Source organism: Candidatus Pantoea formicae, assembly GCF_011752625.1.
Classification (GTDB): domain Bacteria; phylum Pseudomonadota; class Gammaproteobacteria; order Enterobacterales; family Enterobacteriaceae; genus Pantoea; species Pantoea formicae.
Genome location: NZ_VWXD01000001.1, coordinates 1 through 52,450 on the forward strand (window position 1 = coordinate 1; position 52,450 = coordinate 52,450).

Consider the following 52,450-nt stretch of genomic DNA (forward strand, 5'->3'; position numbering starts at 1 on the left):
GAACATGGAATGAGTGCTTGCCGAGATCGATACCAATGAGCGATACGTTTTGCATGATGATCCCCTTCAGAAAGAAAAACACCCTGTCAGCATAGCGCCCGACAGGGTGGAGGTGACCATCTCATTAAGGCCGCCATGCGGCAGCCATTGGATGATTACTGATCGAATATCAGGATGTTGCTGATTTACTGATAAGGATATCTTGAGTATTCAGCCCGTCCATGTTTGGGGCATGGACGCACAAAACGATGAGGGATGGCTGATTACCTCTGGCAAAGGATTATCATGTCTGACGAACAGAGAATTGAAAGCTTTGAAGCCAGAATTCAACAACTTCAGAAAGATTTAGCAGAGCAGAGGCAAAAGTTACTCACCCATGAAATCATGTCAGGTCTCTTGCTGACTAACATCGTCCGAATAGTAAACAAGATGTCGCCTAAAGAAAATGCAGCTCAAATTCTTTTGGATGGTCTAAAGGAGGGTCAGGCTAAAGCTGCGGAAGGCGACGCCAGAAATGATCCTCACACAAAAGACGCCTTTATAAACGCGATAAATGCAGTGAATCGCGCAATGAAGTAGTCGCAATGTCGAGTAAGCGGTCTCTTTCCTTGTCATAATTGACGCTCACTGACACCTCATTCGCAGCGGTCGATGGTTTGACCGCTTTTTTATTCCGCTCTGAACGGTGCAACAACCCCCCAGGTCGCATTGAATTCTTAATCGTCTCTGAGGTGATTTTCTGAACCAACTTAGAGAATGATTTCTTATCAGACTGCTGCCCCTTTAGTTCTGCAAGTTCTGCTTCAAGTGCTGCTAAACGTTGTTCAACATTCATCTTTATACTCCCGGTTATCTTGGAACCTGCTCAAATGTAGCAGTTAATTGATAAATACTTCGAGTCTTCTGCATCGACCACGTTCGGCACACATACAGCGCCTGAACGCCGGTATCTGGTGGCGTCCAGTAGAACGACTCAACAGCCATGCGAGCGACAAGGAAGGCTCGAACTTCCTTTGCCACGTTTGGCCGTGAGCACTTGTCATCGTCATAGCCAATGAAGGTCAGCGGGTATTTACCCATGAGCGGATTGATACCATTTACCTGTCGCTGTTCGTAACGATCGCCCAACTTCACGACTGTTACATCAGGCGTGTCTTCGCCCGTGAAGCCCGATTGCGGGCTCCATGTGAAAGTTTCTGGCATGGGATGTCCTATTTACGCTGTGTCAGCATTCCGCCGGGGCGTTGCTGATCTTTCATGGCTCGAAGTGACTGTTGGTAAGAGATTTGAGCAATCTGTTTGGTTAACTCTTCAGGGTCTCCGGTAGCAGAAGTGATGGTGAAGTAATTATGCTGCTCAATCACTCCGCCCCCACCGCTCGAACCGCCAATATCCTTATTGCTGATCACCGACCCGTTATCGCCGGGGATCATGTACTGGTTTCCATTGCTGGCCTTGAAGATTTCTGGCTTACCGCCTTCACCTACCCGGTAGATGCTGTTTCCGTCAACGGGCCCACCTTTTTCTCGGCCGCCGCCGTAGGAAATACTGCTAATCGCGCTGACCATCTGCCCCCCAGCTGCAACTGCCTGAGCAATCGCGGGAATGTTTGCAGGGTATGGAAGCGCCATTGCATTGCCTATGGCGGTTTGTAAGTTAAGTGCTGCCTGAGCAACTGCGAATCCTTTGCTTATGGCGAACATGGCTTGGTAAGCAGCGCTAGACTTACCAGCAGCCTGCCCAATGGCATCTGCTACTGCACCGACAGAGTCAGATGTGGCGCCAAGCAAATTGCTCATGTTCTGTTGGTAGGTCTGCCTTTCAGTTATCGCAATTTGCTCGCGAGCATTGGCCGCCTGTTGCTGAATAGAGGTTTTCGCATCTTCATACAATTGAGCATTTTGAAGGTCAATTGCTTGATAGTTTGCGAGTGCTGCGAGTTTTTTCTGTTCTTGCTGGTCAATCTGAGCAACAGGATCAACAGCTTCGCCAGTAAGCGGGTTAACTGATGCCTTACCAGCTGCCACCTCCTGATTTGCAAAGTTTTGACCCTGTTTGATCTGTGCCTGTTGCTTGAGGGCGTTATTTTGGTCCCATATCTTGGCCGCATACTCTCCTGCCTGAAGAATCTGAGCATCGGTTGCGCTTTTGCTTAGGGATTGTTGTGCCTGCAGAATGGCTTGTGAACGAGAAAGCTCTTTAGTTGAGTCCGCAACCTGATCGGACTTCTGACGAAGAACCTCCAACTTTTGCGCATCTGATTCAGCCTGCGATGAAGCTTTTTTGCCTTCCGCTGCTGAGGATTTTCGCGCGCTGGTATTCCTTTCTGTCGCGGCATATTCGTCTTGAAGTGCCTTAATGCGCTTGCTGTCTGTGATACCAGCATCTTCCGCATCATATTGCGCCTGCAGTCTTGCGCGTGCTTCGCCCTCAAACCTGGATAACTCCAGTTTTCGCTTCGTGGACTTTTCAAGTTTGCTTAGTTCGTCTGCGGCCCCTGCACCAGCTATCTTTATCGGTTGGTTACTTGCCGAAGCATTGGCTTTTGAGATTGCTGCCAAATCTCCTACAAGCGCTGCAGCCTTATTACTGACTGCGTTGATTCCCTCTGCCTGTGCTGCCCAGCCATCAAGACCAAGAAACGAGTAAGTTCTTGCGCGACGGGCAAACATGTCAGCAGTGCTGTTCAGGTCTGAAATCTGCTGTGTCGCGTTTGGCACCCGGCCTGCAAGCCTGTCGATTGCTGCAGTGATGGAGTCGATAAAATGAACCATTCCGGTGCTTGTGCCAGTGGTGTCATTTATCTGCTTCACTAACTCCTGAAATGAAATCGTCAGGCTGTTTGTTGCCTGATCCACGGTGCGCGGTAACTTTGAGAACTCCTGATTCATCAGCCCTGTCTGCGTCATGATGGCATTGAGCGCATCTTCTGCTGATAGTTTGCCCTCAAGCATTCGCTTGCGCAGTTCGCCCACAGAGATGCCAAGTCCTGCCGCCATCTGTCGCGCTAACTCAGGCATCTGCTCGATGATGGAGTTAAATTCCTCCGCGCGTACCGTTCCGCCTGCAATTGACTGTCCAAGCTGGTGTAAAGCATTAGCCATCTCTTCAGTAGAAGAACCGCCGATGCGGCCAATTTTCTGAAGGGTATCGGTCAGTGTGAGGATTTGCGCGTTGCTTGCTCCGGCGTTCTTCAAGGATGAGGTTAGTGTTTCCCAAAGCTTCTCTGTGTCCTTCAGGCTAGAACCTGATGCAGAAGCGATATCTGAAAGCGCCTGGAATGTAGTGGCACTTTCTTTAGCACTTGATGACAACCGGTCAATGCGCGCCTGCAACTGCGTCATTGTGTCTGCAACTTCAAGGAACTGTTTTCCGTACTGAACCAATTGAGATATTGCGATCGCGGAAGCTATTGCTGTAAGTCCAGTTTTAACCCCAGCCATAATTCCATTGGATTTCTGCTGTGCTGCGTTGGCCTGGTCCTGCGCTTGTTTGAGGTCAAACAATTCACCCGCTAGCTGACCAATCTCTTTTCGCTGTGCCTGTGTAGCGCTGGCTCCAGCTCGTAGTTCAGCAGCTAAAATTACCGCGGCTCGGGCGCCTTTCTGTTGCTTCTCTTCAAGGATGGCTACTTCATTTCCAAGCGCCTCCATCATTTTGGAAGCGTTGCTGGCATCATCTGCCGATCGAACAACTGCCTTACTAGTCTTTTGCGCAGATCGTTCCAAGTTGTCGAGATTACCTGAAGCCTTACTTGCTCCCTTGCCGATGGCATCAAGCGCGGCATTTGCCTGCGTTGAGCCTTGCAAAAGTGGAGCAATGTCAGCGCCAACCTCGTAATAAATATCTCCGACTTTTTCTGACATCACGATCTCCGGGCAATAAAAAACCCGCTCAAGGCGGGCTTTACAATTTATTTGTTAGCTTACTTTGGAAGAGATGCGACAAACCTCTGGAGCGCGTAATAGGCCTTGCTATCACCCTGCGCGTCGATAATTGCATTCGACATTTGACCACTTCCGGTTCTGACGAATATCCAAGCCTTCTTAGCTTTGGTAATGTCCTTAACCATGTCTAGCGGGACCAAGAAATCCTTGCTGGACTGAACATAAGCAGATGACCCGGTGGCTTGGCTGTCATAGCGGGTCAGATCACTGTCATCGCGCAGTTGATATTTTTTGCCATCAATTTCTATTTCTGCTGACCGAATAAAATCGGTGGTGTTAGCGAGAGAGACGGTAAGCAGCGCCATGTCTTTATGGCTTTCAGTCCAGAAAGCGCCAACCATAATGCATTGCGATGTTATGCAGGCGGCGCCGTGAGGGTGCACTGATACTGTTCTTGCACCAGTGTATTTATCCTTTCCAGACACAGCATCAAGCCCGCTTGTGTTAGAGCATCCGGCCAGCGAAGCAATCAAAGCAAATCCAATAAGTAACTTCTTCATTCCATTATCCCCAGGGCATATTGTGGGACAAATCCTAGCCAGGATAGAGCGCAATGGGAAGCAAGAAACCCGCCGGAGCGGGTTGAGAGCACTATCCAAATCTGGATGATGCGGCAACTTACAAAGTGAAGTGTCCACGAATAGCGGCATACCAGCCGTTCACGGTTGGGTCCAGCTGCATAATCCAGAAGCCAAGAACTATCATCGCGAAACCCGCGCAAGTGTGAAGCAGCATGTAAAGCCAGTACACTTCGCACCTATCACTTCTGTGAACGTATTCACGCCGGGATGTACCTTTGAATCGTAATGTGTAGACGCCTCGACGCATAAAGAATACGGCTTCAGTGAGAGTAATGATGCCGCAGGCAAAAATGATAATGACAAGTATCCAGTCTTTAACGTCCATGGCTTTTTTAGTCCTTCGATTCGCTTAACCATGCTACACCACAAGGACAGATACCATAAGCACTGATCATCTATCAGGATATAACCAAGCTGATCTCTAAGTTATGATTTATCTTAAAACAACGATACATATACGCATCCAGTTTAACCTGTTGTTATAAAAGGATATAAAATGAGCATCACTCCGCGTAAGGAAATTTCGCTTTCTAAAGATTATGTTGATAACACAGCTGACTCATTTGTGATTAGTGACTTTAGCGCGAGCGGTCAGGAATACGCTCGTATAAGCTTCACTCGACACTTGCATGTTCCAAAAGAACTACCTTCAGAGCCTGGTGAGCCGGTTTTAATGGATTTTTATGCAGAAGCCCTCCAATCCGTGCCCCTGCCATTGAGTGTTGCTGTAGAGATGGCTGCGTTGATACTTGCAGCCTCTGCTGCTAAAGATGCCGCTAAAGAATAATTACGATGTCTACTGTGGAAGATGCACTCAATACAGCTTCGTCAAGCGGTGGAGCTTACTCAAATGTGATTGGCTTAGATTTTGCCCGCTCTGGTTTGTTTCCTGGCATATCTCGAGCTACTCAAAGAGCTAACTATCTGGGCGCTACAGCAGATCCTCATGTAAAATCATCTATAGATGCAGCACCTAGCATGGTAATGCCTGACGCATTTAGTAAGGATCTTGAGGAAGTACCTATGACCATCAATCGTGAAGAGCTTGATGCAAAATTAGCTCTAAATAAGGCAGAAATTTTAGCTGTATCTGCTGAGATGCGCAGAGAAATGGCTGAATGGAGAGAGCAGCAAAATACTCAGATGGCTCAACTCAACACAGCAATTTCTACCCTTTCAGCCAAAATCGACGGCAAAATAGATAGCGTTGATGGCGTAGTTAAATCTTTCGATGGAAAAGTTGAAGGAATTCAAGGTCAGATTACAGGCATGAATACCGCTATAGCAGGTATTCAGTCAGGCATTTCCACTCGCATGGCAATTTTTGGGGTGATAATTGCTGTGGTGGTAGCTATTCCTGGTTTGATTTCTGCGCTCAAAGACGCTCCTCAACCATCACAGCAGCCGGTCTTAATACAACTCCCAACTCAACAGCCTGCACCTGCACCTGCACCTGCACCTGCACCTGCACCTGCACCACAGCAAAATAAACCCAACTAATCCGGCTTCGGCCGGGTTTTCTTCACCCTTTAGCCAACCTCCTCGCCTTCTTCGCCAAGTAGTCATCAGCCACAGCGTCATATTCTTCTTTCGTGAAGCCCTTCTGTTCCGGGAACTTTGCAGCCAGAAGCATCTGGAACTCTGTCATAGTCAGTTTCTCAGCCTCTTCCCGACTCATTCCAAGGTGAGTACGGGCTGCGCTGATGTATTCGAAAGCATTAAATTCAGATGATGCCTGCGCTCCTTCGTGCCGCTGAAGCTTACGCACTTTAGCTTTGCCAATGATGCCGTGCTGAAGCAGGGACTGAGCAATCAGCACCATGTCCGTTACAGGCATGGCGCCTTTACGATAAACAAATGACCAGCGGCCAGTTTGCCCTGGGCATAGCTCACCAATCAGCGCGCTGACATTGTCATCACAGCATGCGGAAAGCACATTCATAGCCGAATAAATCACGGGCTTATTGAATTGCGGCCTGGCAATGTACGCCATCAACCACTGAGGGATGCCACCATAAGCCGCGACAGAGCGCCGAATAAGGGACGCGTACTCGTCGTTATGCAGGTCATAAAAGGCCTGAACAATCGACTCCGGATCGCCAATACGCATCATGTTTGCGAAGGATGGGCGGAAAAAGTAGTCATGGTCGCCCATTGATACCAGGCACTCGCCTATCTCTTTGTATGGTGTCATATGCTCTCCATAAGCATTATCAGGGGCAGCACGCCGCCCCTTGGAATGGTTACGAAGCGGTAACCGTTACAGCAGTTGTGCCAGTGAATCCGCCATCGGTAGACGTGAAGGTAATCGTCGCGCTACCCGCTGCCACCGCAGTGACAAGGCCTGTATTGCTCACAGTGGCCTTAGTAGCATCGGAGGTTGTCCAGGTACCGGTACGGTCGGTTGCATCGGTTGGCTGAACTGCGCCCGTTAATTGACGCGTCGCGCCAACGGCGAGCGATGCTGTAGCCGGTGTAACAGTCACGCCTGTTGCAGGGATTGTTTCGTCCGTGTCGATCACCTGAATAGTGCTGGCGTCACCTACTTTGAATTCAGTGGTGATTGGCACAATGTCGTTGGTCCCACCGCTAGAGCTAAGAGCAGTGATGTTCATGTAGCCAATGAACGTGATTGGACCGTATTCCAGACGAACCCAAATACCAGGCTGACGGCGGTTGGAGATTTCAGTGTGGTAATACTTAATCAAACGACCCACGCCGTATTGATCAAGCTTGTCCTTCTTACGAACTTCACCCTCAAAACTGATAGTGAAATCCGAGTTGGTTACGATAGTTTCAACATATCCTTTACCGTCATCAGCATCACTGGTGACACTGTTCGGGCTGAAGTCGAAACCTTTTGTTGTGCCGGCGGCCAGCGCTTTCCATTCCGACTCCTGCGGCAGTACATCGCTGCAGCCATCGGCAACTTCAAGCACTACGGCACCACCGAACAAACGTTCGTTGCTGTTCTGGCATTCAGCCATGTTTAATTCCTCTTTGACGTTTAACTAATCGCCGTGAGTGGCGACGAACTGGAGTCGATAGACCAGGCGGCCTTCTGTGGTGAGAACGGGAGCGGGAATGCCGCCAAGGTTTTGCAGATAGCCGATGCAGTTATCAGACATGGGGTTTTGCTGGACATAGGAGATTATGGACTGAACCACTTCATCAACCACACCATTGCCGCCTTTAGCACCGACCACATCTATCAGCACGTAATATTCAGCACCAAGCTGGTTGCGCACTGCGCTGCCACCATTGGGGCGAAACACCATGAACTTATCCGATGCTGTACCGGTGTCGTTCCAGACAAGCAACTGCGTTTTAAACCCGTCCGTAAGTCCTGCATCCACCAGGTAATTCCGCACCCGCGTGTGCATTGGAGGATTCAAAGCGCCATCTCCTTCTTGATCGCCGCAGTGATAGCATCGCGCGAATCCTCAAATCCCTTGGTCAGGAACTCCTTCTGCGCAGTTGCGCGCCTGAAGTTTTGCGGGATATTCGGGTCATGCACGTAGACGGCATAATTGGCTGAGTAGCCGACGCGACCAACGATGCGTGTCCCGCTAGCTGTGACTTCACGATACTGGCTGTTCAGTAACGTCGATGTGTCTATTGGCGTGTAAAGTGCCGCCTGAGAGGAACCGATGATCAGCACGCTCTGGATGGCACGTAAAGCCCTGCGCCCCTGAATATCATCAATGACAGCATCGAGGTTTCTCTTGGCCTGCTCGACTCCACGGATTTTAATTCCCATGGCTAAACTCCCGTGATAATCGCCCAGTCGTCAGTGGTACGCTCGAACGTGTCGGCGTACTGAATTGACTGCATGATTTCGTCAGCACCGGCGGCGATGGGGTCAGTCTCAGTCGATGCGCCGATCAGGATGTAGTCGCCAGTATTAGCCAGCGCATACTCAGTCCAGATGGTGTTTTTGACGACTTTCTCACCACCGATAGCGCCGAGACGCTTGGAAAGGCCGCCCTGATAATCACAGGCAATAACCAGCGGCTCAGACCAGCCGAGCGAATCACCGTATTCATTGTTGCCGAGAGGCTTCCAGATAGTCGCCTGCGCGGTGTATGACCAGTTGGCTAATGATGACATGTCATGCCCTCCAGCCGATTACAGTGGGCTTTTCAGCGGCAATGCGCTTGCAGTTAAACACCCAATCACCAGCGCTGTTAACGTAGCCGGTAGTTTCCCGGCCTGTGGATGTCTTCAACCAGACGCGATCGTATGGTTTCGGCGGTGTTGATGGGGATTGCCAGGTCATTTCCGGCCTCCACACATGCAGCCGCCCTTCGCAATCCACAGCCCAGCAAATGCCTGCTGCGTTGGGTCTGGAGGAATCAGAGCGGTAGCGCATCCGCTTTTATCCAGACCGCGCAGAAGCGCCAATGACCCCTTCCAGCGGTCGGCAAATGACTGATAGCGAAACGAGCGCGACGCACCAGATGGGGCTGACTGAGAGCTGATATAGCGATCGCCCTGCCCCAGCCCCATCAGTCGTAACAGATACATCTGGATGAGTAGCGCGGTGGCGGGTGAGTAATTCGCATTTAGGCACTCTTCAATGCTGTTCGCCTGCTCAACCAGCGCGGCAAGAATGAAGTCGGGCAGCGTAATACCAACCGACTCCAGATACTCTTTGGCCTGAGCCGTGGTGATCATGTTCACCTCAACAATCAGCCCTCCGGAGAGGGCATAAAAAAACCGCCATCGCGGCGGCTGTTATTCGGCAGGGAAAAGCTTTTCGAGTTCGCCATCAGGCAGAAGCTCTGCCAGTCGGTCAGCGCCGAGGTTGCCTTTGAACTCAATCCCCAGCTCGGTCAGGCGGGCGGCGATCGCTTCTTTGCGCGAGGTGGCGGTTGGCGTAGCCGGTGTCAACTCAGCAGAGGATTTATCCGACAGCTTGCGGACGTGAGATTTCAGCGACGGATGAACCTTTTCCAGTTGCACCACATCGCCTTTAGCCACGCCGTGCCACGGCTTAATTACTTCGTATTTCTCAGCCATGATTGCTCCTTAAGCAAGGTTGGCGCCGTAGACCACGCCGGACAGGCCTTCGCCGTCCTTCTTAATCTGCAGGCCTTCAGCAGACATGATCTGGTTGTTGTAGTTGCTTTGAGGCATTGGGCGCGGAAGCGGAACAATACCGACGGCCATACCAACAAGCGGCGAAATGACGTCCTGACGGCGCTCATAGGCAAGGAATTCATTTCCTGTCAGCGCGTAAGTCATCTGGATTGATTCAGCCGGGATGAACTTGGCGATCGCATCCAATACAGTGCCGCTCATCAGCGCATTGGTGCCACCATTTACGTCAATGAGATATGGCTTGGAGAGGTTCGCCATGATTTCAGCACTCAGCCAAAGCTTGCTGTAGCGAGTGACTTTGTTCCGGCGGGCGTTAATACCAAACGCACCCGTCGGGCCGAAGAAAGCCAGAGCTTGTGCCGGGGTTGCAGTGGTCAGGTCGATGTTCGCGCCACCTGCACCGCTTCCAAGATTGATCTTGGTCGTGTTGCGGTGATTTTTCATGCCCTGCGCTTTGTAGCCATCAACAGAAATCGAAGCATCGCCGTTTAGGTAGTAATTCACACGACGCTTGTGAAACTTGCGCATTTTGGCGCCCTGCGCATCCAGCAACATGTCGATGCCAACAGTGCTCAGGCCAGCAGCATGACGCCAGTTGACGCCATAACCTGCGGTGAATACCGGGATTGGGTCGCCATCGCTACCGTAATCGGTATGGTCGAAGGAGTACGGCGCCTGACCATCAATGCTGATTGATACGTCATCAGCGATATCGCCAGACACGTTATACAGTTTCGCAGTTTTGCCGATTGGCAGAACGGTCTGTACGCCCATCAGGTCATTGACGATTTCCATGCCAATTTCCTGATCACGCATCTGGATAACCTGGCGGTCAATCTCCGCCCAGAATTCGCGAGTAAAGCCGCCGACGGCATTTGCAGCCAGCATCTCAGGAGTCATGTTTGAACGGTAGGCGTTTACCATCATGTCGTGCTGCACGTTCCAGATGTTGCGGTTTGCCCACAGCTCATTCCAGTGTCCGCGCAGTCGGCTGTTAGCAGCCAGTGTTTCAGCGGTAAAATACATTATCTGTCTCCTGATTAAGCGCCAGCGGCAACGGTGCCGACGCGCATGCGCACGCGGATGAAATCGGTGGTGCTGGCCGCGATGGTCGCATCGTCCTGGCTGTAGCCGATCACCGAATCGGTGTCTGCTGTTGCCTTGGTGAACTGACCATTGCTTCCCAGCTTGATCGGGTCATCCTTGCCATAGGTGGCAGGGCCACACAGCAGAGCAAGTTCGCGACCTTCTTCGACGTAATTACCCACAGCGGAATCACCAGCAGGCACTGCCTCGGTGATGTTCAGCCCCTGGTGGTAAGCAGGGTCGATGATGTAGATACGACCGGCCAGCGCAGTAGCCTGCGCAAACTCGTTGTCGTCGTTGATGACAGCCGCAGTACCCGGCAGCAACGCTGCAGCAGTAACGCGGGTTTCGGTCTTGTACAGAGACTGACCGTCGATATTAACGCGGCGATAGCGTGGCATTATGCTGCACCTCCAAAGTATGAAGCCGGGTCTGGTGCGCCAGAGACCGCTGGTTTCTGCGCGTTGTTGGTGCCGATCTGAGTGGCTTCGCCCATCTTGCTGAACATCTCTTTCAGCGCTTCACCGCTCAGGGCATTGGCAATGATTTCGCCATGCACCGCTTTAACTGCATCACGCATGGTTTGCTCTTCAGCGCGGGAGTTAGCGGTCAGGGTTTCAGACAGCTTGTCCTGGTTCGCCTGCAGTGCATCAACCTTGTCAGAGAGCGGCTTGATTGCCTTCTCGGTATTGGTCGCCACAGCCTCGCTAACCATGCTGCCGATCTGTTCCAGTTCTTCTTTGGTTAAAGGCATGTCCCCCTCCGTTTGATGGTTTGTTGCAGGAGCTTCCTGCGGAGTGAAAAGAGATTTGATTTTGTTGGCGGCGATGGCGACCCATGACTCCTGACGCGCCACTTTTGCGCCGGTGTCATCGAAGGTGATTTTGCCGCTCTCGGTGCTGTAGCCATAAACCTGTGCATCACCACCGTTGCGGATGACGATCGCCTGCGAATCCGTGAAGTCAGCAATCCATGCGTAATCGTCGGGGCCGGTGGCAAACTTGTCGCGCGCAGCCTGTTCGAGCCGGCGCTCACGTTCGCGGTATGACTCGCCAATCAGCGCACCTGAATTTGCCTGAAGCGCCTTAGCCTGGTCAGCGTTTACCATCAGGCCAACGCCCTGCTCTGGCTGCGCAGCGCCAACCTCATGCAGCAGGATGGCGTCATGGTCCATAGCGTTGATCTTCGCTACCCAATCAATGCCCTGCGCCTTCTGATCGGCATTGGCTTCGAGTTGCTCAAGGAATACGGCAACGCTAGTGTGGATCGGCGGCACATCGTCGCCACGCTCAATTGCAGCTACACGCTCCAGCAGTTCGCGACCGCCTTCGCTCTGATTGGCTACTGTGGTGTCGACCCACTTCTCCGCATAAACGCGGTTGCCGGACTTCTTAACGTTGCGGTTCCACGCGCCAATGTGACCCGCGTTGATGCCTTCCGGCGAGAAGGCGGAAACAAACTGTCCGTTCACCGTCGGATGACCAAGCGGTGCAAGAGTGCCTTCCAGCCCCTGATAGTGAGCGTCGATTTCCGATGCCGAATAAAGGCCGCCGTTCATCACAACGTTTGCCGGCAGCGTGTAGCTCGGCAGAACCAGATGCTCACGACCGTTGTACGTTTCACGGCGAATAGCCTGACTGTTCACCCTGGTGGTGACATTGACCTGCATAGTCATGGTTATCTCTCGATTAGGCCGCGTGCTTATGGTCGCAGCAGTGATGTGTTTTGTTGGTTGCCATGCGTTTGCCCCATGTCTGGGTAAACTCTTTTTTGGCGATATCGATGACGGATGAGTTGAGTGGTACGCCCTTCTCATCTACCAGGACGGTGACCTGAGAGCACTTACAGTTGATCGCGTTGCCATTGACGCTGTACCAGTCGCGCACCTCTTCAGAGGTGTAGAGCTTGCCGTGCCGTAGAGCGTGCGTCTGGCGCGTTGTGGGGCTCAATGCAGACAGGTGCAGCAGCATGACGTTAAGCCCGAGATCGTCACTGGCTGAGTCGTGCTCATCCCAGCGCGCGCGGCGTAGCGCCGTTGTTATCTCGGTTCGGGCAATGCGGTTAGCCCGCCCCTGCTCAATGCCTATCTGATCGCGAATTCGCCTAGCTACTTCTTTCGGGTTTTGCCCCCGGCCAATGCCATAAGTCAGTACGCGCGACAGGTTTTGCTTCACATCAGCCGACAGGCCTTTCATCTCTTCGAACGTGCGCGCCCTGACCAGCACCAGCCGGTTTTGATACGCATCACTGAGAAGGATGTCCTGCACGCTGCCGCGATATGCCTCATACGATGTCGACTGCTGCGCGAGGTTGGCAAACTCCTGCGCCGTGCCGCGCTGATACGATGGCGACACGTAATCCTGAAACAGCCACGGATTGAACTCGCCTCCCTGCAGCAGGATTTCATCAACGAGTGAATCGCCGTTCTGCAACAGCATCGACAGCATGGTCGGGTCTAACTGGAAGGTGTAACGCTGGTTTACTGCGGGCTCTGCCGGTATGCGGTTGAGCAACTCGATATAGCGATTGCTGATTTGCTTCAGTCGCCTGGCATAGTCACGCATTGCGCCACGCTCAAGCCGGTCAACTCCGGTCGGGTCAAGCTTGTTGCTTGGCAGGATCGCTGGTTTGGGTTTCTTCTTCAGCTTCGCCATCTCCCTCATCCTCCGGTAGTGGCTCGCTGCCGCCTGGCTCATATCCTGCGGCCACGCGAATCTCATCAACGGTGAATACCTGCTCACCAGATGCCAGAGATGTCTGGTTGATGCTGCTCATCTTGGTGGCACTGTCGAGCTTATCGGACGGTGACTGCTCGTTTAACTCATCCCACACGATGCTGAACTTAGCCACCGGCTTGATGATCTGCAGGTATATGAGCTTGTCTGCCATATCCTCAACATCGAACGACAGGTCACCACGGCGCGACTGACAGCGACCATTAAAGTAAATCTGGTCTTCAGTGCTGGCGCGCTCGCCTGACTGGTTGCCGACGATGATTCGAGATGGCATGTCCACAGAGGCACTGAACGTCTTCAGGTTGACGTCATAGGTCGGTGATGGGTCAGAAACCGCGTTGACCATTGAAGTGACCTGAGCACCCTGTGTGATGAGCAGCGTGTCATTGCCGCGGTTAATCTCGCGAGCCGCTTCGTTATATCGCTCCTGCAACTCATCAACAGAAACGCCGTACATTGAGGCCAGATTGTTGAAATCGACCTCTTTGTCGAAGTTGATATTCTGCTGTCGCGCGGCGTTCTTCAGGAATGACTCACCCGATCCGCCTTCGACTTTTTCCAGGCTGACGCAGGCGTTATAGCCAGGCTCGAGAAAGCCGATTTCGTCATCTGACATATCACCGATAATCAGTACGCGGTCAGGGTGAATGTTGCGCTGCGCAGTGCTGCCATCAGAAAGTGATTCGGTGTACTGCCACATGGTGATGGAGCCGTTGCCATCGCGAGAACCAACCTTCAGCGCGCTAGCCCATACAGGAGTTATCTTCTGCAGAGCCTTTCCCTTAACAACAGGCTGATCCCAGTTCTTGCTGTCCTTAATGTGCAGCAGGATGCCAGCCCAGCGGCCAACCAGACGACGGGCGTCGGCTTTAGCGAATGCTCGCCAGAATCGGTGCGTGAATACCTGGATACTTGCCCGCTCCCACGCGGTTAATTCGCGGGATTCATCGGACTGCTCACCTTCAATTACCTGCGGGTTTGTTTTCCAGCAATTCGAAACCAGTTTGTTAACTGCACCGTGAGCGATGCCGCCGCGACGGTACAATTTGTAGAGGTCATTAAATTCGAGATTGTCTTTGAAGCCATATTCGCACCAGGCGCTCTCACGCTTCGCATCCAGACCCATGCTTGGGTTAAATGCCATCTCCCGCGCACGGGCAAGCCTGACGTCATTCAGCGCGTGATTGACGGCGAGCGTTAATTTGTCAGTCATGGTTTGTCCGTTATGGTCGCTTGGGTGGCGGCAGGGTTTCACCTAATGGGGTTTTGGAGGAGCAAGGTTGATAGCCAGGCCAGCCTTTACGCTTTCTTTCGCAACCTGCGCACTTGCACTTCTCAGTCATAATCATCTGCCTTGCAGGCGTTTTGGAAGCATCATGCCCATCGATTGAGGCTTGTGCTTGATGTAACCGTCCAGCCCGTAACGAGCCGCATCCCAGCAGTGGTTGTGCTTATCCTCGATTACAGGAAGTACCTCGCCAGTTACACGGTCTGTTTTGTAGGAATAAAGGCGAGCCTCTTTGGCTGTTTCTTTGCAGCGTGAATGGATTACGATCTGCTTGAAGCCGCGCAGGCAGGTTATGCCGTCCTCAACACTTCCTTGCCACTTTTGTGCAGCTGAAATGTTGAAGCCCTGATTCTTAATATGGCTGATTGTTTCAGGGCGGGAGTTATCAGCCTTGATAGGCCATTTACGTGATTGTGGTACGCCAGGGTATTTGGCGTCATCAGTAACTTTCCATTCTTCGAGCTGCTTTTGCTTGGCTTCATCCTTGCCCGCATAAAACTTCCACATGTCATCAAGCTCAACGCCAATTCCGTAGGCTTCATGCTCTATGTACAGGCAATTATCGAGGATGAACATGCGCAGCAGCGTGCTGGGGTCTTTCGCAAAGCCGAAGTCAGCACCGAACAGCAGTCTCTCAGCCTTTTGCCACAGGTCGGACGCGAAGTCCTGCACTACATAGCGATTAGCCAGCACCTGCTTGTCAGAGTTTTCAAGGTAAGCACCTTCCCAGATCCACGCATAATCGGCGTAATTGAGGTTAGCCAAATCCTCAAGGCGCTCTTCCTCAAGCACTTCAGGGAACCATGGGTTATCGCCATAATTCATCTCAACGATCATTGAGCTTTTTGGCGGGTTCTTCCTGAACATCTTGTCGGTGGCGCTGCCGTCTTTCTCCGGGTTCCATGTAACCCAGATTTCGGAACCCTTTTCACGGACGGTAGGACGAAGCTTCTTCCAGGCAGTGGATGAAACAGATTCAGCCTCATCAACCCAGGCGACTAAGATGCGCGCTTTGGATTTAATGCTGTCCAGGTTGTGTCGCAGGCCGCAGAAAACGTAACTCACGCGGCGATTCTTGGTGCGGATGTACTTCTCACCAATATCGAAATAATCATCCAGCCATGGCACAGAGCGTATCGCCTGCTTCACCTCCTCCATCGAGGATTCTTCAAGCGAGTTCATGTACTCACGCCCGCAGAGGATCACGCCACTCCTGCCGCTCTCTGCAGCTTCGTATGCTTTCACTGCGCTCATCAGGGCAAACGTTCTGGTTTTTGCAGAACCGCGACCACCATGGGCGCCGCGATAACGCACATCTGGCGTAGCGAAAACAGGTACTAGCTTGGCGGGGATAGGCAGATCAACCTGATTTTCCATTAGTTGGCTCTACCCCTACCAGTCTGATTGTTGTCGGCCGCTGGCTCATGCTGCCATCAGGACTGGTGTGCTCAACCTTCTGCCGGTTGGTGTAAGCATCGCCAACCTCTTTAGCTGCCTGCTCTATCAGGGATGAAGCCAGCGCCATGTTTCTCATCGATTCGGCCTTGGTCATCATTCGGTCAAGCGCGCGCAGTCGATAGGCTTTGTTGGCGATCGGGATGTCGGTGATTTCGGTCTGGAAACGGGTGCGGGTAGCTTTGAATAGCTCAACCCACTTCTCCGCCAGACCTTTGCCGCTAGCCTTCGTGGGGTCGTGTGATTCGACCTGCTGACGAGAGATCTTCAGCTTGAATTCTTTCTGGACTTCATCGACCACCTGGGACGGGGTGTCGTAACATGCCAGGGCCTGAACGATGAAGGCTTTCACTTCTGGTTTCAGTGTCGCCATTGCTCACCATCCGTCCTAATCAGTCTAAAGTTATGCCAGTTTCATAAGGCACGTTCCACATGCCCTGGCTATGTCGATGTTTGCCACTTCCGCAGGTCTAGCGGCGGCATCAATTAGCTCCTGCACATCTGCGCTTGCACCATATCTTCGAACCACTCCGGTGAACTCTTCCACATCGTGTCCACGCATGCAGAGCTTGGGGTCGCCATCCCTTGTGAACTTGGGTGCGCCAAATTCATCGGTGGCCTGGGCAATGTGATAAAGCTCATGCTCCACCAGTGCGCAGAATTCGAGGTCACTGCATTGTGAGCAGAAGTCACCGGCCAGCGTGATGATGAAATCAGGCTTATGATCGAACCACTCATAAAGCTGCTGTTCCATTCTGGCTTTCTGCCATCCTCCCGCGCGCATCATGACCTCTTCAGCCTGGCCAAGGACAGTGCGCCCCTGTTTCGTGAATGCAGTAGCTGCCCACAGGAAAGCAATGTCAGCCTCAATCAGATGCAGATGATCCGGGTTATACAGCACACCATCTTCACTGATGATTTGCTCTATAACCCACTCATGGACGCCAGCAGCTGGGATGAGTTTAATGTAGGGTGCGAACTCTTCAATAAATTCGATTGGAGGGTATGGGCGATTCAGGTTGATGCTTTCGTTTGCCATGTCCCCTACATATTTTTCAATAAGCTGGTACCGTGATCCTGATGACAGGAATGAATAACCACTACAAAAGAACAGCGCCAATCTTGGTTGCTGCAGTTAGGGGGTTATATGAGCCATCAGGAATATATCGATATTGGTCGCATCGCTGCGTCAGTCATCCACGATTTTGCATGGGTATTAATTGTATGGTGGAGGTGGCGAGGTTGCAGCGCTTCACAACGTGACTAACCGTTATCCCTTTTCGGTGGATTCAATCGCATAGCCCCATTTTGATCACTATCCCTGACAACAGTGGTATTATTCTTAGCGGTATAATGTATAGGCTGATTAAGAATGCTTACCAGTAAACAGAACAATGCTTTAAATATCATGATGGCTCTAAGTGAGGAGAAAGTTATCCCTGTCAGAGATTTATTTTCAGAAGTTTCACTTTCTGTTAGTTATCTTGAAAGTCTGATCGCAGTACTCAGGGATGAAGGCCTGGTTAAGAGTATGCCCGGCATGTATGGCGGTTACGCCTTATCACGCAATCCCGCCAGCATTACCGTAGCTGACATATTGTCTGCCTTTAGTGCCTCAGACACTCCGTACCCAGTGGTTCGGGCTCTAATTTCGGTATCTCTTAAAGATTTGCAGGATTCAGCTCAAATTTCTAAGCCCTGAACATTCGGGAGTGACTCATCACAAATAATCACTTGCGCTGTTCAGTGAGATACTTCTGTTAATTTTCGGCTCAGGCATGAGAAGCCACACGGGCTGCATGGGATGCCATTGCATTTTGCTTGAACGACTTAACTCGGGAAATCGCATAGCGAATCGCTTCTATCCACCGAGGGTCGGCTGAAATTATCAGGGAATTTTTTAGCGAAGTATGTAAATCACTCCATACCATGATGCGTACAGACACATCTCTCCCAATTCCATGATTGAAGTCCGTTAGGATTGAGTTGATCGCTTCTTTTGTTTGCTGGTAGCCATCCCCCATCTGATACATACCCGCAAGACGTTTTATCTGAATCTCAATATCACCAGCCATGTCATCTTGCATCGTGCGCTCCGTTTTCGTCTTTGAAATTTGACTTAGCGAATAAAAGTCTAGTAGCTGTTACACAAATTTTCGACCAATTTGACTTCAAGTAGTGCAGTTAATTATTCAAACGAAAGATCGGATACTTCAGTATTGACAATGGGTTATGTATTAATTGCGCGCTATTTACTTAAGAAATGTCTGGTATTTGTCATTATTTCCAAAAGTTTCCGTCAAATCCCGGCAACATATTCAGAAAGGTATACAATTCACCCCGCACTGGTAATGTGCCTTTGGGCATATTCCATGACTAACGAGCAGCATTAATAGCTGACAACCCTGTGTGTGACATCTACCGCCGTAGTCCGATACGGCGGATTTTTTTCAAATCAGGATTATCCCGAGCTTACAGACTATTTGAACCGCGTCTTCCGCTTTGCTTGCAGATCAACCTGCACCAGCTTCCCCAAGTAACAACACATCACCTTAAAGACTTTCACACGTTCAACTATTGCGAGGCTCTGTACCAGGCCTGCCATCTGTAAGTGTTTAGACGGAGGGTTCTTGCACACTCAGCATTTTCTACATCCGATTGCAGATCAGTATCACTGTCCTTTCCCGCCTGGCTGAGCTTGCACGGTGGACTCATCAAATCCTGGGATAGTGTTGGCCGCGTCGATTGCTCGCTGCCGCAAGCTGACAGCAACATCATCAAAACGGCACACAGTGCGATTCGGGTCTTGAACATATTTCACCACTTCGCGGGTAATTGTTCGGTAGATGACTTTGCCACCAGCATTAGCAGTTGCCGCCTTCTGCTCAATCGGAACAAGCCTGGCTTCAGCCTTCTGCTTCTTCAGTGCATAGTCAGCGTTGACTTTGTCGCTGTGGGCATACCAACCATTCAGGTAGCGAATCTCTCCGTAACCAATGGCGCTGGCAATTATCACCACGAGTGTGATCAGGAAACTACGCAGGCTAAATGTCATTTGCACCCTCCGCCAGGCAAAGTGAACGCTCCATATCGCGACGATTCTGCAATCCTTTCCACTTCATGCCGCCAGCGTAAACCCAGCGGCGCATTTCCTCGCACGCTCCGGCTTCATCACCGGCGTTCAGCTTCTTAAGCAATGTGGATTTTAAAAAGGCAGAGGTGCCAACGTTGTAAGTGAAGCTGTAGAGCGATGCGCGCTGATATTCACCAAGCGGAACTTTCACCAGACTATCTACAGCACTTTTAACGGACTGAAGGTCATTCCACATCAGGCGATCGCATTCACGGTCAGTGTATTTGCGGCCCTTAACGATATCGCCGCCGGTATGCCCGTCGCAGACAGTCCAGACCCCGGCTACATCTTTGTAGGGTTCGTATACTCGCCCTTCTACGCCGTCCTTGCCGCCGAGAAATACCGTGGCAATAAACAATGCGCCACCGCCCGCCGCTGCAATCAGCTTATTGCGGAGACTGTTAGACAAAGACATGAGTTACTCCTCGTTTGGGGCGTCAGAGCCTGCAGGCCAGCGCTGATAGGCTTTAATCTGCGCCAGAGTGGCCTTGCGTTTGTAATACCAGTTGATTCCAAGAGTGATGACCGCGACCACGATGCCAGCAAGAACACCAACCGCGCTCCACTCATCAGGACTTAACCGGGTTAGCAATCCAACAGCAATTGTGCCCGAGGAAGCGCCGTAAGCAGCGCCCGTGGCAATTTTGCTCATATCGATACTCATACACACCTCCCATTGGGTCGGTGCTGTCTATAGTCAGGAGAAGGGACGCCCGCTAAAACTCAGGAAAACTCGGTGAGTTTTCACTGACTGGAAGAGGCAAAAAAAAGGCCCGCCAGAGCGAGCCTTTAGATAATCAGATTGGGGATTGCTATGCCGGGTGCCTCCCGGTGATAAGTACCAGCTAATACTTACCGCTTGAGACCGATTCTGGGAGTGCAGCTGTCGCCCCTCCGCATAGGGGGATTCATAGCAATGATTTCATAATAGCAGGTTGACTTGACGCCAGGGGCTTCAACTGAATAAATCCAATAAGCCCAACCCGGAATTAGGCTTCCCTTCCCAGAGTGAAGTTTTGAAAAATGTTCTTCAACACAGGTAGGGTGGCTATGCATTAGAAATTGCTATGCCGGGTGCCTCCCGGTGATTCAGAAAAGCCACAATCTGAATCGCTTCAGTCTTTAACGAGCCCTGTGGCTTAGCCCCTCCGCATAGGGGGATTCATAGCAGTCATTTTATAATAGCATGTTGCCGGAACGCCGGGTGCCTCCCGGTGAATGAAGTACAGCTACCTTCATCCGCAAACTTGCGTTGGCTCTTAGCTGATGCCCCGCCGCATAGGGGGATTCGTTCCGACTTTGAAAATGTCTGCGGTGCCGGGTGCCTCCCGGTGAGTAAGTCCAGCCAGCCTTACCCGCTATTAGGCTTGTTGCCACTCAGGAGAGTGATAGCTGTCGCCCCATCGCTTAGAGGGATTCACCGCATTGATAACAATCTAGAACATAAGACAAAAATAATAAACCCTGACGCATTTGGCGGTCGCGTATTCCTCATTGTAAGCCTGGGAGGATTTACACAAACAAAAAGCCCCTTCGGTTAAGAAGGGGCTTCCGGCCTGATATGCGAGATGAATGATTGGACTAGCGAATGAAGCATATCAGGCGATTTATTTTTAACAAAAACTCTTTTTTGAAGTCAAGAATCTTAATTGAAAAAGGCACCACCTGAGTAATGCCCTGAATTTGGTGCGCCCGTTTATCGTCAATGATTAGGTAACAATCCATCGTTAGATGTGGCGCATTGAGATGATACACAATCAATACTAGCTGCATTCATCAGCATTTCAACAATGATAGTTCTTATTTACAACGCACAGGAAAGATTAGTAGTTTCAATCTAGCAATATCTAAGTTAAGCCGTGATGGTGCAAATCCGGAATAAGCTAACTGAATTTACTGCCTGACAGAATCATCGATGTAAAACGTCAGGAATTCGAAAAAACGACTTCAAAAGCCCTGATTAAGAATGTGCTTAAGGTCTTTGAACTGATTGCGCGTATATTACTTGGCGGGTACTACCCAATCTCTTGAAGAAACTTGAATTTTTATCCCGGAACTTATCATTTCGGGATCTTTTTTTTCAAAAAGGCCCACCGAAGTGAGCCATGCTTTGCTGAAGCATTATGGCTTATCTGCGGTGCCGCTCGTTAGACGGTGAGTAAGGTACAGTCCCCTTACCCGCTTGCTCAGACAGCCCTCCAGAGCTTTGACTGTTGCCACGCCACTAGACGTGATTCACCGCATTAAATCCAGCATATAGTTAAGCATTACTTAAGTGAAGTTTTTATCTTAAAATATATGACCTGACACCTGACACTTATACGTTTTTTCAGGCATTCATGAGATGGAGAGGTCCGCCGTCAAGGAATTTAACCCCGTCCTCTGGCATTAGAGCCAGCGCTCTTTCCAATAAGCTAACGGCGGATTAATTGCCATGCCGGGTTACTATCAAAAGATGATTTAAGCCAGCAGACAACGAAAGCATTATAGTCGCTACAGCGCCGGGTGCCTCCCGGTAGGCTCGTAAACAATCAACGACACCCGCATGTTAACGCACTTCGATTGTTCTGCCCCTCCGCTCAGGGGGATTCGTTGTAGCAAAGAGAATTTAGCATTCGATTAAAACTATATGATTTTAGTAAATAAAAAAAACGCTACGGCTGGTAACCGTGGCGCTTTTAATCACTCACCTATGATGGATGGAACTGCTCAGTCCGCTTTGCTTCCCGAGCGTAAAGTGAATATGCCAGGTCGCATGCCCTTTGTCTTTAGCTATTTGTGCCATCAATTCTCTTCACTCCTTATTTTAGGGAATTTAATTCTCCATTTCGCGTTTTATTGCATAAAACATTTCCCCCTCAAGAATATCCAGCGCCCATTCCATTCTGTTGCGGGCTTCCTTTGTGCTGATACCCGTGAAATAGATCATGGATGCTCCGATGTTTTGCACGCTCTTGCGTTTGCAATATCGTAATCTGGCTACGTTTTTAATCGGGTTGTCCTTACCGAATGTTTTCACCATAACTGATTCAACAAAGGCAGCATCATCTGATTCTTTGGCGAGAGCAATGATGTTTGCCGTTGCTGATTGAGGGATTAGCAGGTCACGGGCTTTGCGGAATAACTCTTCGCCGCGTAAACCCTCACAGTGTAGCTCTGACACGATTTTCTCAATCTGTCTGCCCTGCTGCTCACTCCATTCGCAACGCATCATAAGGCGGCCAATAACGTTTACTTCTCCGTGATCGTAATCTTCATTACCCAGGTGCTGACCCCACACTGTGAGCATGTGGCGAACCCATGCCTGTTGCGATGAATTGATGGTCTTCCATCCATTACCAAACAGTCGTCGCATGTCGGCAGCGCTGCGCACACCCGCAAGCCTGACGATTTGTTGGAAGTCTCGTTCAATGCGCATGTTTCATCCCCATGATTTTGGCGGTGTGCTTGATAATTCGGTAATCGACCGGGAAGGTATTTCGTGAGCGGTACATTCTGAGCAACCGCCATTTTTCTCGAAGGTAATCGGCGATCATTTCTTTCTCCGTCTGGTGATTTTTGTAGGGCTTGCGTGGCAGCTAGGGACGCTTACTCAGTATCGGGAAGGGATGATAGGGATAAACCCGGCTGAGTAATCTGGTTAGCCAGGTCATGCCGCCTCTGATTGCTTTATTAGCTCTCTGGTTTTCTGCCGGTAGTGCGACGCTAGTTCCTGCAACTCTTCACGCGTCCACTTAACCACCGGGTGCGGGCCCATCAAGAGATCGAAAGCATCCTGCCCGATTTTCTTAATCAGGTTTGGCGTGTAGTTTTCGATGTTTCCTGAGAGATGCTGATTGCAGGGAACGCACTGCTTATGGCAGTTGGTTTCGTCATAACGTGTGGCCGGCGATGCGCCGCGGGTGCGGTAATGACCAGCGTCATATTTTCCATCGTGAAAGCGACCGCAACTTATGCATGGATCGGCAGCGTCGCGTGTGCGGATAAACTCGTTGAAGGCGGCTTGAGCTTGTTTGTGGAAGTGGCTGAGGGGCTTAAGTGCTAACTTGCGGATCTTATGGTGACGTTTTTCCTGCTGTGCTTCTTTCTTTCTAACCTGCTCCTGCTGCTGTATTCGTTTCTTTCTGGCTGCTGTTGCGAGTTGCTTTATCAGTTCGTCTTGGTGCTCTTCGCAACACCACCACTGATAAAGCGTAAGAGGCTTATAGCGCTTTTTGCATATTCGACATTTACGCACCTTCGGTGCTTTCCTTTCTTCAGGCATTGCACCTCTCCTTATTGCGGTCATCATAATATCTGAGGTCGTCGCCCTTGAGCGGCATAAGATATATGGATGGGAAAATACACCAGCCAAAATTTCTGAAATCTCTTAGCGAGACGGACATTTTGCCAACACATACAATGTTACCGACACACAGCCAGCCTCCTGTGTTAGAGGGCATTTGTCCACAAGTACCATCTGGTGCGTTAAAAAATTCTCCAGCCTCGAACCAACTCAGTAATGTTACAGACTTACCGACATTCTCTGGATTCACTGAGTCAATCACCAAGGCAACGCAACCTGCTTCAAGTCCTGATTTCATCAGATTTTCTCCACATGATAACATCTGGCCCTAATTCATATTCATACGGACCCGGAAGTTTTAAAGCTATTACAGAGAAGACGTGGTTAAAACTTCGAACGTTATCGGTGTTCTATTCTAAATATTAGGTTGTTATTGCAGAATTGCATGAATTAATTATGACGCTTCGTCTGTGCGATCCTTATGCGCGTAATCGGGCCAATATTTATTGAGGATGATTGCTGGTACCTTCAGCTTTAGCCCAAGCGAGTGGGCCTTACCTGTAACAGCTGACACCGATTTATTTATTGCGGCTGCCATAACGGGCACAGGAACCTTTCCGGCGACGCGCTCGATGTAAGCCAGATCCTTATCTGACCATGTTTTCTTAGGCATTTTGATTGTCCTTCAGTTTTTGATATTCGCTATCGTGCGGAATGGTCAGCGCCAGCCCGAACTGCGCGCACCACTGCTCAACCTGATTGAGGAAGAAGTGCATATCCCCTGTATCAAGGCTGGATGTATGGCGTGGTTCATAGGAGATTACCTTCTCGCCGGTAACGAAGTCGGTATATGTAATCTCTTCGCAGCCAAGGTAAGTGCGTTTGAGGTTGCGCTTTACCCAATCAGGTGTGGCGTCGATACGACCAGACTTGATGAGGTATTCGCTGATTTCCCCAAACCACATATGGACGAGACTGTTCTGTGAAAGGCTACGTTTTTCTTTCCACGGCCTTAAGGTTAGCCGGTAGGAGTCGCCAGATTCGAGCAAAGGGAGTAACTGCTGCCCCACGGCGAGGAAGTTCGATTTGTGCAACCGAACCCCATTTTTCGAGATGTCGGCCATATAGTTTAATTAGTTTATTTTTAAGTTTTACTTGATTTCCCTGGTGCTTAATTTACTTAACGGTGAGGGTAAGCCCAGGAGTGGTCAATGCCCATTGATGATAAGATTCCGGTAATAGCTAAGTAAGCCAATACCAGCGCGAAAATGACAATTGCTGTAATTTCAAGTGATTTCAGAAAATGATGCTTAGCCATAAATATCCCTCTTCAGTTTGTGTGTATTGAGCGTACCTCTTGAAAATAAGATGTTACCGGTAAAGTACAAGTCAAATTCACACATTGAAACGTAAAGCAGAACTTATTGATTTTTTGCGTTGCGAATATACCCCTCCACTTTGAGGGCTATCATCGCCGTACGGTCGGTTTTAGGTGACCCTGCTCATGATTTACCTCGCTTCAGGGTGGCACGCAGCATCGCAACGCCTTCCTGCGCTTTCTCGGTGGTTGATGGGATGGAGAGCTTTAACAGCTGCTTACACGGCTCGGGTATTTCTTCTCCAGCTTCGATGCGCTGTGACATCTTGCGCAGCTCAGAGCGGCATTTCACGCGCAGCTCGGGTTCACTCAGATTGTTAGCGCGCATCATGCTGTACAGGCCGGTGACCATCCAGTATTCGGCGTTGCTGCCCCACGGATAGTCTTCTGCTGTAACGTAACCGCCACGTTTGGCGCAGTAGGTCATCACCAGGGAATACAGTGAATCTTCGTCTGGCAGGCCAGCGGCGCTTAATGATGACTGCTTGCACCAGGTGATGAACTGGCCGGGCGATGGCAGGAACGGTGATCCGCTGGCGCGCGCCTGCCGCATTCCGGCCGCCAGCTGTGTTTTGCTGGTAATGCCGTTCTCGGCGAAGGCCGCAATCCATTGACGCTTTGCCGCTGCTTCATCATTAGGCTTACGCCAGGCGGTGCTTACTGATGCCGGGAAAACCTGCTTCAGGCCGTCAAAAAACTCGTTCATCATTTTTTCGACTTCAAGGTGAAGACGGCGATCGGCAGGCTGCGGTGCATCTCCGGCCATACGGGCGAGCGCACTGCTGTCGCGGCTGTTGATGGCTGCTACGAGTTGTCTCATATGAAATTCTCCCAGGCTTCTTCACTGTTCCAGTGGGCAGCTGGTTGGTGATCCGCCGATACAGGTCGGTTTCTATTAGGCTGATTCATCTGTGCTCTAAGCGTGTCCCACTTCTGCCGAAGTTTTGCAGGGCTCAAGACGTTGGTCTGCCAGAAGGCGTCAGCATTGGCCCATTTGAATACTTCACAGATTTCCAGATGCGTGCATTTCAGCGCGTTGCGCGCCAGGCGGATATCGTTCGCCCATGCCGGCCAGTTAGGTTGCTGGGTAGTGGGCGACACATTGCGAACTTTAGAAAATATCCATTCGGCTGCTTTGAGATCGTCAGCTGTACCCCATTTGTCCCCTTTCGGAGTTTGGATGGCAGCATCAGGTCGGATAGCCGGAATATTTTCAGAGGGTGGGTCAGAGGATTCGCCAGAATTCTCGGACGAATAATTAATGTCTTTCTTGTCTTTTGAATAATGTCTTTTGTGTGTCTCCGGGTTAGAGACAGGTAAAGTCTCTAGGTTAGAGACAGTTTTTGTCTCTGGATTAGAGACTAAATTGCTAACTTGGAGACACTTGCTGAAATGCCACGCTGAAACCTCTTTGTTAACGCCGATTAACCCCCCTTCCATTAACAGGCAATTCATTGAAAGCAGTTCTTTTTTTGCCTTGTTGACGTTCTGGCGAGAAAGCCCGGTGAGTTGGGCAATCTGCTCGTCAGCAATGCGATCTGATTTCTTGTTGAAACCGTATGTTTTGCGGACATATGCCAGCATCAATTTCAACTGCCTAGCTGTTAAATCGGCACTTGCGATAGCTTCCAGTAGCTCGTTAGCGATTCTGGTATAACCATTATCGGTATCGACCACACGGCGCTCCACGGCCTCAGTATCAGGCCTGATTGGTGAGACGTTGCTGTAGGCGAGATTACTCATAAAGTGACCCGCCACTGTTTACATATCCAGTTAATCCTGGCATAATTTTCTCCAGTTATTTGTGTTCGCAAATTTCTACTTGGCGCTGAAACTGTTCCCGCAGTTCGGCGCTTTTTCTTTTCCCATCGCAGCTGCCACCGCTTGCCGGGCAACCTCTGCAATCAGGCTCGTTTCCCACACCTTCTCAAGCAGCACGAAAACCGTTGCCATATCGCGCAGGTTTAAACGGCTTACTTTCGATTCATGCCATCCGGCTTCGTCAGCTAGAACGCGCTGGCCTTTATGCGTAAGACGGGAGCGGAGTTCTGTTTCCACTTCATTGATTAACTTGCTGTTTCTTGCGTGTTCCATATTCGATAATTCCTTTTAGAAATTGATAGACGTAACAAAGCCGAAGCAGATGCCACGTTTGATGTGTTTGTTTAATTGGATTTCGCTTTTCAGCGACGTAGGACAGGACGTCCGTTGTTAGAGAGCGGTGATACTTAAGCTGCTGATGCTCGCTGCGGTGCAAACACCAGGTTTTCTTTGTTGACCGGTACATAACCGGAGAAGTGCTTACTGGCTTCCTCGATTGCGGATGCTTTGCCCGGTGATGCGCGGCGGAATCCATATGCAATCTGATCGAGGTAGCCAACGGATGTTTTGGCCAGAGCTGCAAGGCGAACCCAATCATCATTGGTTGCCTCTTTGCGCCAGCGGAGTAATTCGTTACCCATTGGTGCCTCCTTAAAATAACAAAATTAGTTTAGCGTTATGCTAAATGACTAGCAAGCATCATTTAGCATTTTGCATATTTATCGTATTGCTAAATGATGTGAGAATCAGTGGATGGAAAATAAAGACATTCGCAAAGCAAATCTGGAGCAGATGCTGGAAAAGCACCTCGCTACCAGTGGAAACACAAAGGCCAGCTTTGCTGAGCTTTTGGGGATCAGTGCATCCCAATTCAGCCAGTTATTAGGCGAAAAGAGTGTCAGGAATGTTGGCGATAAGATGGCGCGAAAGATAGAGGCGTCTCTCGGTTTGGCTAATGGCTGGCTGGACTCAATACATTCATCGGAAGCTATCGATGCCAACGTAACCAGCCCGCAACCTTTCACACGCGGCGCTAGCTACCCTCTCATAAGCTGGGTGAGCGCTGGAGCCTGGTGTGAAGCCATAGAGCCATACACGCTAAGCGAGATACTTGAACGCTATGAGTCTAATGCTCATGTTGAAGGGGATGGGTTTTGGCTGCGTGTTAAAGGCGATTCGATGACATCACCATACGGGCAAAGCATCCCTGAAGGAATGATGATTCTGGTCGATACCGGTAGAGAGCCAAAAAATGGCAGCCTAGTTGTGGCAAAGCTCACCGATGCCAACGAAGCTACCTTCAAAAAGCTGGTGATTGATTCTGGCTTGGGAAAGAAGTATTTGCAGCCACTCAATCCGCAGCAGGAAAGGATCGAAGTGAACGGCAATTGCAAAATCATTGGCGTGGCAATTGAGCAGCGGGGCAGCCTGATTTAAGGCTCAGTGGCCGGAAGAGACGTTTGGATAAGCCGCGCTGGGGAGCTGGCAGGAGGTTGCATGCTACGGATAGCACTTTCACAAAGTGAGGCAAATATGGCTCTGAAGGTTTTTAGTCCAAGACTTCATTACCTCGCCTACTTCATTGTGGCATTCGCCTATCTTGAGGTGATTTTGTTTTTCTTCTTCCCTTAGTGGCCTGAATTAATATCAGGAATATTATGAAAATTGCATTAATCGCATTCATCCCCTTATTACTTGCATCATGCGCTTCACATGACGAAACACCACACAGTATCGGCATGGCGAACCCTGCTTCAGTTCACTGCCTGAAAATGGGTGGCAAGCTCGACATTGTGAGAGGTACTGACGGTGATGCCGGTTACTGCACGCTGCCTGGCGGTGAGCGCATCGAAGAGTGGTCGCTTTACCGGAGAGATAACCGGAAATGAAAATTGGATACCTCTTTCCGGTGGCGATCATCATCGCTGGCGTAATGCTGCTGATATGGTTCATCGCAAGCGGGGCTTATGCGCCAGGTGGATGATGGCGGAAGAGACGTTTGGGTAAAGGAATTAAGCCATTAGCCGATACTAAGTATGTGGCTTAGTTTGTGAGGTTTTCTGGTTGTGATTGAGTTTAATCTGCAAAATCAAGCTATCACATTTATAGTTTGCAACTAGAATCCAGTTGCACTAATTTTATCAGAGGATGTATCCTGCGTGGCGCGAAAGGAAAAGCTAAAAGCTAAGCTCGACATACTTCCCAAAAATTTCACTTGGGAAGAGTTAGTCACACTCATGAGTCAATATGGATTCAGAGTGCTTAATGCTAAGCGCGGTTCGGGACGAAAGTTCTATAATGAAAAATTAGATAGGATTGCAATTTTTCATGAACCGCATCCTGAAAACACGCTAAAAAGATATGTTTTGGAAGAAGTTAAACAGTTGCTGGATGAGATTGACGATCATGAATAACCTAATGAAATACAAAGGTTACTTTGGAAGTATTGAAGTTTCACTTGAGGATGGAGTTATCCATGGAAAGCTTGAGTGCATTAATGATCTGATTACATATGAGGCATCAACTGTCCCTGACCTGAAAAAGGCATTTGAAGCAGCCGTGGATGATTACCTGGAAACCTGTGAAGAACTAGGCAAGAAACCAGAGAAGACCATGAGTGGCACCTTCAACGTTCGCATAGGCGAAAGTCTCCATAAAGAAGCTTACCTTGCATCTAAGGCAAAGAAGCTATCACTCAACGATTTTGTAAGAAACGCTATTCGTGATGCATTAAATGGAAAAAATGAAATCCATTATCATTTTGAAAAGCCTAGAGAGGCCAATCACTTAAGGTTTGGCTCAATGAAAAGAAACCAAGAAAAACCATCTTGGGAGGCAGTATTTGATAAAGGGACTCATCATTAATGCTTGATAAAATTAGATTTCATGGATTCGATGTCGCAAAATCGTCACTAACCATCAACGACTTCAACTCAGAAGGCGGCCGGTATAAAATCAATTTTTCGGCGCATGAGGTTAGCCCTCAAACTGATGAAGATGGTAGTTGGCTTTTTATCGAGGTGACCCCGGAAGTTGTAGGGTACTCCAACGCTGATGCTGGCGCTGATGACGAAGCCAACAAACTCGATGATAGCGCAGAAGAGTCAGAAGCATTCATAGCCAATGCTTCGTTGATTCTTACTTTCCAGTGCGACATGGACGATGAGCTTAGTGAAGATTTCTACAATCAGAATCAGTGGTATTTCGATAACTATGTCTACATTTGTACAAAAATAACTTTCGAAAAACTTTTCGCTAACTCAGTTCTTGATACCATAAGCCTTCCTTGGTCTCCAAGATTCAGGCCTACAAATGCCGGCGCTTCTGAATAGATTTTATTCATATTAATACTTTAACCCGGCCACCGCGCCGGGTTTTTCATGTCTTCAACTTGCCCGTCCGTACTAACTCTGCAGCATCCCGATATACACCTTTCCCGATCACGTTAGTTTCCACTTGGCGCATACCCTCAAGCCGTTCCGATAGCGTGTACTCAGTCAGCGGTAGCCCAGCTGACCGCAATTCCAACACTGCAACGCCGATCGCATTAGCCAGCATCACAGCCCTTTCTTCGTCGATTTCCATACGCCACCTGTACATTTATCACTCAATCCAGCTTATCACGCTCAGCGCGTAGTGGCTTTTAGCGCCTGAATAAAAATAAAACGCCTTCTAAATCATTATGCTAAACACAATTCATAAATTATTTAGCATTTTGCTATTGCTATATATTTAGCATAACGCTAAATTACATCCCATCAGCAGGACGCTGGCGAACAACGAAACGGATGGCACGCTCTTTTAACAACGGTGACGGATCACCTACGTGGCTGAAAAGCCAATTAGTACCAAAGCGTGAGTTTTGGGGTGTAACGGATAGCTACTTTGCGATGCTCTCAGCCTTAGCTGGTCCGCACTGCCGCTACACCACCAAAATTCACTCAGGAGGTATCTATGGCACGCAGAACTCAATTCTCTGGTTCAGCTGCAGGTCGTCGCCGGGAACGCCGCGCAGGCCTTCAGAGCGAAGTCAGCAACAGTTCTGAAGTTCTTCACCGCCCTACTCCGAGCCGCGTTGTGTTGCAGTGCAAGCGCCACGTGACACCAAGCGTTAACCGCGCAGTCGACACCGAGACGGAGTATCACAAGCAGATTCTGGCGGGTGCGGCGGCATATGTTGAACATCGCATCAGCAACAAATACCAGAAGGTCAGCAACGAAGCTGGGCGTCAGATTCACGCGGTGCAGAAGATGCGCGGTAAGTCGATTCCATTGGTTTGAGGTGACAGAACTTAATTTTTAACCAGCGCGGTAATACCTTAAAAAGCAGGCACTATCTTACTTGCGCCGGCAGCGCTCAGAACACTTACGAACCTCATCCCAACACTTTTCCCATTTTTTACGCCAAGTAAATGGTCGGCCACACACTGTGCAAATTTTGGTTGGAAGTTCTTTTTTATTCACGGTGTTCCTTATTAGATTTGGCCTCAACAAGAATCAGCGGACATTTCCTCACTTTACAGGCCTGGGAATAAGCTAGTTCACACACATCGCAAATACTTCTTACTTCAGATTGATACTCGTACTCCATGTAATAACGAAAGTTGCCACCATTCGTATCTGTTCGCCAGAAACGGAGGGGTTCAAGTACTTCATCAAGCTGCCTGAAAGTCAGGCCTGTCGGGTTATGAAAACCCACTCTTACGCGATATGTAGTCATGATTTGATAATCCCTAACCCACTGATTCGTTACAACCCGGTAATTAATCTCGCTGTGATAGGGATTTCCTAAATACACCCGCCTCTGTGCGGGTATTTTTTTGCCCGCAGGAGAAGGAAATGAGTGAAACAACGGATTTAGCAGTACTGGAAGTTAAGCCTGAACAGGCACCGACGCTGTATGTGCCAAACGGCCTAAACGCTTATCTCGATGAGATTCGCAACTCAGTGAATGAAGTGCCAGACCTGAGCACGGATAAAGGCCGTAAACGCATCGCTTCACTGGCGGCGCAGGTATCGCGCAGTAAGACCGCCATCGAAAAGCCCGGTCGCGATTACCTGAAGCGCCTTAAAGAGTTGCCGAAGGAAGTCGAGGCAGAACTGCGCCGCTTCGTGTCCGAGTGCGATGCCATCCGCGATGAAACCCGCCGCCCGCTCACCGAGTGGGAGCAGGCTGAAGATGAACGCAAGCAGGCCTTGCAGCAGCGCCTGGCTGATCTCCGTGCGCTGGCCGATGTAATTGACGATGCCGGTAATTACCTGCCATCCACAGATATTCAGGCGCGCCTCTGCGAAGCCAAAGCGGTGACACTGGACGACACTTGGCAGGAAATCGCCACCGAAGCGGGTGTGGCGAAGGATGCCACGGTGCAGAAGCTGGAAGCCGCGGTAATCGTTGCCAAGCAGCGTGAAGATCAGGCCGCCGAACTCGAACGCCTCCGCAAAGAAGCGGAAGAGAAAGCGCGCCGCGGTCATGAAGAGAAGCTGAAGCAGGAAGCCGCCGAATCTGCCCGCCGTGAAGCCGAACAGAAAGCGCAGGTTGAGCGCGAGAAGCAGGCGGCAATCGCTGAAGAGCAGCGCAAAGCTAAAGCTGCGGAAGATGCCCGCCTGGCTGAAGTGAAACGTGTGGTTGATGAAAATGCAAAGCGCGCTGCCAATGAAGTGCACCGAAAAGCAGTCGGTACTGCCGTTGTGAATGCACTGATTGCTAACGCTGGCCTTTCGCGTGAAGACGCTATCGCCACTCTGGTAGCGCTTAAAGACGGCCTGATTCCCCACACCACCATCAATTACTGATCACCCCACTTAACCAACATCAGGAGTTACCCATGCAATTTGCAACTGCTGGGGCTGCCCACATGGGTAGCTCCCCAATGAACACGCCTGTAACCAACCAGTTTTCTTTCAAATTATCCGGTGCGGACGTTATGCACTGGCAACCTAAAAGCCGCTTACAGCAGCTGTGGGAGCGTTTGGTTGAGGTCATCACTCAGGATGGCAACCCATGACAGAGCAGCAGAAAGCCGAGCAATACCAGAAGCAACAGGAAAAGTGGGATCGACAGCGCGCTGATCTGCTTAAACGCTCCAATGGCTTTACGTTCATCAACGCATTTTTGCAGCGCCTGATCATGGGAGAACGCAAATGAAATTCCGCCTGCACGACAAGGACGGCAAAGAGGTTCAGGCCATTGCAGACAGCCTGCCTGATGACGAGCTGCAGATCATCGCAGCCCGCGTTGACAGCATTCTGGGTCAGCGGCACATGAGCCCGATCGTTGCTCCAGCCTGCGCTTACCTGCTTCGCCATTTCGATCACGAAGCCATGGGCATGTTCGACATGGATGATGAGTTGGAGATAGCCGCTGACGCATTCATGCGCGACATGATGATCACCGCCGCGAAGCGCGAGCGGGCGATTGAAATCTGGAAACACAAACACAGTTACGATGAGGTGGCGTGATGGAGCCTGGCATTTATTTCGACATTAGCAATGAGGCGTATCACCACGGCGCCGGCATCAGTAAATCACAGCTGGATGACATTGCGATCAACCCGGCCATTTTCCAGTGGCGCAAGGAGGCGCCTGAAGATGAAGAGAAGAAATCGGCGCTCGATATGGGAACCGCGCTTCACTGCCTGCTGCTGGAACCGGCAGAGTTCGACAAGAGATTCATCGTGGCGCCAGAGTTCAACCGCCGTACCAATGAGGGAAAGGCGAACGAAAAGGCTTTTCTCAAGGACTGCTCAGGATTGGGCATGACTGTCATGGACGCCGAAGAGGGGCGTAAACTGAAACTGATGCGCGCCAGCGCCCTCGCCCACCCCGCCGCCCGCTGGCTACTCGAAGCGGAAGGCCATCAGGAAGCGTCAATTTACTGGAATGATGAACAAACCGGAGAGCTATGCCGTATCCGCCCGGATAAATTCCTGACCGGCCAGCCGGTGATCGTCGACGTGAAGAAAGTGGCCGACATGAGCCGCTTTGCCCGCCACGTTGAAGAGTTTCGCTATCACGTTCAGGACGCCTACTACCGCGAAGGCTACAGCAAACATTTCGGCGAATATCCCATGTTCGTTTTTATCGCCGTCAGCGAGTCGATTGACTGCGGCCGGTACCCGGTGCGGGTGTTCCAGCTCGGTGAGGATGACGTAGCTGTAGGTTATGGCCTGTTCCGCCGTGACCTGACCGCCTACCACGAATGCATGCAGTCCGGTAACTGGGGCGGCATTGAAGAAATCACGCGCCCTGAGTGGGCTAAGAGAAAGGATTACGCATGAGCAACGAACTGACGCAGTCACCAGTCAATGAGGCTGATACTAAGGCAGCCATCTTTAGCCCGAGCGGCCTGCAGAAGTTACAGGCGTTTGCCAATGTGATGGCCGAAGGCCGCGCAACGGTGCCGGGGCATCTGGCCGGGAAGCCTGCTGACTGTCTGGCGATCGCCCTGCAGGCGGCGCAGTGGGGAATGAACCCTTACGCAGTGGCGCAGAAAACGCATCTGGTCAACGGAACGCTGGGTTATGAAGCTCAGCTGGTTAACGCGGTGATCACCAGCTCAACCGCCGTTCAGGGCCGTTTCAAATACGAATACGGCGGCGACTGGGAGAAGTTTAAGCCAGGTGCAGCGAACGCATCCAATGAGCGCGGCCTGTTTGTGCGTGTCGGCGCGGTGCTGCGAGGTGAAACGGAAATCACATGGGGCGAACCATTGTTCATGGAGTACGTCACCACGCGTAACTCCCCACTCTGGAAAACGGCACCAAAGCAGCAGCTGGCTTATCTGGCCGTCAAATACTGGGCGCGCCTGTACTGCCCTGATGTGATTCTTGGTGTGTACACGCCAGACGAATTTGAGCCTCAGCAGCGCGCAGAGCGCGATGTCACCCCGGCGCGCAGCCGTGCCGACCTGAACAACCTGATCAACAACAAGCCAGAAACACAGCAGCCTGAGCGCGAAATTAACCCGGCGACGAGCACTAATGATGCACCGCGCACGCCGGATCAGCTGCTGGCCGATTTTACCGAAGCTTCAGCCAATGCTGATTCAGTTTCGAGTCTCGACCGCTTCTACAAATATGCGGCAAAGGTGCTGGCTGACAACGCCGGACACCTCGAGAAAGCCACTGATGTTTATTTGATCCGCAAAGCGGAGCTGGATGAAGCGGGAGCGTAGCCATGCGCAAACTTGCACAGTACCGGCGCAACGCTGCGCCCAATAGCGGCTTCAAGGAGCGAGCCGTTTGGCAGTTAAGCAAGGGACCGATGACAGGGCGAGAATTAAGCGCCCTTTTTCATATGACGCTCGGTCAATTCAACAGCATCATGCGCGGCTGCCTGCGTGGTGAAACGGCGGTGATTACCGCTACTGACCCGGTGCCGGTAGATGGATGCACCGACTTCACTTACACGCTGGTCAGCACAAAGCGCATCACTCACAAGAACCCGAAGGCGATCGTCGTTTCGTGGCGCGCTTTCGGCATGGCTACCAATGACAGCCAGCGCATAAACACAGAGGCGGCACAGCGCCGCGCCAGATTAATCAAGGCTGGCCTGTGGCCGGTTGGCGAATAAGGGGAAGGTAAATGGCAGGAATTAAGCGTTACGACGAAGGCGGATATGGATTAAGCAACATGGAAGAGGCCGCCGATGGTTCATGGGTGGACTATGACAGCCACTTAATGGTCGTGATGGGCCAAGAGCAAATGCTCAATGACAAGATTTCTGAATTGCAGAAAAAGCTAGATACTATGCGTGCTGATTTTGTAGATGAGGCAATCACAGCACTTACTGAATCCGGAGCTCAGAGTTTTGGTGACTGCATTGTCGCGTTAAACCAACTCCGCGCCGATGCAGATAAAGGTGGCAGCGATGACTGAGCATGAGTTTTACCGTTCAGACTGGATGACAGAAGACCAGTTCTATTGCTTCCAGATGCTTTGTGATGTCATGGGCGGCGGCAATCATCTATGCGGCGTGGTTAAGCCACATTCGCGTGGCATAGAGTTGAATACCCGACATTTTTACGCAGCAACATACGATTTCGACCAACTTACCAAAGCCGTTATATTGGCTCACGACCGCTGCATCCGGTTCGAAATTTGCCCATCGGGTCCCGGTATGATCAAGATTGTTCTCTTCAGGCGTCAGCGTGAAGGCAGAATGTTCGAGCGTCATCCCACGATTGAGGAAGCCATCACCAGTCACCGTAAGCCCACCGATAGCACCACTTGAGAGATAACAGCTTTAGCGGTAAAACATTGTGACTAACAGCGGAGGTTAAAATGTATAGATATCTCATTATTTATCCGGACCGATACGAGATTCATCAGTCAGAAATGATTTACCATCAAAGGCAAATTGTTGAAATTAATGGTTCTAATTACATATCTGAACTTTATCACCTTGATGATAATGGACCCTACGGTGTGCTAATAAGACAATTTGATCCTGTTAACCATCCACGGATTAGGGAAGTAATTCGCCAAGCTGACATTCCAGCCCTACCACAAAATTAATTGTCGGCCCATGTCACATAACTTAGCAGCACGCAGCAGAGAAGAGCGCGACAAGATAAACGTGGATTTAGCCGCGTCAGGCGTTGCGTTTAAAGAGCGCATGAACCTGCCAGTTATCGCTATGGAAGTGGAGATGCAGCAGCCGGAATCGTTGCGCGAATACTTCAAAGAGCGCCTGCAGCATTACAGGAATGTCGCGTTGCAGTTTCCACGCGGCAGTGATCCTGTTTATCAGAAGGAGGAAAAATGACGCCATGGGGACCAATAATCGCCGCTATGATTGCAGGGTTTATTGCTTTTATAGGGATGATAATAACCAAAGAAAACAAAGTCTCTGAATTTAGGCAGGCTTGGATAATTGAATTTCGTGAAGAGGTATCATACTTAATTGAGGCATATAAGAAATGGGTAATTAATGAAAAACATTATTCAAATATTCTTGTTATTAAGCAAGGCACTCTAACCAGTGAAATTCAAATAAAAAATTTCATAGAAAGGTCTCGCCAGGTTATGGAGATTGAAAGTCAATCTGTAGGTGAGATTGAGAGGTACATTGGAAGAGTAAAGCTGCGCTTGAATTCAGATCCTACCAGAAGAAGCAAATATGAAACAGAAGTTGAAAAGCTTCTCGATAAGATTCTGATAACAAAGGATATTGATGAGTCACTAAAACTATCCAATGAAATTTATCACAATACATCCTGCATATTAAGTACAGAGTGGAAGGTTGTAAAGAAGGGTGAATTATCCTATGTGCAAGCTAAAAAATTCATATTAGCATTAGCTGTCTTTATTTCATTAATAGGGATTTTGAGTTTATGCTTCCATCTAGAGGACGCAATGAAATGGTTAATGAACTCCCCTCCATCATTGTCAATTGATTAGTCAAAAATACTAAAACCTGCCTTAGCAGGTTTTTTTATGCCCAAATTCTGGAGAAACCTATGCAAATCGACATCGGCGACAAATACGTCCTGACCGCTGACCAGTATCAGTACATCGTTCAGGAGAAGAAGACAGTCAAGGAAGGCAAGAACGCTGGCAGTGAATACCTGTCACTCGTCGGCTATTACCCAAAACTCAGCCAGGCGATTACCGGCCTGATTCATCTGGATGTGCAACTGTCAGATGTGCAGACATTGCAAGCTATGGAGCAACATATCAACCGCGTGGCGCTGCAGTGTGAAAAGGCATTAAACCATGTCGCTGAAACAAGTAATTAGAGGCGACAAAGAGCCTGCCCATCTCGTCGTCGCACATCGCGCACTGGAAGCGCATAAAGCCAGGTATGGCGAGGGCAACAAGAATCACCCAATCCTCTATTCAATTTCTTATCGCAATAAGCACTATCAGGTCGAAGTGACAACGCGGCGCGTAACGATGGCGGCGAACATAATCACCGGAGCCCGTAGTTTGGGTTGTGTGCACCACACGGCCTAACCCCCCTACCCAATTAACCTTTATCGCGCTCTGCGTGAGGAGTTGTTATGTCTGACGCACCTTCAGCTTTTCGGCAGGTAACACGCACTGCGCGGAAAGTGCATAAGTGCTGTGAGTGCCGGCGGCAGATTGTCGTCGGTGAAAAGTATGTCTACTCATCAGGAATCTGGAGTGGTGACCCATCTGACTTTAAACAGTGCGCCTTATGCAACCAGGCGTTCGAAGAAGCCACGGGTAGATCTGACACCGACGAGTACCCGCTTTTTTTTCTCAGTTGAGCGAATGGATGGGGAATTATTTTTTCCATCAGGGTGACTACGAGGATTCAGTGAAGTCCATTGCAAGGGACCTGCATATGACTACCGAGCAGATTAAGTATGTGCTCAATGGCCTATTCACATCATGACCACCACCTGCGACGAACCCATAACGCTTGGCGACCTGCTTCAATGGGTTGCCCTGATTGCCTTAATCATCATCGCCTGGCTATGGCCTGAACCTAAGTAATGTTGCCATATAGCCACATCCCACCCGATTACCCTATTTGTTGTCATATACCAACATCCGGAGAGCCAATGGAAAACGTGATCCAAATTGTGCCCAATAAATGGGTGACAGAAAAATTGCTCATTGCATTAACTGGGCTGAAGCCGGGAACAATAGAGCGCGCCAGAAAAAAAGCCTGGCTAATGGGGCGTGAATACAAGCATATCTCGCCAGAGAACGAGCCACGCCATAACAGCGAGTGCATGTATAACCGCAAGGCGATTGACGCCTGGATTGCCGGACAAAAGCATCCAGCATCGTGACCAACGAAAGGGAAATAGTTATGCTGGCGCTGCTCCTGGACGCCGGGAGGGATAAATGAGTAATACAAACTACCCAACGGGCGTTGAAAAACACGGCGGGTCACTCCGCATTTGGTTCAATTACAGAGGTCAGAGGTTAAGGGAAAATCTCGGTGTACCGGATACGGCAAAGAACAGAAAGGTAGCCGGAGAGTTGCGCTCATCTGTTTGCTTCGCCATCAAGATGGGCAACTTCAATTATGCCGCTCAGTTTCCGGACTCGATAAACCTGAAGCGTTTCGGGCTCAACCAGAAGCAAATCAGCGTCGGTGAACTTGCTGCAAAATGGTTAGATCTGAAAAGACTGGAGATCAGCGCCAACACACTCAGGAGATATTCCTCAGTAGTGATAAACATGGTCCCCAAGCTTGGCGCGACAAGGAATGTCTCTTCGGTTTCAAAGGAGGATGCCCTCTTCTTGAGAAAGGAGATTTTGACTGGTCAGCATTGCCCCGGATCGCGTCAGCCAGAAACATCGTCAGGAAGAAAGGTTCCAACCGTTAATTACTACATGGCAATTCTGAGCGGCATGTTTCAGTTCGCAGCAGACAATGGATACACGGCATCAAACCCGTTTAGTTCCATTGCAGCACTCAAGAAGTCGAAAGCAGAGCCGGAGCCACTCAGTAAGGAAGAGTTTGGTCGATTTATCTCCGCTTGCAGAAGCAGACAGGCAGCTAATTTATGGACCGTTGCCTTCTACACTGGGGTTCGGCACGGTGAGCTGGTAAGCCTGGCATGGGAGGATATTGACCTGAAGGCGGGAACGCTGACAGTAAGAAGAAATCTGACCTCTCTGGGAGACTTCACTCTGCCAAAGACAGATGCTGGAACAGACAGGGTTATTTATCTTGTCGACCCAGCTATTGAAGCCCTAAGAAATCAGGCCGAACTTACCAGGGTAGGAAGGCAATACCTTAAGGAGATAAAGTTGCGGGAGTATGGCCGGACAACCACTCACCCCTGCACCTTTGTCTTCTCACCAAAGCTCAGTGAAATTGGCAATAATGGCGGACAACATTATGCCGTTGGCTCCCTCAGCGCTATGTGGGATTCAATAATGAAGAAAGCCGGATTGAAGCATCGAAAGGCCTATCAGTCCCGGCACACATTTGCATGCTGGTTACTCACCGCCGGAGCGAACCCGTCGTTCATCGCTTCGCAAATGGGACACTCAAGTGCACAGATGGTTTATACCGTTTATGGTGCCTGGATGCCAGGCAACAGCGTCAACCAGGTAGAGATGTTAAACCAGAAATTGGGAGGAAATGCCCCACTGATGCCCCAAGGCAATTCTGACATGAGGAAATTCATTTAAATTCAGTGCACTTAGAAGAGATGTTGTGCACACGAAATCAATAATAACGAAATGTTTGATGCGCGTTTTTTACAGGAATTCTATGACAGCTATGACGAGTCGCTAGAACTGGAACTGGGCGAGTTAGGTCTGGCTGCCAATAATGATCCGCAAGAGATGGCATGGCGCCACCGTTACCTAACCGAGTTGCTGCATTTACAAGGTGAACTGGTCAAGCTGCAAAACTGGGTGATTCGTACCGGTCATCGTCTGGTGGTGATCTTTGAGGGACGCGATGCCGCAGGCAAGGGTGGCGTGATTAAGCGCATCATGCAGCGACTGAATCCGCGCTACTGCCGCGTCGCCGCGCTGCCTGCGCCCAACGATCGTGAACGCACGCAGTGGTACTTTCAGCGCTATGTTTCGCACTTGCCCTCAGCCGGTGAAATCGTGCTGTTTGACCGCAGCTGGTACAACCGTGCTGGTGTGGAAAAAGTGATGGGCTTTTGCAATGACGCGGAGTACGAAGAGTTCTTCCACAGCGCCCCTGAATTTGAACGCATGCTGGTGCGCAGCGGTATTCAGATCGTCAAATACTGGATCTCGATTACCGATGAAGAGCAGGAGATGCGCTTCCTGAGCCGTATTCACGATCCCTTGAAACAGTGGAAGCTGAGCCCGATGGATCTGGAGAGCCGCCGTCGCTGGGAAGATTACACCGCCGCCAAAGAAGTGATGCTGGAGCGCACTAACATTGAGGAAGCCCGCTGGTGGGTGGTACAAGGCGTGGACAAGAAGAAAGCTCGTCTCAACTGCATCACCCATCTGCTACAACAGGTGCCGTATGAAGCAACTGAAGGCGAACAAATTTCACTGCCTTCACGCATCCATCACGCGAATTATGCGCGCCACCCGGTCCCGGAGAGCATGATGGTGCCCGATAGCTACTGAACTATACTTCAGTCAGTGTAGGGTTATCAGGGGGACTTATGGCAGGCGGCTGGTCTGAAGATGGTGCAGTGCAAAAGCAAATTGATGCCACCGTGGATGATGCGATTGCACGAGCCAGAAGTCACCTCAATCATGGCGAAAGTGCCGGGTTTTGCGACGAGTGCGGGGAGCCCATACCTCAAGCGCGTCGCAATGCATTGCCTGGCGTGCGTTGTTGCGTGAAGTGCCAAAGTGCGTTGGATAAGCAAGAAGCCAGCCACAGCGGGTACAACCGCCGTGGCAGTAAAGACAGCCAGCTGCGTTAGTTTTGGGGCAATCCTGAAACTAACGCTGTCGTGATCGACTTCCCTGCATTGATGCGGGGAGTTGCGGTTTTAACGGCCTCAGAGCGTCAATAGCAAATTGTTGAAGCCCATTCCCAGCTTTCAGGGGCTGGCTGTGCTGGTGGAAAGGATAAAGCGGATATTAAAACGGAATATCTTGGGTGAGGCTGCAAGTTCAGCACTCAGGATTCCTTGCGTGCCCCTGCAAAGCAAGCTGAATTCGGGCTTTGACCCTATCCAGAAACGCACCCGGCGTAGTTCCCCAGTTTTCAGGGACAAACGTATCTCGATAATGCTTTCTGAAATCAGACTCTAGTTCATCGCACTCCTTCAGGAACAAATCAATGTCGTCAATGACAGCATGCTGTAAGCCCTTATGCGACCCAGCGATAAAAGCATCTATTTTGGGCTCGATATCCTCACTGTCGTCAAAGAGGTCATCGTCTTGACCGAAGTAGATGGCAATGAGGTCGTCGAGAGCGCTGATATTAATTCTGTCCACGTTTTAACTCCGTGAAAGCTGTTTGTACGAAATAAGGCTTATCATGATATGGTCTGAAAACCAAAGGGACCCTGACGCGATAGGGGGTACATCGTGCAGGCAGGTGCGGTGGGAAATTCTTAACACACATATCTATCTTTCACCTGCTATCACGCACGACGGCAGAAAATGGCATGTTGAAATGCTAGTCCATGATTTGCTTGCGCATGCCGTGTGATCTGCCCCCTATGATAAATCCGTATGGAATAACCTACGCTGTTTGCTTACGGCGGATCATGCCGAGCGGGTATGACTGCTAAGAGCCAGATACGGACATTGCGTGCGTATGAAAAAAGGCGGTGCCTATGGCAAACCCCTTCGTATCGAGAAAAATAAATCAGCTTTGACAGAGCCAAAGCCGACGCCACTTCCACCTGGGAGGCATCAACCTGGAAGCCTTTGGAAGGCCTCACCGTGAGGACAGAAAATGTCTACAGAGACGGGGCACTCCGATTACCTATAACTTTTAACTGCCGACATCTGCTTTTAATCCAGAGGGGACTTGTGCTTAAGAGGGCGTATGCCTTTGACAGGATATTGGTGCTTTCTGCCCTTGCCATCAGACCCCAAGCCCGAAACACATCCTTCGTGATTCGGTGAAGCTTGCCGGTTTTGTCGGTTAGCTCAATCGGGCTGACGGTCCGGCATTCTGGGGAGCCGAACGGGGAAAAAGCTTTAGAAGGTAATTGCCGTTATGTGCCAAGAGCGGACATTGCTAACATCGACATCTGACAGCAGAATGTCCGGTTTACTGATGCTGAGCAGAGTAACTAGATCCGTTCGAGACTTTGCGGTGCTGGCAGGGAAACGAGTTTGCTATTTTATCGTCCTCTAGTCTCGTCTTACACTCACCGAAATAACGAAGCAAACATCGATTGAAGTGAAGTTAAGCCAGCTCGCTTTTAACAACATTCAGGAACCAGCTTACGCCATGTTCAATAGCATCATCATTGAAGTCAAATTCTGGATGATGCAAAGGGGCGCAGGGTCCGGATCCCAGCCACACATATGCACCAGGGCGTTTTTCTAACATAAACGAAAAATCTTCTGAGGTAAGCGCAGGATACCCGGCCTCTGCGGTTCGCATACCCGACATTTTACCTGCATCTATCGATAACAGGGTTTCTCTTATGTGGTTTATTGTGGCGGGATAGCAACGGATGTAATTTACATGGGCCTTTGCCCCATGGGACTCTGCAATTTTCATAACAACATCATGAATTCTTGATGCGAGCATGTCTTGGGCTTTAGGTGAAAACATCCGTGCCGTACCAATGATTCTGGCTGTAGATGGGATCATATTATGAGATGACCCACATTCTACTTGAGTGATGGTGATGACTGCCGGTTCGCACGGATGGAGTGCACGCGAGGTCACCGTGTTCAGCATTACCACGATTTCGCCCATGGCAAGTGTAATATCCTGGGTGAGATGAGGTTGTGCGGCATGTCCCCCGCTCCCGCAGATTTCAATCTCGAAGATATCCCCCGCCGCCATAATTGGACCAGTTCGGGTCATTAACTCACCTACCTTTAACTCCGGCCAGTTATGCAGCGCATAAATAGATGAGCAGGGGAACATCTCAAACAAACCGTTTTCAATCATTCTCCTGGCACCTGCCAGACCTTCTTCGGCAGGCTGAAAAATCAGAACAACAGTCCCGTCGAATTCACAGTTAAGAGCTAATTCCTGCGCTACGCCCAGTAAGATCGCAGTATGACCATCATGTCCACATGCATGCGCTATACCCGGGTACAAGCTTACCCATGGATTGTTACTTCTGTCCTGCATAGGCAGAGCATCAATATCGGCCCTGAGGCCGATCATTCTGTCTGAGGTTCCTTTTGATATAACACCAACGACACCAGTCTCACAAAATTCATGAGTTATCTGGATATCGTATTTAAGAAGATATTCTGTTATCAGCTCTGTTGTTTTAAACTCATTATAGCCAAGCTCAGGATTGGCATGAAGATGCCGACGAATATTGATCAGCTCGTTGATATTCATTGGATTATCTCAATAATTTATTTCAGCGATCTTATAGCAAAGCAGCTGCTTACACAGTTAAAGATCTCCTGCAGCCAATATGAAAATCTTATGGTTCAAAATGAGTGCTGATGCCTCATTTTATAACCGTTAATGCACAATTAAGGTGCGCTGAATTTTTAATTGTCCAGGGCAATCCGTTTAGATACCGGGTTAATAATGAAAATAAGGATCTGGCACACTTTGTGCAAATGTATATACATGATTAATCCAGCAATCAGAACAACGGAGTAAATGTATGATCCAGGAGTTAGTTTCGCAGGAAGATATCGATTTTTTTCAGAAAAACGGCGCCGTGTGCATCCGTAACCTGTTTAATACGGATGAGCTTTCACTATTAGAGTCAGGTATTGAGGAAAATTTAAAGAACCCCAGTGACAGAGCAAAAGTTGCAAGTAACGAAAAAGATCCCGGCTGGTTTTTTGAGGATTTTTGCAACTGGACATCAATCTCTCAGTACAAAGAATTCATTTATCAAACCCGCGTGGGAAGTGTTGCCGCACAGCTCATGGGTAGCAAAGAGGTCAGACTTTACCATGACCATTTGTTAGTTAAGGAACCGGGGACAAAACAGAAGACGCCGTGGCATCAGGATCAACCTTATTACAACATTGAAGGTGCAATGAACTGCAGTATGTGGCTGCCAGTCGATCCCGTATCCCGTGAATCCACCCTGGAATTCATTGCCGGCTCTCACAAAGGCCCATGGTTAATGCCCAGAACGTTTAAAGATAACCATGCGAGTTGGTTCCCTGAGGGTAGCCTGGCAGATCTTCCGGATATCGAATCGGACCGTGCCAATTGGCCCATTCTGGGATGGGAACTTAAGCCTGGTGATGCCTTGTTCTTCCATATGCTCACGCTGCATGCCGCAGGGGGGGTTTCTGGCAGTTCGCGCAGAAGAGCATTCTCTCTGCGCTTTTTAGGGGATGACATCACTCACGCCCCGCGCCCATGGAAAACATCACCCGAGTTTCCTGCTATCAAAGATTGTATTCCGGCAGGTGCACCGATGGTTCATGAAATATTTCCCCTACTTTAACTAAACTAAGGGCAAGGAATAATATGAAAAGTCTTACACTGAAGTTCGCATCAGTCTTTTTGTCACTGAGTCTGGCAAATGTTGCCATGGCTAAAACTGACCTGATTATAGGGTTCGACCCAACCTATACCCCATTTGAATATAAAAATGCTGATGGGAGCTATGCCGGCTTTGACTATGCGTTAGGGAATGCGCTGTGTAAAAAAATGAATCTAAACTGCGTCTGGAAGGAAGTCGATTTCGACAGTTCAATTGCGGCATTAAGAGCACGCAAAATTGATGCGATTCTTTCTGCGATGTCTATCACTGATGAACGTAGCAAGCAGGTAGATTTTACCGTGCCGGTTTATGATGTTCCCACAGCATTAGTGGTAAAATCATCCAGTAACTTAGAATTAAGTTCACTCCCACCAGGAACCAGCGTCGGGGTAACGCAGGGAACAACGCAAGAATCTTATGCACTCAAAGTACTTCAACCTAAGGGTGTAAAAGTTGTCTCGTATGAAAGTCAGGATCATGTGTACCAGGATTTAAGCAACGGAAGGCTTGATTCAACGCTAACAAATGCAGCGACGGCTTCAGAGGGATTTTTAAAATTACCTCAAGGTAAGGAATATAAAATATCAGAACCAACAATAAGTGACATTCATTACTTTGGTAAGGGTGTTGGTATTGCCTTTCGCAAAGGCGATGCTGAACATACTCAGCTTTTTAACGCTGCGATAATTGATATGAAAAGTAAAGGTGAAATAGCCGAACTTTCGAAGAAATATTTTAGCTTTACAGTTGATTGACATGCTTATTAATCAATTATTTGTCACAAAAATCGAGTATTTCCACCATAATTTGATTTATTGACTGTGTGTTCAGGACTTTGAGATGGATAACGAGGCTCTTCAATTACTGAGCCTCGCTATCAAACCAAAATCTTATCCCTACGCGGTTCACTGAAGTGTACCTGCCACGCTCGATTCTCATAGAATGCTCTTATTAATGCCCCCTTCACCCCATCACCAGCCCCCCATCCACATACAGCGTCTGCCCGGTCACAAACTCGCTGCAGTCTGAAGCCAGGAACATGACCGGCCCAGCCACATCTTCTGGTTGGGCAATACGGCGCAGTGGCGTTTGTGCGGTGATAAAGTCGCGCACATCTTCCCGTGTGGCGCGGCTAGCATCGGTGGGATAGACCAAACCCGGCGCGACACAATTGACGCGAATGCCCAGCGGGCCTAACTCCGCTGCTAACGAACGGCTAAAACCGATCAACGCGGACTTGGCTGTCACGTAATCGTGATAAGGCACCGAAGGACGGGCCACCAGATCGCTTGAGAGGTTCACAATGCTGCCGCGCGCACGTGAACGCATCAGTGGCAAGGCAGCCTGGCACACGTTGTAGGCTGCACCAACGGCACCCTCAAACTGGCTTTGGTAGCCCTGCCATGAGGTTTCCCAAAAGCGCTGACGATTTTCGGTATCAAAAACATAAGGGGCAAAAGCATTATTGATCACCGCATCAAGGCGACCGGTGGTATTGAGAATCTGCTCCATCATTGCGGCAACCTGTTCTGGAGAAGTCACGTCTGCACGTATCGCGAAAGCCGCACCGCCGAGCGCCTCACAGCTTTTCACCACTTCCTCTGCTGCTTGCTCACTGCGCAGATAGTTCACCACCACCAATGCGCCTTCAGCGGCGAAGGCTTTGGCGATAGCCGCCCCAATACCTCGGCTAGCCCCGGTGACCAACACGGTACGATCAGCAAATTTCATAAAAAACTCCTGTAGTGAGATCCCATTAATCAGCGTACGGCGCGAATCGTTCTGCCGCCTCTTCCGCTGCGTATTCGATTTCGGTGAGGGTCACCAGATCCAGCAGGCTAAATCGTCCATCGTGATGCCAGCCTGCCGCCGGTGAGGTCATGTGTCCAAACGCCGTGATGCGCGTCACCCCTACCTGCCCCAGCGCAGAGGCAAGGCGGAACAGCGCCTGTGGTTCGGCAGCCACCGCAGCGGTTTGTAAATAGATTTTCTGCTCAGCCACCAGCGCGATGGCCTGCGCTATATCCTCTACGGCCACCACCTTCAACGTACGTCCAAGTGCCGCAGGTACCAGTGGCTCCGACCTGTCCACGCACACCACTGCCCAGTTCTCAATCGCATCACCGTACAACGTGCGATCGCCTTGCAGTGCGCGGATCTCTTCATTGTTGCGCCAGGCAGCGATGCTGTTCCTTTCCGCCAGAGAGAGTTCACCACGCGGATGTTTGCGCGCCAGAGCCTGCAACTCGTGGGCGAGATACGCCGAAAATTCTTGGGGTGAGACGCGCCCGCCACGCTCGATGAACAGCATTTGCGGCGAGTAGCAGCCCGACTGGTCATAGCGCATCACATCGTAAGCAGCTCGCCGCGCCAATTCGGCTCCTTGCCGGGCATCCAATGCCGAGCGCGCCACCAAACCCACGCTGATTTTATGGCCGTGTGGTAAAAAGCGTGTAGTGATGGGGAGCTGCTGCTGAATGGCCGCCAGCGTGGGATTGCCACCATAGGCGACGACGGTATCGGGCTGCTTGAACCACAACGATTCAACTGTGGTATCACCGCCTTTCCACCACACCACAGCCAGGCACTCGCCCAGTTGCGGATCGATCTCAGCCAGAAGTCCGGCAAACCACCCCGCCATCAGCGGCTCGGCACCGGGCAATTTACCAATGGACCCCGCTTTGACCAGCAAGCCCGAGATCAAACTCCATAACGGCAGCCCTAGTACGTTGCCCGCCCAAATGTGCATCAGCAGTTCCGGACCAAATGCCCGCGCAAAACCACCGTTCGGACGCGGCTGAAAATCGTCCAGTATCTGCGCATCATTAAAGTCTTCGGCAAGAAAGCGTTTCAACTGCGGCTGGCGGAAGGTTTTTAGATAGCCGGTAAGACCGCTGCGAATCATTTCACCATCGTACCCGGTGACAATCGGCAGCAGCGTTTCCGCTTTAATACGCAGGGGATGGCTCCGGTCCAGCAGTCGCGCGATCGCCTTATCGACAATGGCAACAATCTTCGCCACGCTGAGCGTACGCAAATAGTGACGCGTATGAGTTCGAACGTGGTCACTTAACACCGCGATCTGCGCAGCATTAAGATCGGGCACTGCCACCTCGACCTGTTCCCCGTGAGACTGGAAGTGGAGCGTACGCCACTGCACCTCTGCGGGTGGGATACAGCTTGGCAAGTAACCTGCAAACTCTTTCACTGGGCACCCTGCGCTGCCGCGAGAAACTCAGCCATCGCTAGCGAACACCCTTTGGCATCCGCGCCCGTGACGCGTCCCAGCAGTTGGAAACCACCCTCCACCGCCACGCCCGCATCTTCGGTTAACAACGCCGAGGCAGAATTGAAGTGAGCCAAATCATGATGCACCAGTACACCAATCTCACCCTCTGGAACCTCTTCTCCGGTGAGTGGATTCACCACCCGCGTACGGATCCAGTGCGGACCAGATTTCACCGATGGGCATTCAACGTTGCCGTTGTCATAGAACTGGCTGCTCAGTTCGGTCATGCCATACATGTTGATGCACTGCTCACGCGGTACGCCCAACGCATGAGTAAGCGCGTTGTAAAAGTCGTCAGCTTCGATCTCGCGTGACTGCCCTTTAAACCCACCGGTATCCAGAATGCGGCTGCCTTCGGGCAAGGCAAAGCGACGCCCCTGACGCTGCAACTCATCCAGCAAGTGCACAAAACTATAACTGGCTCCGAGCAAAGCATAAGGCTCACCGCTGGCTTCGGCCTGTTCCAACGCCGCGAACAAGCGATCCCAATCCAGTCCATTGTCATTGAGCATCACGGCACTGTCGGCGGTGCCAAAAGTGTGCTTCGCCAACGTCAGGTAATGCGCCAGTGAGGAATTGGGTAAGGTGGTGTTATCCGGGAATAAGATACCCATGCGAATCCGCTCGCGGCCCGCCATAAAACGTTGGCGGAAATTTTGCGTCATCGAACATTTCCATACATCGAGCGTAGGATGATAGCTGCGCCCTTTTACCGTGCCTGTAGTGCCGCTGGTCATAAACACCGCTTCAACGTCTTCAATGTCATGACAACTCAAGGTCAGGTCTTTAAAAGCGGTAATCGGGATAGCGGGAATGGCGCGCCAGTGCTTGACCGTAAAAGGTGTGCGTCCTCGCTGAAGGGCAAAGCGTCGGTAAGAGGAGTTGTGTTCGAACTGATAGGCAAAGATAGCAAGCGCAAGACGGTTAAAATCGTCTTCGGCCGTATTCTGCTGCGGAAGGAAAGTCAGCAACGCATCGATAATAGCGGCTTCGGTCATCTTTGGGTCCACCTGTGGCGAATGTGCGAAGTCCCTCAAACAGGTAAAGCCTGCTGAGGGTGATCTGTCCGCTACAAAGCACAAAGATGGAATCAGGGCGTGATAGCGCCCTATGTCCCGCATCCCTACGCCGGTATTAGCCGGATCAGGTTCGGAGGGTCACTACGTTGCCAGCGACATATCGCCTGCGGGTGGAATCTCAGCCCACTATCTGGGCACCCCTTGGAACAGGGGCAGTCTAGGATGTTGCCAGCTCAGGTGTCAAGGGAGTGAAGAAGAGACAGCACCCGCCTGAGCAGGTGCTGTTAACTGACTAGGCCGTTCTAAATCTGCGGGTTAACGGTTTCTCAATTTCGACAATCAGGAACATGACAAATCCGATGATGAAGGTAATCACCCAATAGCGGAATGGCAGTCCGGTGGTGCCAAACAGCAACTGCATAAACGGCGCATAGATGATCAGCAATTGCAGCACCAGCAGCACGGCGCTGACGATCCAGATGCCTTTATTCATCAACAGACCTTTGCTTAATGAGAAGCCATCTGACACGCGGCAGTTCAACATGTAGAACCACTGTGCTGTTACCAAGGTTTGCAGCAACACCGTACGAATAAACTCCGGTGAGTAACCGCGTGGTTGCAGCCAGGCTTCTAGCACAAAGGCACTGATGGCAATCATCGAGCCGACAAAAATCACACGCCAAATCGCAAAGCCATCCATTACGTGCAGTTTGGGATCGCGAGGTGGGCGGCGCATGATGTTTTTCTCACCCTCCTCAAACGCCAGACCAAATGAGAGCGTTGCAGATGTCGCCATGTTCATCCACAGAATCAATACCGGCGTGAGTGGGATTAAATTGCCCGCGAGTAGCGCGATGATGATCAGCAGTCCCTGTGCAAGGTTGGTGGGCATGATGAACAAGATGGTCTTTTTCAGGTTGTCGTAAACTCGACGCCCTTCTCGTACGGCGCTGGCGATGGTGGCGAAGTTATCATCCGTTAACACCATATCCGCGGCTTCTTTGGTAACCTCAGTCCCTTTAATGCCCATTGCCACACCGACATCGGCCTGTTTCAAGGCGGGCGCATCGTTCACGCCATCCCCGGTCATGCCTACCACTTCTTTTTTACTTTGCAGCGCCTGTACCAGACGGAATTTATCTTCGGGGCTGGTGCGAGCAAAGATATCGTAAGCCTGTGCCGCTTCGCTCAATTGGTGGTCATCCATCACTTCCAGTTCACGTCCGGTGATGGCGCTGTTGGCATTGCCGATACCGAGCATTTGACCAATACTCATCGCGGTTTGTGGATGGTCGCCGGTAATCATTTTGACGCGAATACCCGCTTGCAGACAGTCGCGGATCGCGGTGATCGCTTCCGGGCGTGGTGGGTCCATCATCCCGGCAATCCCCAGCAAGATCACGCCCTGTTGCAGGTCTGAGTGGTCCAGGGTGGTTTGTCCTGGCATTGCGGGTTTCCAAGCCGCCGCGACCATGCGCAAACCTTCCCGTGCATACTCTTCGATTTTGGCCTCCCACCACGGAAGGTCCAGCGGCTGTAAGCCGTTTTCGGTCTGCTGCTGCTGGCAAAGCCTGAACAGCACATCAGGTGCGCCAGTTACCAACACGCGCTCTTCATCACCGACACGATAAAGCGTCGACATATACTTATATTGTGAATCGAACGGAATTTTACTGCGCATTTCCGTCGTCACTACCGGCAACTGTCCCTTCGCCGCCAGTACTTTCAATGCGCCTTCCGTCGGACCACCGGTGATTTTCCATAGCCCACTTTCATCCTTGACCAACTGGCTGTCATTGCACAAATCAATGGTGCGCAGATAACGTTCCAGTAACGACCCTTCGGTGACGGTAATCGGCAGCGCATCATCGGTTTTGTGAATCGCCCCGACAGGTTCATAGCTGTCACCCTCGACCCGATAGATGTGGTCGGCGGTAATCACCGCTTTCACCGTCATCTCATTCATGGTCAGGGTGCCGGTTTTATCTGAGCAGATAACCGTCATCGCCCCTAAGGTTTCGACCGTTGGCAGCTTGCGAATGATCGCCTTCTGCTTCGCCATGGTCTGCACGCCAAGGGAGAGGATGATGGAGATGATGGCCGGTAGGCCTTCGGGAACCGACGCAACGGCCAGGCTGATTAAGGAGAGCATCAGCTCCGAAACCGGCATGTCGCGGAACAGCAGGCTGAAGACAAACAGTGCGGCCATCATCGCCAGAATGATCAGGAAGATGGCTTTACCCAACTTGTCCATCTGCACCAGCAGCGGCGTCCGATGTTTCTCAATGTCGGACATCATCTGGTTGATGTGTCCAAGTTCTGTTTCCCCGCCGGTGGCGACCACCAGCCCTTTACCCCCACCCGAACTAACAGTGGTGCCGGAGAACAGCAGATTGGTGCGATCGCCTAAGGGTAAATCACCGCTTAACGCATCTGTGACTTTCTCAACGACCGTGGATTCCCCGGTAAGGATAGCTTCTTCTACACGCAGATTGTGCGCCTCGATGACGCGCAGATCCGCTGGAATACGGTCACCGGCGCGAATCACCACCACATCACCCGGAACCAGCGCAGTGGTGGGCAAGGTTTCATGATTGCCCGCGCGGATCACTACCGTTTCACTGGAGAGCATGTTGCGAATACTTTGCAGTGATTTCGCGGCGTTGCTCTCCTGAATATGACCAATTAATGCATTGACCACCGCCACGCCTAAAATGACCAGCGTATCGACCCAATGCCCCATCACTGCTGTAAGCAGCGCTGCCGCTAGCAAGACATAGATTAGAACATCGTTAAAATGAGCCAGAAAACGTAGCCACGCAGGCTTACCGGGTTTTTGCGGCAGCGCATTTTCCCCGTACTGTTGCAAGCGCGCTGCGGCTTCCGCACTGCTGATACCTTCCACTGAACTCTCTGTTTTCGATAGTGTTTCATCGACAGAGAGATGATAGTACGCACTTTCCGATTTACCCGTATTCATCGCTTTCTCCTCAAATCCTGTTTCGGAAATCAAGGCGGTGATATCTCGTTATTAACAGATCCATCCACTTCGAATTCATAGACAAACATCGACGCGCTGTTGAGATGAGGCCCGTTATAACTGAAAGATATGCAATTAGTGGCTGCCCACAGGAAATGGGCAGGGATTTAATCTATACGACATAACTATCGATTTGAAAAAATGGACGTTATAAACGTAGCACAGGGTTATTCATCTTATTCACCCCTAAAAAGAAAAACATCAAATCAACAACAGCGAAAATATTAACCCATAGATTAAT

General features: G+C 50.4%; 74 protein-coding genes, 1 tRNA gene and 1 riboswitch. Of the genes, 30 read left to right on the plus strand and 45 right to left on the minus strand.

Annotation, left to right across the window (positions count from 1 at the left end):
* The first annotated feature begins 285 nt into the window (after positions 1 to 285).
* Positions 286 to 579, plus strand: a complete 294-nt coding sequence (locus F3J38_RS00005) for a hypothetical protein (RefSeq protein ID WP_167133826.1) — start codon at positions 286 to 288, stop codon at positions 577 to 579.
* Here the strand turns inward: F3J38_RS00005 and F3J38_RS00010 are convergent.
* The 5 genes from F3J38_RS00010 to F3J38_RS00030 all read right to left on the minus strand — a co-directional run bounded on the left by F3J38_RS00010 (position 539) and on the right by F3J38_RS00030 (position 4,853).
* Entirely contained in the window at positions 539 to 835 is a 297-nt protein-coding gene (locus F3J38_RS00010) for a hypothetical protein (protein WP_167133829.1), read from the minus strand. The two genes, F3J38_RS00005 and F3J38_RS00010, sit on opposite strands and share 41 nt — an antisense overlap.
* Positions 836 to 849: 14 nt before the next feature.
* The gene (locus tag F3J38_RS00015) at positions 850 to 1,203 is read right to left on the minus strand and encodes a phage tail protein (protein ID WP_167133831.1); all 354 of its coding nucleotides are present in this window, start codon (positions 1,201 to 1,203) and stop codon (positions 850 to 852) included.
* A gap of 8 nt (positions 1,204 to 1,211) precedes the next feature.
* Entirely contained in the window at positions 1,212 to 3,866 is a 2,655-nt protein-coding gene (locus F3J38_RS00020; RefSeq protein WP_167133834.1) for a tape measure protein, read from the minus strand.
* 59 nt (positions 3,867 to 3,925) lie between these two features.
* The gene (locus tag F3J38_RS00025) at positions 3,926 to 4,447 is read right to left on the minus strand and encodes a hypothetical protein (RefSeq protein WP_167133837.1); all 522 of its coding nucleotides are present in this window, start codon (positions 4,445 to 4,447) and stop codon (positions 3,926 to 3,928) included.
* Between the two features lie 118 nt (positions 4,448 to 4,565).
* Positions 4,566 to 4,853 carry a DUF2542 family protein gene (locus F3J38_RS00030; protein WP_167133840.1) on the minus strand — a complete coding sequence of 96 codons (288 nt, stop codon included), beginning with the start codon at positions 4,851 to 4,853 and terminating at the stop codon, positions 4,566 to 4,568.
* Between the two features lie 171 nt (positions 4,854 to 5,024).
* Here F3J38_RS00030 and F3J38_RS00035 point away from each other — a divergent pair, with 171 nt between their 5' ends.
* Both F3J38_RS00035 and F3J38_RS00040 read left to right on the plus strand, forming a co-directional pair.
* Positions 5,025 to 5,315, plus strand: a complete 291-nt coding sequence (locus F3J38_RS00035) for a hypothetical protein (protein ID WP_167133843.1) — start codon at positions 5,025 to 5,027, stop codon at positions 5,313 to 5,315.
* A gap of 5 nt (positions 5,316 to 5,320) precedes the next feature.
* Positions 5,321 to 6,028: a hypothetical protein gene (locus F3J38_RS00040; protein WP_167133846.1), complete on the plus strand. Its 708-nt coding sequence runs from the start codon at positions 5,321 to 5,323 to the stop codon at positions 6,026 to 6,028.
* A gap of 22 nt (positions 6,029 to 6,050) precedes the next feature.
* On the opposite strand, the gene F3J38_RS00045 is transcribed toward F3J38_RS00040, so the two are convergent.
* The 15 genes from F3J38_RS00045 to F3J38_RS00115 form a co-directional block, all read right to left on the minus strand.
* Positions 6,051 to 6,722, minus strand: a complete 672-nt coding sequence (locus F3J38_RS00045; RefSeq protein ID WP_167133849.1) for a DUF6246 family protein — start codon at positions 6,720 to 6,722, stop codon at positions 6,051 to 6,053.
* Positions 6,723 to 6,771: 49 nt separating this feature from the next.
* Entirely contained in the window at positions 6,772 to 7,515 is a 744-nt protein-coding gene (locus F3J38_RS00050) for an Ig-like domain-containing protein (RefSeq protein WP_167133852.1), read from the minus strand.
* Positions 7,516 to 7,539: 24 nt separating this feature from the next.
* The gene (locus F3J38_RS00055) at positions 7,540 to 7,923 is read right to left on the minus strand and encodes a phage tail termination protein (RefSeq protein WP_167133855.1); all 384 of its coding nucleotides are present in this window, start codon (positions 7,921 to 7,923) and stop codon (positions 7,540 to 7,542) included.
* Positions 7,920 to 8,288 carry an HK97 gp10 family phage protein gene (locus F3J38_RS00060; RefSeq protein WP_167133857.1) on the minus strand — a complete coding sequence of 123 codons (369 nt, stop codon included), beginning with the start codon at positions 8,286 to 8,288 and terminating at the stop codon, positions 7,920 to 7,922. The genes F3J38_RS00055 and F3J38_RS00060 overlap by 4 nt, the downstream gene beginning before the upstream one ends.
* A gap of 2 nt (positions 8,289 to 8,290) precedes the next feature.
* On the minus strand, positions 8,291 to 8,638 hold the full coding sequence (locus tag F3J38_RS00065) for an uL10 family ribosomal protein (RefSeq protein WP_167133860.1): 348 nt from the start codon (positions 8,636 to 8,638) through the stop codon (positions 8,291 to 8,293).
* 165 nt (positions 8,639 to 8,803) lie between these two features.
* Positions 8,804 to 9,205 (minus strand): DUF7370 family protein, encoded by a 402-nt coding sequence (locus F3J38_RS00070; RefSeq protein ID WP_167133863.1) that lies wholly within the window; start codon positions 9,203 to 9,205, stop codon positions 8,804 to 8,806.
* Positions 9,206 to 9,265: 60 nt separating this feature from the next.
* Positions 9,266 to 9,550: a hypothetical protein gene (locus F3J38_RS00075; protein WP_167133865.1), complete on the minus strand. Its 285-nt coding sequence runs from the start codon at positions 9,548 to 9,550 to the stop codon at positions 9,266 to 9,268.
* A 9-nt stretch (positions 9,551 to 9,559) separates the two neighbouring features.
* A complete protein-coding gene (locus F3J38_RS00080) occupies positions 9,560 to 10,657 on the minus strand; it encodes a major capsid protein (protein WP_167133868.1) in 1,098 nt (365 codons plus the stop codon).
* 14 nt (positions 10,658 to 10,671) lie between these two features.
* On the minus strand, positions 10,672 to 11,118 hold the full coding sequence (locus F3J38_RS00085) for a gp53 minor capsid family protein (protein ID WP_167133871.1): 447 nt from the start codon (positions 11,116 to 11,118) through the stop codon (positions 10,672 to 10,674).
* Positions 11,118 to 12,392 carry a hypothetical protein gene (locus F3J38_RS00090; protein ID WP_167133874.1) on the minus strand — a complete coding sequence of 425 codons (1,275 nt, stop codon included), beginning with the start codon at positions 12,390 to 12,392 and terminating at the stop codon, positions 11,118 to 11,120. Before F3J38_RS00090 ends, F3J38_RS00085 begins: the two co-directional genes overlap by 1 nt.
* A gap of 13 nt (positions 12,393 to 12,405) precedes the next feature.
* The gene (locus F3J38_RS00095) at positions 12,406 to 13,371 is read right to left on the minus strand and encodes a phage minor head protein (protein WP_240155857.1); all 966 of its coding nucleotides are present in this window, start codon (positions 13,369 to 13,371) and stop codon (positions 12,406 to 12,408) included.
* Positions 13,316 to 14,665, minus strand: coding sequence for a DUF1073 domain-containing protein (locus F3J38_RS00100; RefSeq protein ID WP_167133877.1), 1,350 nt, complete (start codon positions 14,663 to 14,665; stop codon positions 13,316 to 13,318). The genes F3J38_RS00095 and F3J38_RS00100 overlap by 56 nt, the downstream gene beginning before the upstream one ends.
* 132 nt (positions 14,666 to 14,797) lie before the next feature.
* Positions 14,798 to 16,117, minus strand: a complete 1,320-nt coding sequence (locus F3J38_RS00105; protein WP_167133880.1) for a PBSX family phage terminase large subunit — start codon at positions 16,115 to 16,117, stop codon at positions 14,798 to 14,800.
* Positions 16,101 to 16,568, minus strand: coding sequence for a DUF2280 domain-containing protein (locus F3J38_RS00110; RefSeq protein ID WP_167133883.1), 468 nt, complete (start codon positions 16,566 to 16,568; stop codon positions 16,101 to 16,103). The genes F3J38_RS00105 and F3J38_RS00110 overlap by 17 nt, the downstream gene beginning before the upstream one ends.
* Positions 16,569 to 16,598: 30 nt before the next feature.
* Positions 16,599 to 17,234: a putative metallopeptidase gene (locus F3J38_RS00115; RefSeq protein ID WP_205298079.1), complete on the minus strand. Its 636-nt coding sequence runs from the start codon at positions 17,232 to 17,234 to the stop codon at positions 16,599 to 16,601.
* Between the two features lie 333 nt (positions 17,235 to 17,567).
* Between F3J38_RS00115 and F3J38_RS00120 the strand changes: the two genes are divergently transcribed.
* Positions 17,568 to 17,897 (plus strand): RrF2 family transcriptional regulator, encoded by a 330-nt coding sequence (locus F3J38_RS00120; RefSeq protein WP_167133886.1) that lies wholly within the window; start codon positions 17,568 to 17,570, stop codon positions 17,895 to 17,897.
* Positions 17,898 to 17,967: 70 nt separating this feature from the next.
* Here F3J38_RS00120 and F3J38_RS00125 read toward each other — a convergent pair whose 3' ends face one another.
* The 16 genes from F3J38_RS00125 to F3J38_RS00200 form a co-directional block, all read right to left on the minus strand.
* Positions 17,968 to 18,282 carry a hypothetical protein gene (locus tag F3J38_RS00125; RefSeq protein WP_167133889.1) on the minus strand — a complete coding sequence of 105 codons (315 nt, stop codon included), beginning with the start codon at positions 18,280 to 18,282 and terminating at the stop codon, positions 17,968 to 17,970.
* A gap of 584 nt (positions 18,283 to 18,866) precedes the next feature.
* The gene (locus tag F3J38_RS00130; protein ID WP_167133892.1) at positions 18,867 to 19,250 is read right to left on the minus strand and encodes a hypothetical protein; all 384 of its coding nucleotides are present in this window, start codon (positions 19,248 to 19,250) and stop codon (positions 18,867 to 18,869) included.
* The gene (locus F3J38_RS00135) at positions 19,240 to 19,743 is read right to left on the minus strand and encodes a lysozyme (protein ID WP_304623122.1); all 504 of its coding nucleotides are present in this window, start codon (positions 19,741 to 19,743) and stop codon (positions 19,240 to 19,242) included. Before F3J38_RS00135 ends, F3J38_RS00130 begins: the two co-directional genes overlap by 11 nt.
* 3 nt (positions 19,744 to 19,746) lie before the next feature.
* A complete protein-coding gene (locus F3J38_RS00140; protein ID WP_167133895.1) occupies positions 19,747 to 19,992 on the minus strand; it encodes a class II holin family protein in 246 nt (81 codons plus the stop codon).
* Positions 19,993 to 21,681: 1,689 nt separating this feature from the next.
* A tRNA-OTHER gene (locus F3J38_RS00145) sits at positions 21,682 to 21,752 on the minus strand.
* 391 nt (positions 21,753 to 22,143) lie between these two features.
* Positions 22,144 to 22,746 carry a hypothetical protein gene (locus F3J38_RS00150; RefSeq protein WP_167133896.1) on the minus strand — a complete coding sequence of 201 codons (603 nt, stop codon included), beginning with the start codon at positions 22,744 to 22,746 and terminating at the stop codon, positions 22,144 to 22,146.
* The gene (locus F3J38_RS28330; RefSeq protein ID WP_167133899.1) at positions 22,736 to 22,864 is read right to left on the minus strand and encodes a YlcG family protein; all 129 of its coding nucleotides are present in this window, start codon (positions 22,862 to 22,864) and stop codon (positions 22,736 to 22,738) included. The genes F3J38_RS00150 and F3J38_RS28330 overlap by 11 nt, the downstream gene beginning before the upstream one ends.
* A gap of 113 nt (positions 22,865 to 22,977) precedes the next feature.
* Positions 22,978 to 23,592: a recombination protein NinG gene (locus F3J38_RS00160; protein WP_167133902.1), complete on the minus strand. Its 615-nt coding sequence runs from the start codon at positions 23,590 to 23,592 to the stop codon at positions 22,978 to 22,980.
* Positions 23,585 to 23,911, minus strand: coding sequence for a hypothetical protein (locus tag F3J38_RS00165; RefSeq protein ID WP_167133905.1), 327 nt, complete (start codon positions 23,909 to 23,911; stop codon positions 23,585 to 23,587). The genes F3J38_RS00160 and F3J38_RS00165 overlap by 8 nt, the downstream gene beginning before the upstream one ends.
* Positions 23,912 to 24,067: 156 nt before the next feature.
* The gene (locus F3J38_RS00170; RefSeq protein WP_100699968.1) at positions 24,068 to 24,286 is read right to left on the minus strand and encodes a hypothetical protein; all 219 of its coding nucleotides are present in this window, start codon (positions 24,284 to 24,286) and stop codon (positions 24,068 to 24,070) included.
* The gene (locus tag F3J38_RS00175) at positions 24,279 to 24,737 is read right to left on the minus strand and encodes a YbcN family protein (protein ID WP_167133908.1); all 459 of its coding nucleotides are present in this window, start codon (positions 24,735 to 24,737) and stop codon (positions 24,279 to 24,281) included. Before F3J38_RS00175 ends, F3J38_RS00170 begins: the two co-directional genes overlap by 8 nt.
* Before the next feature lie 56 nt (positions 24,738 to 24,793).
* Complete coding sequence (locus tag F3J38_RS00180) at positions 24,794 to 24,931, minus strand: hypothetical protein (RefSeq protein WP_167133911.1); 138 nt, start codon at positions 24,929 to 24,931, stop codon at positions 24,794 to 24,796.
* 184 nt (positions 24,932 to 25,115) lie between these two features.
* Positions 25,116 to 25,811 (minus strand): replication protein P, encoded by a 696-nt coding sequence (locus F3J38_RS00185; RefSeq protein WP_167133914.1) that lies wholly within the window; start codon positions 25,809 to 25,811, stop codon positions 25,116 to 25,118.
* Complete coding sequence (locus tag F3J38_RS00190) at positions 25,808 to 26,734, minus strand: replication protein (RefSeq protein WP_167133917.1); 927 nt, start codon at positions 26,732 to 26,734, stop codon at positions 25,808 to 25,810. Before F3J38_RS00190 ends, F3J38_RS00185 begins: the two co-directional genes overlap by 4 nt.
* A gap of 75 nt (positions 26,735 to 26,809) precedes the next feature.
* On the minus strand, positions 26,810 to 27,085 hold the full coding sequence (locus tag F3J38_RS00195; RefSeq protein ID WP_167133920.1) for a CII family transcriptional regulator: 276 nt from the start codon (positions 27,083 to 27,085) through the stop codon (positions 26,810 to 26,812).
* A gap of 134 nt (positions 27,086 to 27,219) precedes the next feature.
* Positions 27,220 to 27,453: a transcriptional regulator gene (locus tag F3J38_RS00200; protein ID WP_100700138.1), complete on the minus strand. Its 234-nt coding sequence runs from the start codon at positions 27,451 to 27,453 to the stop codon at positions 27,220 to 27,222.
* A gap of 112 nt (positions 27,454 to 27,565) precedes the next feature.
* Here F3J38_RS00200 and F3J38_RS00205 point away from each other — a divergent pair, with 112 nt between their 5' ends.
* From F3J38_RS00205 to F3J38_RS00230, 6 genes are all read left to right on the plus strand, one after another.
* Positions 27,566 to 28,249, plus strand: coding sequence for a LexA family protein (locus F3J38_RS00205; protein ID WP_167133922.1), 684 nt, complete (start codon positions 27,566 to 27,568; stop codon positions 28,247 to 28,249).
* 221 nt (positions 28,250 to 28,470) lie between these two features.
* A complete protein-coding gene (locus F3J38_RS00210; RefSeq protein WP_167133925.1) occupies positions 28,471 to 28,701 on the plus strand; it encodes a putative hemolysin in 231 nt (76 codons plus the stop codon).
* Positions 28,698 to 28,796, plus strand: coding sequence for a YoaK family small membrane protein (locus tag F3J38_RS00215; protein WP_167133928.1), 99 nt, complete (start codon positions 28,698 to 28,700; stop codon positions 28,794 to 28,796). Before F3J38_RS00210 ends, F3J38_RS00215 begins: the two co-directional genes overlap by 4 nt.
* Positions 28,797 to 28,971: 175 nt before the next feature.
* Positions 28,972 to 29,226, plus strand: a complete 255-nt coding sequence (locus F3J38_RS00220; RefSeq protein ID WP_167133931.1) for a type II toxin-antitoxin system HicA family toxin — start codon at positions 28,972 to 28,974, stop codon at positions 29,224 to 29,226.
* 4 nt (positions 29,227 to 29,230) lie between these two features.
* Positions 29,231 to 29,677 carry a type II toxin-antitoxin system HicB family antitoxin gene (locus tag F3J38_RS00225; RefSeq protein WP_240155858.1) on the plus strand — a complete coding sequence of 149 codons (447 nt, stop codon included), beginning with the start codon at positions 29,231 to 29,233 and terminating at the stop codon, positions 29,675 to 29,677.
* Positions 29,677 to 30,144 (plus strand): hypothetical protein, encoded by a 468-nt coding sequence (locus F3J38_RS00230; RefSeq protein WP_167133937.1) that lies wholly within the window; start codon positions 29,677 to 29,679, stop codon positions 30,142 to 30,144. Before F3J38_RS00225 ends, F3J38_RS00230 begins: the two co-directional genes overlap by 1 nt.
* 46 nt (positions 30,145 to 30,190) lie before the next feature.
* Here F3J38_RS00230 and F3J38_RS00235 read toward each other — a convergent pair whose 3' ends face one another.
* Complete coding sequence (locus F3J38_RS00235; RefSeq protein ID WP_167133940.1) at positions 30,191 to 30,397, minus strand: hypothetical protein; 207 nt, start codon at positions 30,395 to 30,397, stop codon at positions 30,191 to 30,193.
* Between the two features lie 369 nt (positions 30,398 to 30,766).
* Between F3J38_RS00235 and F3J38_RS00240 the strand changes: the two genes are divergently transcribed.
* Positions 30,767 to 31,093 carry a transcriptional antitermination N peptide gene (locus tag F3J38_RS00240; RefSeq protein ID WP_167133943.1) on the plus strand — a complete coding sequence of 109 codons (327 nt, stop codon included), beginning with the start codon at positions 30,767 to 30,769 and terminating at the stop codon, positions 31,091 to 31,093.
* Positions 31,094 to 31,150: 57 nt separating this feature from the next.
* On the opposite strand, the gene F3J38_RS00245 is transcribed toward F3J38_RS00240, so the two are convergent.
* Positions 31,151 to 31,276 carry a DUF2256 domain-containing protein gene (locus F3J38_RS00245; protein WP_369410971.1) on the minus strand — a complete coding sequence of 42 codons (126 nt, stop codon included), beginning with the start codon at positions 31,274 to 31,276 and terminating at the stop codon, positions 31,151 to 31,153.
* Positions 31,269 to 31,532 carry a hypothetical protein gene (locus tag F3J38_RS28040; RefSeq protein WP_167133945.1) on the minus strand — a complete coding sequence of 88 codons (264 nt, stop codon included), beginning with the start codon at positions 31,530 to 31,532 and terminating at the stop codon, positions 31,269 to 31,271. The genes F3J38_RS00245 and F3J38_RS28040 overlap by 8 nt, the downstream gene beginning before the upstream one ends.
* A gap of 119 nt (positions 31,533 to 31,651) precedes the next feature.
* Here F3J38_RS28040 and F3J38_RS00255 point away from each other — a divergent pair, with 119 nt between their 5' ends.
* From F3J38_RS00255 to F3J38_RS00335, 17 genes are all read left to right on the plus strand, one after another.
* Positions 31,652 to 32,608: a hypothetical protein gene (locus F3J38_RS00255; protein ID WP_167133947.1), complete on the plus strand. Its 957-nt coding sequence runs from the start codon at positions 31,652 to 31,654 to the stop codon at positions 32,606 to 32,608.
* 32 nt (positions 32,609 to 32,640) lie between these two features.
* Complete coding sequence (locus F3J38_RS00260; RefSeq protein WP_167133950.1) at positions 32,641 to 32,820, plus strand: hypothetical protein; 180 nt, start codon at positions 32,641 to 32,643, stop codon at positions 32,818 to 32,820.
* Entirely contained in the window at positions 32,817 to 32,960 is a 144-nt protein-coding gene (locus F3J38_RS00265; RefSeq protein WP_167133953.1) for a hypothetical protein, read from the plus strand. Before F3J38_RS00260 ends, F3J38_RS00265 begins: the two co-directional genes overlap by 4 nt.
* Complete coding sequence (locus F3J38_RS00270; RefSeq protein WP_167133956.1) at positions 32,957 to 33,274, plus strand: hypothetical protein; 318 nt, start codon at positions 32,957 to 32,959, stop codon at positions 33,272 to 33,274. The genes F3J38_RS00265 and F3J38_RS00270 overlap by 4 nt, the downstream gene beginning before the upstream one ends.
* A complete protein-coding gene (locus tag F3J38_RS00275; RefSeq protein WP_167133959.1) occupies positions 33,274 to 34,092 on the plus strand; it encodes a PD-(D/E)XK nuclease-like domain-containing protein in 819 nt (272 codons plus the stop codon). Before F3J38_RS00270 ends, F3J38_RS00275 begins: the two co-directional genes overlap by 1 nt.
* Positions 34,089 to 34,988, plus strand: coding sequence for a RecT family recombinase (locus tag F3J38_RS00280; protein WP_167133962.1), 900 nt, complete (start codon positions 34,089 to 34,091; stop codon positions 34,986 to 34,988). The genes F3J38_RS00275 and F3J38_RS00280 overlap by 4 nt, the downstream gene beginning before the upstream one ends.
* A 2-nt stretch (positions 34,989 to 34,990) precedes the next feature.
* Positions 34,991 to 35,386, plus strand: a complete 396-nt coding sequence (locus tag F3J38_RS00285; RefSeq protein WP_167133965.1) for a hypothetical protein — start codon at positions 34,991 to 34,993, stop codon at positions 35,384 to 35,386.
* A gap of 11 nt (positions 35,387 to 35,397) precedes the next feature.
* Positions 35,398 to 35,691, plus strand: a complete 294-nt coding sequence (locus F3J38_RS00290; protein WP_167133968.1) for a hypothetical protein — start codon at positions 35,398 to 35,400, stop codon at positions 35,689 to 35,691.
* Entirely contained in the window at positions 35,684 to 36,046 is a 363-nt protein-coding gene (locus tag F3J38_RS00295) for a hypothetical protein (RefSeq protein WP_167133971.1), read from the plus strand. The genes F3J38_RS00290 and F3J38_RS00295 overlap by 8 nt, the downstream gene beginning before the upstream one ends.
* Positions 36,047 to 36,340: 294 nt before the next feature.
* Positions 36,341 to 36,580, plus strand: a complete 240-nt coding sequence (locus F3J38_RS00300; protein WP_167133973.1) for a DNA polymerase III subunit theta — start codon at positions 36,341 to 36,343, stop codon at positions 36,578 to 36,580.
* A complete protein-coding gene (locus F3J38_RS00305) occupies positions 36,577 to 37,215 on the plus strand; it encodes a hypothetical protein (protein WP_167133976.1) in 639 nt (212 codons plus the stop codon). The genes F3J38_RS00300 and F3J38_RS00305 overlap by 4 nt, the downstream gene beginning before the upstream one ends.
* 59 nt (positions 37,216 to 37,274) lie before the next feature.
* Positions 37,275 to 37,553 (plus strand): DUF5405 family protein, encoded by a 279-nt coding sequence (locus tag F3J38_RS00310; RefSeq protein WP_167133977.1) that lies wholly within the window; start codon positions 37,275 to 37,277, stop codon positions 37,551 to 37,553.
* The gene (locus F3J38_RS00315) at positions 37,537 to 37,770 is read left to right on the plus strand and encodes a DUF4060 family protein (RefSeq protein ID WP_167135515.1); all 234 of its coding nucleotides are present in this window, start codon (positions 37,537 to 37,539) and stop codon (positions 37,768 to 37,770) included. Before F3J38_RS00310 ends, F3J38_RS00315 begins: the two co-directional genes overlap by 17 nt.
* A 575-nt stretch (positions 37,771 to 38,345) precedes the next feature.
* Positions 38,346 to 38,579, plus strand: coding sequence for an excisionase family protein (locus tag F3J38_RS00320; RefSeq protein ID WP_167133980.1), 234 nt, complete (start codon positions 38,346 to 38,348; stop codon positions 38,577 to 38,579).
* Between the two features lie 55 nt (positions 38,580 to 38,634).
* Complete coding sequence (locus F3J38_RS00325) at positions 38,635 to 39,936, plus strand: tyrosine-type recombinase/integrase (protein ID WP_167133983.1); 1,302 nt, start codon at positions 38,635 to 38,637, stop codon at positions 39,934 to 39,936.
* 51 nt (positions 39,937 to 39,987) lie between these two features.
* Positions 39,988 to 40,866 carry a polyphosphate kinase 2 gene (gene ppk2, locus F3J38_RS00330; RefSeq protein WP_167133986.1) on the plus strand — a complete coding sequence of 293 codons (879 nt, stop codon included), beginning with the start codon at positions 39,988 to 39,990 and terminating at the stop codon, positions 40,864 to 40,866.
* Positions 40,867 to 40,904: 38 nt separating this feature from the next.
* The gene (locus F3J38_RS00335) at positions 40,905 to 41,171 is read left to right on the plus strand and encodes a DksA/TraR family C4-type zinc finger protein (protein ID WP_167133987.1); all 267 of its coding nucleotides are present in this window, start codon (positions 40,905 to 40,907) and stop codon (positions 41,169 to 41,171) included.
* Positions 41,172 to 41,364: 193 nt separating this feature from the next.
* Here the strand turns inward: F3J38_RS00335 and F3J38_RS00340 are convergent, their stop codons facing one another.
* Both F3J38_RS00340 and F3J38_RS00345 read right to left on the minus strand, forming a co-directional pair.
* The gene (locus tag F3J38_RS00340) at positions 41,365 to 41,691 is read right to left on the minus strand and encodes a contact-dependent growth inhibition system immunity protein (RefSeq protein ID WP_167133990.1); all 327 of its coding nucleotides are present in this window, start codon (positions 41,689 to 41,691) and stop codon (positions 41,365 to 41,367) included.
* 925 nt (positions 41,692 to 42,616) lie between these two features.
* Positions 42,617 to 43,735, minus strand: a complete 1,119-nt coding sequence (locus tag F3J38_RS00345; RefSeq protein WP_369410988.1) for an amidohydrolase — start codon at positions 43,733 to 43,735, stop codon at positions 42,617 to 42,619.
* A 283-nt stretch (positions 43,736 to 44,018) separates the two neighbouring features.
* Between F3J38_RS00345 and F3J38_RS00350 the strand changes: the two genes are divergently transcribed.
* Positions 44,019 to 44,822, plus strand: a complete 804-nt coding sequence (locus F3J38_RS00350) for a phytanoyl-CoA dioxygenase family protein (RefSeq protein ID WP_167133996.1) — start codon at positions 44,019 to 44,021, stop codon at positions 44,820 to 44,822.
* A gap of 23 nt (positions 44,823 to 44,845) precedes the next feature.
* Positions 44,846 to 45,616: a transporter substrate-binding domain-containing protein gene (locus F3J38_RS00355; protein ID WP_167133999.1), complete on the plus strand. Its 771-nt coding sequence runs from the start codon at positions 44,846 to 44,848 to the stop codon at positions 45,614 to 45,616.
* 208 nt (positions 45,617 to 45,824) lie between these two features.
* Here the strand turns inward: F3J38_RS00355 and F3J38_RS00360 are convergent, their stop codons facing one another.
* The 4 genes from F3J38_RS00360 to F3J38_RS00375 all read right to left on the minus strand — a co-directional run bounded on the left by F3J38_RS00360 (position 45,825) and on the right by F3J38_RS00375 (position 52,149).
* Positions 45,825 to 46,592: a 3-oxoacyl-ACP reductase gene (locus tag F3J38_RS00360; protein ID WP_167134001.1), complete on the minus strand. Its 768-nt coding sequence runs from the start codon at positions 46,590 to 46,592 to the stop codon at positions 45,825 to 45,827.
* A gap of 25 nt (positions 46,593 to 46,617) precedes the next feature.
* The gene (locus tag F3J38_RS00365) at positions 46,618 to 48,069 is read right to left on the minus strand and encodes an acyl-CoA reductase (RefSeq protein ID WP_167134004.1); all 1,452 of its coding nucleotides are present in this window, start codon (positions 48,067 to 48,069) and stop codon (positions 46,618 to 46,620) included.
* Positions 48,066 to 49,148 carry a LuxE/PaaK family acyltransferase gene (locus F3J38_RS00370; RefSeq protein WP_167134006.1) on the minus strand — a complete coding sequence of 361 codons (1,083 nt, stop codon included), beginning with the start codon at positions 49,146 to 49,148 and terminating at the stop codon, positions 48,066 to 48,068. The genes F3J38_RS00365 and F3J38_RS00370 overlap by 4 nt, the downstream gene beginning before the upstream one ends.
* A gap of 105 nt (positions 49,149 to 49,253) precedes the next feature.
* Positions 49,254 to 49,381, minus strand: a riboswitch (TPP riboswitch).
* A gap of 80 nt (positions 49,382 to 49,461) precedes the next feature.
* Positions 49,462 to 52,149 carry a cation-transporting P-type ATPase gene (locus F3J38_RS00375; protein WP_167134008.1) on the minus strand — a complete coding sequence of 896 codons (2,688 nt, stop codon included), beginning with the start codon at positions 52,147 to 52,149 and terminating at the stop codon, positions 49,462 to 49,464.
* Positions 52,150 to 52,450: the final 301 nt, after the last annotated feature.

Bases quoted from the DNA above. Each gene is read 5' to 3' on its own strand.
- F3J38_RS00240 (WP_167133943.1), top strand. From the start codon at position 30,767: ATGGCACGCAGAACTCAATTCTCTGGTTCAGCTGCAGGTCGTCGCCGG.
- F3J38_RS00215 (WP_167133928.1), top strand. From the start codon at position 28,698: ATGAAAATTGGATACCTCTTTCCGGTGGCGATCATCATCGCTGGCGTA.
- F3J38_RS00015 (WP_167133831.1), bottom strand. From the start codon at position 1,203: ATGCCAGAAACTTTCACATGGAGCCCGCAATCGGGCTTCACGGGCGAA.
- F3J38_RS00085 (WP_167133871.1), bottom strand. From the start codon at position 11,118: ATGCCACGCTATCGCCGCGTTAATATCGACGGTCAGTCTCTGTACAAG.
- F3J38_RS00375 (WP_167134008.1), bottom strand. From the start codon at position 52,149: ATGAATACGGGTAAATCGGAAAGTGCGTACTATCATCTCTCTGTCGAT.
- F3J38_RS00095 (WP_240155857.1), bottom strand. From the start codon at position 13,371: ATGGCGAAGCTGAAGAAGAAACCCAAACCAGCGATCCTGCCAAGCAAC.
- F3J38_RS00175 (WP_167133908.1), bottom strand. From the start codon at position 24,737: ATGGCCGACATCTCGAAAAATGGGGTTCGGTTGCACAAATCGAACTTC.
- F3J38_RS00135 (WP_304623122.1), bottom strand. From the start codon at position 19,743: ATGTCTTTGTCTAACAGTCTCCGCAATAAGCTGATTGCAGCGGCGGGC.
- F3J38_RS00130 (WP_167133892.1), bottom strand. From the start codon at position 19,250: ATGACATTTAGCCTGCGTAGTTTCCTGATCACACTCGTGGTGATAATT.
- F3J38_RS00090 (WP_167133874.1), bottom strand. From the start codon at position 12,392: ATGACTATGCAGGTCAATGTCACCACCAGGGTGAACAGTCAGGCTATT.
- F3J38_RS00080 (WP_167133868.1), bottom strand. From the start codon at position 10,657: ATGTATTTTACCGCTGAAACACTGGCTGCTAACAGCCGACTGCGCGGA.
- F3J38_RS00295 (WP_167133971.1), top strand. From the start codon at position 35,684: ATGACTGAGCATGAGTTTTACCGTTCAGACTGGATGACAGAAGACCAG.
- F3J38_RS00210 (WP_167133925.1), top strand. From the start codon at position 28,471: ATGAAAATTGCATTAATCGCATTCATCCCCTTATTACTTGCATCATGC.
- F3J38_RS00225 (WP_240155858.1), top strand. From the start codon at position 29,231: ATGAAATACAAAGGTTACTTTGGAAGTATTGAAGTTTCACTTGAGGAT.
- F3J38_RS00350 (WP_167133996.1), top strand. From the start codon at position 44,019: ATGATCCAGGAGTTAGTTTCGCAGGAAGATATCGATTTTTTTCAGAAA.
- F3J38_RS00110 (WP_167133883.1), bottom strand. From the start codon at position 16,568: ATGGCGACACTGAAACCAGAAGTGAAAGCCTTCATCGTTCAGGCCCTG.
- F3J38_RS00010 (WP_167133829.1), bottom strand. From the start codon at position 835: ATGAATGTTGAACAACGTTTAGCAGCACTTGAAGCAGAACTTGCAGAA.
- F3J38_RS00290 (WP_167133968.1), top strand. From the start codon at position 35,398: ATGGCAGGAATTAAGCGTTACGACGAAGGCGGATATGGATTAAGCAAC.
- F3J38_RS00195 (WP_167133920.1), bottom strand. From the start codon at position 27,085: ATGGAACACGCAAGAAACAGCAAGTTAATCAATGAAGTGGAAACAGAA.
- F3J38_RS00040 (WP_167133846.1), top strand. From the start codon at position 5,321: ATGTCTACTGTGGAAGATGCACTCAATACAGCTTCGTCAAGCGGTGGA.
- F3J38_RS00140 (WP_167133895.1), bottom strand. From the start codon at position 19,992: ATGAGTATCGATATGAGCAAAATTGCCACGGGCGCTGCTTACGGCGCT.
- F3J38_RS00335 (WP_167133987.1), top strand. From the start codon at position 40,905: ATGGCAGGCGGCTGGTCTGAAGATGGTGCAGTGCAAAAGCAAATTGAT.
- F3J38_RS00060 (WP_167133857.1), bottom strand. From the start codon at position 8,288: ATGGGAATTAAAATCCGTGGAGTCGAGCAGGCCAAGAGAAACCTCGAT.
- F3J38_RS00270 (WP_167133956.1), top strand. From the start codon at position 32,957: ATGAAATTCCGCCTGCACGACAAGGACGGCAAAGAGGTTCAGGCCATT.
- F3J38_RS00120 (WP_167133886.1), top strand. From the start codon at position 17,568: ATGCTTACCAGTAAACAGAACAATGCTTTAAATATCATGATGGCTCTA.
- F3J38_RS00105 (WP_167133880.1), bottom strand. From the start codon at position 16,117: ATGGAAAATCAGGTTGATCTGCCTATCCCCGCCAAGCTAGTACCTGTT.
- F3J38_RS00265 (WP_167133953.1), top strand. From the start codon at position 32,817: ATGACAGAGCAGCAGAAAGCCGAGCAATACCAGAAGCAACAGGAAAAG.
- F3J38_RS00190 (WP_167133917.1), bottom strand. From the start codon at position 26,734: ATGAGTAATCTCGCCTACAGCAACGTCTCACCAATCAGGCCTGATACT.
- F3J38_RS00070 (WP_167133863.1), bottom strand. From the start codon at position 9,205: ATGATCACCACGGCTCAGGCCAAAGAGTATCTGGAGTCGGTTGGTATT.
- F3J38_RS28330 (WP_167133899.1), bottom strand. From the start codon at position 22,864: ATGATCGCCGATTACCTTCGAGAAAAATGGCGGTTGCTCAGAATGTAC.
- F3J38_RS00355 (WP_167133999.1), top strand. From the start codon at position 44,846: ATGAAAAGTCTTACACTGAAGTTCGCATCAGTCTTTTTGTCACTGAGT.
- F3J38_RS00300 (WP_167133973.1), top strand. From the start codon at position 36,341: ATGTCACATAACTTAGCAGCACGCAGCAGAGAAGAGCGCGACAAGATA.
- F3J38_RS00165 (WP_167133905.1), bottom strand. From the start codon at position 23,911: ATGAAATCAGGACTTGAAGCAGGTTGCGTTGCCTTGGTGATTGACTCA.
- F3J38_RS00260 (WP_167133950.1), top strand. From the start codon at position 32,641: ATGCAATTTGCAACTGCTGGGGCTGCCCACATGGGTAGCTCCCCAATG.
- F3J38_RS00325 (WP_167133983.1), top strand. From the start codon at position 38,635: ATGAGTAATACAAACTACCCAACGGGCGTTGAAAAACACGGCGGGTCA.
- F3J38_RS00030 (WP_167133840.1), bottom strand. From the start codon at position 4,853: ATGGACGTTAAAGACTGGATACTTGTCATTATCATTTTTGCCTGCGGC.
- F3J38_RS00065 (WP_167133860.1), bottom strand. From the start codon at position 8,638: ATGTCATCATTAGCCAACTGGTCATACACCGCGCAGGCGACTATCTGG.
- F3J38_RS00045 (WP_167133849.1), bottom strand. From the start codon at position 6,722: ATGACACCATACAAAGAGATAGGCGAGTGCCTGGTATCAATGGGCGAC.
- F3J38_RS00200 (WP_100700138.1), bottom strand. From the start codon at position 27,453: ATGGGTAACGAATTACTCCGCTGGCGCAAAGAGGCAACCAATGATGAT.
- F3J38_RS00205 (WP_167133922.1), top strand. From the start codon at position 27,566: ATGGAAAATAAAGACATTCGCAAAGCAAATCTGGAGCAGATGCTGGAA.
- ppk2 (WP_167133986.1), top strand. From the start codon at position 39,988: ATGTTTGATGCGCGTTTTTTACAGGAATTCTATGACAGCTATGACGAG.
- F3J38_RS00005 (WP_167133826.1), top strand. From the start codon at position 286: ATGTCTGACGAACAGAGAATTGAAAGCTTTGAAGCCAGAATTCAACAA.
- F3J38_RS00320 (WP_167133980.1), top strand. From the start codon at position 38,346: ATGGAAAACGTGATCCAAATTGTGCCCAATAAATGGGTGACAGAAAAA.
- F3J38_RS00150 (WP_167133896.1), bottom strand. From the start codon at position 22,746: ATGCGCATTGAACGAGACTTCCAACAAATCGTCAGGCTTGCGGGTGTG.
- F3J38_RS00050 (WP_167133852.1), bottom strand. From the start codon at position 7,515: ATGGCTGAATGCCAGAACAGCAACGAACGTTTGTTCGGTGGTGCCGTA.
- F3J38_RS00370 (WP_167134006.1), bottom strand. From the start codon at position 49,148: ATGACCGAAGCCGCTATTATCGATGCGTTGCTGACTTTCCTTCCGCAG.
- F3J38_RS00100 (WP_167133877.1), bottom strand. From the start codon at position 14,665: ATGACTGACAAATTAACGCTCGCCGTCAATCACGCGCTGAATGACGTC.
- F3J38_RS00305 (WP_167133976.1), top strand. From the start codon at position 36,577: ATGACGCCATGGGGACCAATAATCGCCGCTATGATTGCAGGGTTTATT.
- F3J38_RS00115 (WP_205298079.1), bottom strand. From the start codon at position 17,234: ATGGCAAACGAAAGCATCAACCTGAATCGCCCATACCCTCCAATCGAA.
- F3J38_RS00075 (WP_167133865.1), bottom strand. From the start codon at position 9,550: ATGGCTGAGAAATACGAAGTAATTAAGCCGTGGCACGGCGTGGCTAAA.
- F3J38_RS00020 (WP_167133834.1), bottom strand. From the start codon at position 3,866: ATGTCAGAAAAAGTCGGAGATATTTATTACGAGGTTGGCGCTGACATT.
- F3J38_RS00125 (WP_167133889.1), bottom strand. From the start codon at position 18,282: ATGCAAGATGACATGGCTGGTGATATTGAGATTCAGATAAAACGTCTT.
- F3J38_RS00310 (WP_167133977.1), top strand. From the start codon at position 37,275: ATGCAAATCGACATCGGCGACAAATACGTCCTGACCGCTGACCAGTAT.
- F3J38_RS00185 (WP_167133914.1), bottom strand. From the start codon at position 25,811: ATGAGACAACTCGTAGCAGCCATCAACAGCCGCGACAGCAGTGCGCTC.
- F3J38_RS00160 (WP_167133902.1), bottom strand. From the start codon at position 23,592: ATGCCTGAAGAAAGGAAAGCACCGAAGGTGCGTAAATGTCGAATATGC.
- F3J38_RS00170 (WP_100699968.1), bottom strand. From the start codon at position 24,286: ATGCCTAAGAAAACATGGTCAGATAAGGATCTGGCTTACATCGAGCGC.
- F3J38_RS28040 (WP_167133945.1), bottom strand. From the start codon at position 31,532: ATGACTACATATCGCGTAAGAGTGGGTTTTCATAACCCGACAGGCCTG.
- F3J38_RS00280 (WP_167133962.1), top strand. From the start codon at position 34,089: ATGAGCAACGAACTGACGCAGTCACCAGTCAATGAGGCTGATACTAAG.
- F3J38_RS00255 (WP_167133947.1), top strand. From the start codon at position 31,652: ATGAGTGAAACAACGGATTTAGCAGTACTGGAAGTTAAGCCTGAACAG.
- F3J38_RS00360 (WP_167134001.1), bottom strand. From the start codon at position 46,592: ATGAAATTTGCTGATCGTACCGTGTTGGTCACCGGGGCTAGCCGAGGT.
- F3J38_RS00035 (WP_167133843.1), top strand. From the start codon at position 5,025: ATGAGCATCACTCCGCGTAAGGAAATTTCGCTTTCTAAAGATTATGTT.
- F3J38_RS00025 (WP_167133837.1), bottom strand. From the start codon at position 4,447: ATGAAGAAGTTACTTATTGGATTTGCTTTGATTGCTTCGCTGGCCGGA.
- F3J38_RS00235 (WP_167133940.1), bottom strand. From the start codon at position 30,397: ATGGAAATCGACGAAGAAAGGGCTGTGATGCTGGCTAATGCGATCGGC.
- F3J38_RS00230 (WP_167133937.1), top strand. From the start codon at position 29,677: ATGCTTGATAAAATTAGATTTCATGGATTCGATGTCGCAAAATCGTCA.
- F3J38_RS00275 (WP_167133959.1), top strand. From the start codon at position 33,274: ATGGAGCCTGGCATTTATTTCGACATTAGCAATGAGGCGTATCACCAC.
- F3J38_RS00285 (WP_167133965.1), top strand. From the start codon at position 34,991: ATGCGCAAACTTGCACAGTACCGGCGCAACGCTGCGCCCAATAGCGGC.
- F3J38_RS00180 (WP_167133911.1), bottom strand. From the start codon at position 24,931: ATGGCTAAGCATCATTTTCTGAAATCACTTGAAATTACAGCAATTGTC.